The organism is Bacillus sp. GC_Bacil_1 (genome assembly GCF_026540675.1).
GTDB lineage: Bacteria > Bacillota > Bacilli > Bacillales > Bacillaceae_G > Bacillus_A > Bacillus_A cereus.
Window position 1 is genome coordinate 1 of record NZ_JALNUG010000005.1, and the last position, 57671, is coordinate 57671.

Below are 57671 nucleotides of genomic sequence, written 5' to 3' on the forward strand. Positions count from 1 at the left end.
AGTACTGGGCCTACCGGAAGTACTGGACCTACCGGGAGTACTGGACCTACCGGGAGTACTGGTTCAATCGTTACAACAAACTCTATGTTCGCTAATAATACATCAGGTGGTTCTGTTTCAGTCGTATTAGGAGGAACAAACATTCCACTTGCAAATAACCAAAGTCTTGGTAATTTTACAGTTAACGCTTCAAATGACGTATTTACAATTCCTGTAACTGGAAGATATCATTTAACCTATCAAGTTAATACGACAACCGCTCTACTTGCTGGAACTAGACTACTATTAAACGCTTCTACGCCAATTCCTGGCTCTATTTTTTCTCCCACTTTATCCACTTCAAATTATAGTAATAACTTAATTACTAATTTAAATGCTGGTAATACAATCTCACTACAATTATTTGGTATATTATCCGTCGTGAATTTAGTTGGAGGCGGATCAACAGGTGCCTCTCTTACAATTATACGAATTGATTAAAAAAATGATTCATTCTTTTTATAATAAACAATCTAAATACTCAATTGATAAATATTACGATAGTGATTAAGTAATAAAAATAAATTTTACTATATCCATAGTAGAAAACATCTATACTAAATTTTCCGTATATATATTATCAATTTACACTTCACCCATGTCGATGTTACATTAAAGATGAAGATTGTTTCTTCTTTACAGACCATCTCAATATGTATTTGAGGAACATCTCCAATCCTATACGCGAGAGCAATACTATATTGACACTCAATTGAGTGTCTTTTTTTATATTCAAAAAATAAAACCATCTCTTATAGATGGTTTTAACAATACATATTTACTTTTACTCTTTATATTATTGCCAGCTTATAAAGCTGGATAATAAATAGTCATACTTAACCGAGTTAATGTTCTTCCTGAATTAGTATAAGTATGCGGTCTATCCGCCTTAAAGCGAATTGAGTCTCCATTATTTAACGTATATTGACAATCATTTATGTCAATTGTCAATTTCCCTTCAAATACCGTTATAAACTCTTCTGTTCCTTCTTTATGCGCTTCTGAACTTAATTTCCCTTCTGTATCAATTTCAACCATATAGATTTCAAAATTCCTATCATCTTGGAAAGGAAATGAGGGATACACCTTATATCTCCCATTGTCTTCAGACAATACTTGAACATCATTTCGTAAAACTACTTTCGTATCAGGCTGTGGATTATTAATTAAAGAGGTAAATGATACTTTCAAACCATTAGCAATTTTCCATATTGTTGTTAGTGTCGGGCTTGAATCTCCTCTTTCTATCTGTCCAATCATTGTTTTACTTACACCTGTTAATTGAGAGACCTTTTCTAAACTTAATTTTTCTTTTTCACGTATTGATTTTAAATTTTTTGCCAGAATAAGTTGAATTTCTTCCATAAAAAACACTCCTACACTGTATACAATATAACGACCGTTATGTATAATAAAAAGCACACGTTATATTGTTCTTTTTGGTCATTATAACACACAAAAAATAGGGGGTTTTGAAATGCCTATATTTTCTTTTTTGTTATTTGTATTTATAAGTAGCTTCACACCTGGTCCCAACAATTTCTTAGCTATGACATACGCAAATCAACATGGATTAAAGAGAAGCATAAACTTTTGCTTCGGAGTAGCTTTTGGTTTTTTCATCCTCACTTCTTTATGTAGTTTTTTTAATATTGTATTAATTAATATTATCCCTTTAATTGAATTTCCTTTAAAAATTTTAGGTGTCGCGTATATGCTATATTTAGCCTTTAAAATAATTACTAGTAAAGGCGGTGCAGATCACAATGAAAAAAATAATAAAAACTTATTTACAGTGGGTATTTTCATTCAATTTGTTAATCCAAAAGGAATATTATTCGGACTCACAGTAGTCTCTACTTTTATACTCCCCTACTACAATTCATATTCAAGTTTTCTGCTTTTCTCATTATTTCTAGGTATAGTCGGTTTACTGAGTACATTTAGTTGGAGTTTATTTGGTTCAATATTCCAAAAATTATTAGTAAAACATAACCAATTATTCAACATGATTATGGCTGTTTTATTAGTTTTCAGTGCCGTTTCAATCGTTATACACTAATTCGATGCTCATTTTAGATTTTGTACTTTTTAATACCACTCTTTATCAATCAGACTACTTTATATACTAATCCATCCACATACCCTATGTGGTTTAAAACTTTTAAGAGGAAACCTTCTAACAATAGGTTTCCTTCCATATCATATTAAATAAGAAGCAGGTTAAATACGGAGGTGATTTTGATTAAGACTACTTTAATTTCTCATTTTTACAATGAAGAATATTTACTTCCATGGTGGTTAATGCACCATACAAAGCTATTTGATCATGGCATTCTTATTAATCGTGGATCCACTGATCGTTCAGTTGAAATCTGTAAAACATTCGCTCCTAATTGGGAAATACGAAACTCAAAATCACTCGAATTTGATGCTTATTTAGTTGATCAAGAAGTTATGGAAATTGAAAGAGAAATTCCAGGATGGAAAATGGTATTGAATACGACAGAATTCCTGTGCTGTTATAATAAAGAACAATTTTTTAAATCACTTAGCACTATGGGCGGCAATATGTTTTCAATAAGAATGATTATGATGATTGATGAACCGACTTATGGCTACACTAATCCAAGATATAGTTCTCCGCTTGTTAAACAACGTTATCACGGCATAATAATTCAACCTAATCCAAATCAACTATATCTTAACGGTAGATTAATTCACAATAATTCGCACGGGAACTATAGAGTCGGGAGACATGGTTCGCATTATCCTTATAGCATTTACATGGAACCTGCTTTTATTTTTAAATTTTTTTACAGTCCATGGAACGATTCAATGAAAAAACGAAAATTACAAATTGGGCCGACTCTTTCTCAACATAGTGTACGACGTGGATTAGGTTCTCATCACTTAACAACAATTGAAAAATTAGAAAAAAAATACAAATACTATGCAACCTTAACTACGGATCTCCGGTTATTCCCAGAATACCAAATTATATTTCCTGATCTTTGTCCTTAATGTCATGAATATTTAGTTTCGACATCTATCCGTTTTTTATTAACATACCAACTCCAACTAAATACTTTTCTCTAGTAGAAATCTGAGCTAGAACTCTTGCAGCACGCAAATTCCTCTTATTTAATCTCGTATCACTAGCCTATAATCTTTCATACCATTTCATTAAGCACTTGATGTTGGATCAGAAATAAAAAATGGTAATTCATTTGGAAAATTTTCAAATTCAGATTATATACCTTCTAAAACAAAGAATTCAAACAATAGAACCTAAACTAATGTTTTAAGTTATGGCTTTATTTTTTTATTATTCACTTTAAAATCTTTTTATAATAATATTGAAAAATACGGTATAATATAAATTACTGTGCTTTAGGAGGATTACAATGGCTGATAAGTATAAATTTTTCATTCTCATTGTTACCGCATTTTTTTCATTCTTTTCTTTAATAAAAGATTTTCGCAACACTTCAAAAAGTTTCTTTTGGGGTAGTTTTATCATTCTTACAAGCTTCATGATACTATTAATACATGCTCTAGATTTAACTCAAATACTTTTTTATCCAAAGCAAATTGCGCTTGAATTTATTACAATACCACGGAAATTATTTTTACCATCTGTCACTGAGGCCGCCAGTCTCCCTCCAACACTAAGATAATAATTTGATTAAGAGCTCTTTCTAAAAGCGCTCTCTTTTTTTTACATAAACATACCATATACAAAATCCAACCTTAACCACTTAATTACTTATAAGAACCTAACTTATAAAACGCATAATAATTATACTTATTTACTAGTATACAAGCCGTATCTCTTAGTAGAAGCACAGCATATTATACGATACAGGACAAAACTTTCAAAACACTTGTCCGAGTTAATTTTCAAAAAGGGGTGAACATAAATGCCTATCGTTAAACCTTTTATAGCTGGAAGACGATTTGTAAGTACAGCCGCAACAGGAACTGCTGCTGGTGCAGATTTAACTTTTGCTAACACAGACTTCACTGATGACACTGGTGCTGTAACAACATTCCCTGCTTCTTATGCCTTTTTAACACTTTATATTAATGGTGTTATTCAAACAGGTGATACTATTACTGGTGTAACTACTACAGCTGCTACTATTGTAGGAGGAGCAGTCCTAGATGGAGGCACTCCTATCGCAATTGAATTTACTATAACGTAAATTTAGTTTTCTTTTTAGAGGTTTCATTGAAAGAAACCTCTAATTTTAAAAATTCACATCAATTTTAGTAGCAACTACATAATACAGTGCACATACTAGATAGAATGATAGAATTTTATACTCACTCTCAAAAAGAGCACTTATCTATAGCGATCTTTTATATAGCGCAATAATTTTTCGCCTATTTGCTCTTGGAGAACCGACTAAGCAGTTAGTTAAATTAGCTAACTGCTTTTTCCATATAGTATTTATTATTATTCATAGCTTTATCCGTAATAGTAATGCTTGTGCACTATCTACTATAAATTTTCATATATTGTATTATGCTTGTCCAAAATGTGAAGTTAATACTCACGAAATCTAAATACAAGAAAGGAGTGAAAATATGCGCTCATCCATTTGTAAATTCGCTAATTTTAATTGTGAAGCACAAGCACCTAGTTCACTACCTGCCCTAGGTTTTGCCTTCAATGCTACTTCACCTCAATTTGCAACATTATTTACACCACTACTATTACCTAGTACAGGCCCAAATCCTAACATTACTGTCCCTGTAATTAATGATACAATTAGTACTGGAACTGGTATTAAAATTCAGGTAGCTGGTATTTATCAAATTAGCTATACATTAACGATTAGCCTTGATAACGTTCCATTAGCCCCGGAAGCAGCTCGCTTTTTCTTGACATTAAATTCATCGACTAATATTATTGCAGGATCCGGATCCGCAGTCCGTTCTAATATTATTGGAACTGGTGAAGTCGATGTATCAAGTGGGGTCATTCTAATTAACTTAAACCCTGGTGATTTAATTCAAATTGTCCCCGTTGAAGTAATAGGTACAGTAGATATTCGTTCTGCAGCGTTAACAGTTGTGCAAATTCGTTCATAAAGTGAAACTTTAATCAGCCCTCACCTAACTTCTTTGCTTCCGCTGAATTTTAAGGTGGGGGTCTTACTGTCCGGCAAATAGCAGGATAAAAACAAAAGACTTAGCTAATTAACATTTATTGTTCCTTATACACAATATCTTTTTATAGATTTGACACACATTTATATTAAACAAGCATATTTTATTGTATGACTATATAGTCATACAAATCTAAAGCGTTCATAAAAGCACACTTATATGTGTGCTTTATTTTTAATTAAAACCTACAACATTCTCACACAATATCCATATATTATCTTGATTCCTCTCTAAATGTATGGTTTGTCTCAGAGCGCTTTTAACAGCGCTCTTTTTATTTAAACTCCGATTTTTAAAGTTCGATTTTATGATTTACGTTATTATACACATGCCACGCTACTTTTGAAACAAGGTATACATCCAAAGACTGTAAGTGAACACTTCAGTTATAAAGATATGTTCATAACATTAAATCGCTATTCACATGTTTTGCCTGGAATGCAGGTGGATGCTGTTAAAATATGTAGTGAAAGACCATTTGGATAGTAATATTTGTAAATATAAAAAATGCGGTTTCTCCTCTCAAGAGAAACCGCAACATATCAATGCTTTTACTATATTTTAAACTGACTCGTATACAAATCAAAATAAAACCCTCTATCTTCCATGAGAGATTCATGATTCCCTCTTTCTAAAATATTTCCATCTTTTATAACAAGAATTTGATCTGCTTTTTCAATTGTTTTAAGTCGATGAGCGATCACAAAACTTGTGCGACCTCTCATTAAATTATTTAGTCCTGCTTGTATTTGTAATTCTGTTCTTGTATCAATATTTGATGTCGCTTCATCGAGAATTAATATATCTGCATCTGCTAAAATTGCTCGTGCAATCGCTAGAAGTTGTTTTTGCCCTTGACTTAAATTCGATCCTTCTGAAGCAATTTCTGTTTCATATTGATTTGGCAAATGCTTAATAAAAGAATGTGCAGATGCTGCCTTAGCTGCAGTGATAACTTCTTCATCAGTAGCATCTAAGCGTCCATAACGGATATTATCCATAATCGAACCAGCAAATAAATACGTATCCTGTAAAACTACTCCTATTTTACTTCGTAAAGAATTAATATCATAATCTTTTATATCTTTTCCATCAATATGAATTTGTCCTTGCTGTATATCGTAAAAGCGAGTTAACAAATTAATGATTGTTGTTTTCCCTGATCCAGTCGGACCAACTAAAGCAATTGTCTCTCCTGGCTGCGCTTTAAGACTCACTTCTTTTAAAATCGTTTTATTTTCTGCGTAGCCAAATGAAACATTCTCAAGTGCAACATGCCCTTGTAAATTTTGTACAACGAATGCGTCTTTTTTATTTTGAATTTCTGGTACCTCATCCATAATTTCAAAAACACGTTCTCCACCAGCAACTGCCGCTTGAATTGTATTCATTAAAGTCGCAAATTGACTTAGCGGTCTTGAGAATTGACGAGAATAATTAATAAAAGCCGCAATAACTCCTACTGTTGTCATTCCGTTTAAGACCATAACTGATCCAGTCCCAATGACAAGGCCCATACCTAAATTATTAATAAAGTTCATACTTGGAAAAATAAAAGCTGAAAATGTATCAGCCTTCGTAGCTGAAACTCTTAGCTGTTCATTAATTTTATTGAAATTTTGTACAGTTTCTTTTTCTTTTCCGTACAACGTTGTAACATCCGCACCTGTAATTGCTTCCTCAATAAATCCATTTAATTCACCTAAATCTTTTTGACGCTTCGCAAAGTTTTTACCACTATATGCAACTAGTTTTTTTGTAACGTAAAACATAATAGGTACTGTAATTAAAGTTACAATTGCTAAAATCCAATTTAAGGCGAACATTGCAATCGTTACACCTATAAAAGTTAATGCTGATGAAATAATTTGTACAACGCTTTGTGTCAAAGCTTGATTCAAATTATCTATATCATTTGTCACACGGCTCATTAAATCACCTTGAGAACGCACATCAAAGAACCGTAAAGAAAGCGTTTGGATTTTCTCAAAAATATCTTGTCGTATTTTTTGAATTGTTTTTAATGCAACGTTAATCATGACAAACGTTTGTAACCATGTTAAAAGTACAGTTACACCATAAATCGCGATAAGTAACATACACATTCTTGCTGTACCACTTAAATCTTTCGGTACAATATATTGATCTATAATGACTCCCATAAAATAGGGACCTAATAATCCAAGTAATGTAGTAACAACGACTAGAAATATAACAAACATAAGAGCAGCTTTTTGATAGCCCATATAGTTCCATACCCGCATTACAGTTCCTTGAGCATTTTTAGCTTTTCCCATCTTTGGGGTGTTTCGTCCACCTTTATTAGCAAATTGTCCTTGAAAATTACGCATGTTCTTCCCCACCTTCTTTATCTAAATTACCACCTTGGGAAAGATAAATTTCCTGATAAACCTCACTTTGTTCTAACAATTGTTCATGTGTACCATTGCCAACTAATTCACCATTATCTAATACAAGTATTTTATCCGCATCCATTATGGAAGAAATTTTAGACGCAATTAATAAAGTTGTTGTGCCTGTATATTTTGTTTTTAAAGCTATTTGAATAGTAGCCTCTGATTTTGCATCAACTGCTGATGTAGAATCATCTAATATGAGAATCGGTGGCTTTCTCACAAGTGCCCTTGCAATTGATACACGTTGTTTTTGTCCACCTGATAGATTTGTCGCGCCTTGTGTTAAATTATATTGATAAGATTCTTCCAGCTTATTGATAAACTCAGTCGCACAAGCTGATGCAGCTGCTACTTCCAGCTCGTCATGTGTTGCATCTTCTTTACCATAACGTAAATTTTCTTCTATACTGCCTGAGAACAACAACGCCTTCTGAGGTACAAACCCTATTGAAGCACGGAGTTTTTGCAAATCATATTTTTTAACATCTATTCCATCTATACATATTTCACCATGATCCACATCATATAGACGTGGTAACAGTTTCGCTAAGGTAGATTTACCACTTCCAGTTGATCCAATAATCCCTACTTTTTCACCTTTTTGTATGCTAAACGAAATATCTTTTAAAACGTATTCATTATTTTTCGTATAGCTATAACTAACATTTTTAAATTCGATATTTCCTTCAATTTTCTCAGGTTCGATCGCATACGCTTCGCTTATAATATCAACCTCGGTATTTAACACTTGCTGTACACGATCCGCAGATGGAAAAGCTCGCGCAATTTGAATAAATACCATGCTAATCGACATAAGTGACATTAAAATGATATTCAAGTAATTAATAAATGCCAAAATCGCTCCTACTTGAAGCGTTCCATCGAATACTTTTTCTCCACCAATCCATAATGTTGCGACAATCCCGCCACTTACAACTAGCATAATGATTGGCATCATTAAAGAAATAAGTTGCACAGCTCGAATATTTATCTTCGTTAAATTTGTATTTATATTTCCAAATTGAGCGATTTCGTATTTTTGTCTTACATACGCTTTTATAACACGCACACCAGATAAATTTTCTTGTAGCTTTGTATTCACTTTGTCTAATGCCTCTTGCACCTTTTTAAATGTACCACTTGCTTTACTTGCAATTAAAATAATCGCAAGTAATAAAATCGGAACAACTACAAGTAATATTGGAAATAACTCTCGCGCTGTTACAAAAACAATAATTATACTTCCGATAAATAACAGTGGACCACGAACGAGAACACGTAATGTCATCGTCATTGCCGATTGAATGGAAGTGATATCATTTGTCACGATCGTTAATAATTTACCTGTTCCAAATGAGTCCCGATTATTACTAGAAAATGTTTCTATTTTCGCAAACACATCTTTTCGTATGTCTGTAGCGAAATTAACAGCTGCTTTTGTAGAATACATCATACACCCAAGCCCTCCAACTAAACCGAGTGCTGCTGCTCCTATCATAAGAAGCCCCATTTTTATTACATAATTTAAATCCCGATTTGCAATCCCAACATCAATGATATGTTGCATAATAGTCGGTTGAATTAAGTCCATCGCAACCTCAAGTACCATAAATAGCGGCCCAATAATAGCGAAGAACATGTATGGTTTTAAATACTGTAATAACTTACGAAATGATTTCATACATAATCTCCTTTTCCCATGAAATTACCACTGAATAATTCATATCCCTCCTTATTTAAGCTATATATTTTGTAATTTCTTTATTACTTCTATTATATTATGTAAATTAATATTTAACATTATTAAATGATAAGTATTAATGACTTTGTAGTCAATAAATGTGCTTTATATTATATAAATACAAAAACCGTATTCTTAATGAAAAGAATACGGTTTTTCATCTATATTTCTTCAATTGTAAAATGTAAAAACTCAGTCTCAAATCCCTTATTTTTAGAAGGACTACACGTGTAAAAACCTATTTTAACAGGCTCCTTCCCTATATCCTCCATTAAATGAGCGATTCTTATTTGTTCCCATTGATGGCCCTTTTTCACATATATTGTGTAATCACCGCTTTTTCGAATAATTCGAAAACGAAGTTGTTGCTTAGCTGCTTCAGTTGGATAATTTTGCGTTGACCAGTCAGAATATCCATTATTCGTTACGACAGCACCTAAGTGAGATGGCCCTTCAGGGATATATTCTAAAGATGTTTTTAGCCAACAGTTCTCCGAAATCATAACAAAAAGACCTGCTTGATCGAATTTTGAATTTGGATTCATACGTAACTGAACTTCAGCTTGAAAGTCTGTCATCATCTCATTATAAAATACATGACCATTCATTACTTCAAAACCATAATGTGTTTTAAGCCAAAAATCAGTTTCTGCTTTCGAACGGACAATAAACGCATGATTATCATTAATTTTATAGTATTCAGGTACATTCATTATAGTGAGTTGCTCAATATGTTCTGGTATATACGATATATTCATAGCTCCTCCATAATAAAGCATTTATATAGACATTTAAAACTCCGCTAATACTGGGAATTTATAACCTTTAAAATCTAACTCTTTATCACTTCGAACCATTAAATACTTGCTAGACTGTACTTCTGTAAACTGTACATCCTCAACCCCTAATTGATCCGGAGAAAAATAAAATTCGATTTCCGTAAACCTTTCATTGATTTCTCCACATAATTCATCTAAAACCGGAAGTACTGGCGCAAATACTCCAAATAATTTCAACTTTTCATTTTCTACTTCATAAACGATTAGAGCATCTAGTTTCTCTGAATAATACAATTTCTCATTCCATTCCGAATCATACATATTCAAATAAAATGAAGGATGGAAGTTTAAAGTTGAAAAACTATTTGAAAGTCTTTGGCTACTATCAATAGTTTCATGTATTAACTGTCTATTCTCTATATTATAGTAATCTAACTTTTTAAGTAGTGAATCGTTATTATTAATATTTTTATCATATGGTATAGTCATCAAATATTCCTGCACAACTTTAAATCCAAATGCTGTATATAGTTCAGGGTTTTCCGTAAACAATAATGCACATTCACATTTCTTATCGATTTCTTCTATCATTTTATCCATTAATTGTGTCATTAACCCTTGTCTACGGAAATTAGGGTGTGTCATTACTGATTGAATACCCGCCGCATTTATTTTTTCACCATTAATTAATAATGGGAGTGAAAATGCCGCAACATTTGCAATCACTTTATCTTCTTGTAAAAACGATAAAGCTTTATATGTATCATCCCAATATCCTTTATCCGAAAAATCATTCAATGTTTGAGTTTTAATTCCAAACACTTCTTCAAATAAAGGAAATAACTGCTCTCTTTTCGGTTCTTCTATTAGAAGACTTACCAATTTTTCAACATTCCCCATGTTGTACCTCCAAATGTTAAATTCCATTAAATTAGATATACTTATATGACCTACTCTTAAAAATAGAGGTCTTACCAATCAATATACTATCATAAAACATAAAAAAAAAGTCTACTTAATTTTATGTTTCGACTATTTGAAAATAAGTCGAATAAAAAAATATTAAGATTTTCGGATATTAATTAGTTTATTTTATAAAAATAGCGCTTTCTAATTAGCTTTTACTAATAGAAATACACTATTTATAATAAAATATTTTTATTCTTTTATCCCTTCAAGTCTTTCCTTCGTATTAATTTCTTCTCCACTTATACGCTTTTCAAAAGACTTTCTCCAACTATTTGAAAGTGCATTTACTTCTAATATCCTTTTTACCCCTTCAATATTTTGTTTTTCCTTATGCATAATACGGTTAGCGAATGCTACTGAAACACCTTTTGGATCAGACTGTAGTCTTTTTAAGGTGTCGACTGATGATACCCATCCTTCTTTTAATACACGAAAATAAAATCCTGTATATCCTGTTTCTTGAAAATATAGTGGTAACTTTGGAATATTATATTTTTTTGCTAATTTAAAACAAGGTTGCCTTGGTTGTGTTACCTGTACGATTGCCTGTCCTAGCTCAAATGTATCACCAATACAAACATCCTCTTCGCTCATACCACTAACTGTTATATTTTCTCCGAAAGCCCCATATACAAGATCTTGATTCAATTCTTTTTCCCAGTATGGATAGTGATCACCAGTATAAACACAAACTGCTTTATCTACTCCTCCATGATGAACTAAGTCAGCTTGTCCATCCCCATTAAATTTTACAAAGGATAAATATACCGGTTCCTTTACTTGTTTCTTATTTATGCCTGTATGAACTACCTTTCCACCGTATGTAACCTCTTTTGGTAATCCTATATTTAAAGATAATAATTGATATTCATTAGCCATTCTATTTCCTCCTTTAAAGGTGTTACATGTATTTTCTCTCAATTAATTTTTACAACCCTCTCTGTTATATAAAAATGATTATAAAACCTCTAAAATCATTGTTCAATTCAATTATTTATATAATAATGATAGGTATAACCTATTATTATACTTGAGGTGATTCCAATCGAATTACGACAACTTGAATACTTTTTAGCTGTTTCAAAAGAATTACATTTCACAAAAGCAGCTGAGAAATTAAATATTTCACAGCCTTCTCTAAGTCAACAAATACGTACATTAGAGCATGAAGTAGGAATGCCACTTTTCGATCGAATTGGTAAAAAAATATCATTAACTGAAGCAGGGAAGATTTTATTATCACATAGTAAAACCATTTTTCATGAAGTCGAACAAGCTCGTTCAGCTATTCAAGACCTAAACGGATTACAGCAAGGTTCCTTAACAATAGGGGCTTTGTTAACCGTCGTAAATTATTTACTACCAACAGCTATTTTAAATTTTAATAATTTATATCCTAATATAGAGCTTTCTGTATTAGGGCTTCGTACAGGAGATATTCGTGAAAAATTATTACGAAACGAACTAGATATTGGAATTACATTTCTCCCGGTGCAAGATAAAGAGATTATCTCCATCCCTCTATACAAAAGCGATCTTACATTGGTCGTGCCCACTGGTCATCGATTAGCTGAACGTAATCATGTATCTATTGCTGAATTACAGAACTACCCTTTAATTCTTTTGCCTAAAAATTTCTTTTTAACCGAACTAATTACATCTCATTGTCAAAAGTTAAACTTTAAACCAAGGCCAATTTTAGAAATTAGTACGATGGAATCTTTAATCCAAATGGTTTCCAAAGGAATGGGAATTACAGTGTTATCCAAACCATATATAGACTTTTTACAAAATAAAAACATTCAAGCTATTAAAATAGAAAACCCTACTCCAATAATTGAAATAGGGCTAATTTATAGAAAAGATAAATATATGTGTGCTGCAACTCGAGAATTTATTGAGCAACTAAAAATCACAGTACGTTCTTTCCAAAACTAAACAAAAGAGATTATCCTATGAAACCGTTTCACAACGATCTAGTAGAATAATCTCTTTTCAAAATAAAGTAAACATTATATTTAACTCTTATAAACTTTAATGTACCTTTTTAGATATTGGAATATATTTAGTAAAATATGCACCAACTAGCCATAATACAATTGAAAATAACCATGTAAAAGCACCGCCAAAATGAAACCAATATGCAAACATATTTAAGATTGCAAGTGAAAAGAAGCAAATAGAAGTTACCGCACTTTTCAATCCTTTTATCCCAGACTTTTTTCTCTTTTGATAAGCAATATACATCGCAATAACAAGAAAAAAGATAAGAACAAATGGTAACATAACTTTTAGTATTGATAATCCCTCCAGTATAAATGCACTCTTTACATCACCATCTTATCCCATTTATCTTTTAGGTATCAATTCATTCTTATCTTCCTTCCAAAAGTCAGTATAAGTTTTATTTTTAAAGTTCACGTTCACCTCAGAAAACGGCATATTTCCTCCAACTTTCAATGAATACCAGTCGTTTAAAAGTGGTGATCCGAAACAAATCTTCATTGTACGATCATGTAAATCGAATAATACAGAATGTAAAGTTCCAAACCATTCTTCATAGTTATGCACAGTAAGTCCAGCAGGATATTCTTCTTCTACTAACTTTTTTAAAGACTCTATGCTTACTTGTTCACATCTATTTAAATGCTCATGTAAAAGGTGATATCTCTTTGTTGATTGTTCTAATTTCCTATTATTTAATTTCTGAATTGATGAACTAACTGCATGGTTTGTTGATACAATAAAAGCTTGTTTTTCACCATCAATCGTTATTGTGGATTTATGACCGTCAAATATTTCAATATATGCTGCATTTAAAGGATCAGCTATTATTAAATTAATATTACTAGCAATTGGGATTTCTTCTATTAGTAACTTAGCTTCCTGCACATTTTTACATTTCTCCAACAACAATCGAATTACCGCAAAACATTGTAAACCACTCACCATTGGCTTTCTTAAACCTGCAATATTTCCTACTGGTTGACCACATGCTGAAAATGTAACAGCTAATCCATGCTCGTTTATCCCTTCCGTTCGGCCAAAATATTGAGTAGAAAAGCCACTATGTGCATACGCACCTTCAACATGAGTTGAACAAAAACGCATATCATCTATTACTGGTGACAAATCATAATTCCTTAATACATATGTGTGCTCTAAATCGGTCTTTTTAGGTAATACTGCACAATGACTACAACCTGCTTTCAATAGTGTTTGATAGTAATACATCATATTTTTTGAAGGAATTTTTAACACTTCACAAAACCCCTCAATTTCTTCATTTATGCCTGGACAATGTTTGTTTAGTATATTTCTCGATTCTGTCCAATGGTTATTAGATATTACATTTTCTTCGTGTATAAATTGCGGGATAAGATACGGATTTTGTTTCACGAATTCCCCTTGTTGCTTTCCAATCTCATAATAACTTCCTTTTAATGATGAAAAATACCCCTTTACTTGATACATCAAACTCCCCCTCACATTGGATATATCTATATCGTACCAAATGGATTTCATTCATCCTTGATGTTTTTTACTATCTTTCTTTAACACCATCCCATTTTAATATCTCCACTAATAATTATTTACTAGACAATTAAAGTTTTGTTAATATTGCTGTAATAGCTTTATTTCAAAATAAAGTAGTTTGGATATCAAATGAGCAAAATACTTTGTTAAACCCACTTATAAGCAATCATCTAATTCATGAAATCAAAAAACTTATTTATCAAAATAAAAGGAGAATTTATGTATGAGTAGTTGCAAACCAATTGATAAATTAACTATTGAGGACCTAAAACAAAACCCCATTTGGGAATGGGCAATAGATGAAGAGGAAAACGAAGAACATGACGAAACATGGGTAAAACCAGCGGCAACTACTAATTTTACAGAAGAATTAAACGGTTCAATCGTACTAGGCGAATTATTCTTACATAATGGTGAAAAATTCCCTATGATGTGTGAAATTGATATTGAAGGTGACGAGGCCGTAATTCGTTCTGTTGTTTATTATAAGGAAGCAAAAAATGAGTATATTGCTATAGAAGATATTGTGAAAACGGTCGAAATGCCGTTATCGATTATTATTAATCTTACAATTCATGCAGAATCCAAAACCTTACGCTTCACTGCACATAAAGTAGATATTTATAAAAATTCAATAACGACTAATTTTAATTAAAGTTGGCCGAAATAAAGAAAACAATTATGAAATACAAACTGGGGAATCATTAACGATTCCCCAGTTTTTTAAACTATATTAAAGTATCCCCTTTTCCACTAAAGTCTCTGCGATTTGAACTGAATTCCAAGCCGCACCTTTTAATAGGTTATCGGAAACAATCCAGAGGTGAAATCCGTTTGGCGTATCAGGATCTTTACGTATTCTTCCGACAAATGTATCTATTTTCCCTTCTGCATATAATGGCATTGGATACAGCTGTTCACTAGGGTTATCCTGCAAAATAACACCTGGTGCATCCATTAGTATTTCCTTGATTTCCGCAACGCTTGCTTCTTTTTCCAGTTCTATATAAACCGATTCTGAATGCCCTGATACAACTGGAACACGTACACAAGTAGCTGCCATTTTCAGGTTTTCATCTTCTAATATTTTCTTCGTTTCTTGAATCATTTTGACTTCTTCAAAAGTAAAATCATTGTCTGTAAATACATCTACTTGAGGCAGTACATTAAATGCTATTGGATAATGTTTTTTATCTTTTTTCACCGGTAATATATCACTCTTCACTTCTTCACCTGCAAGTATAGACTTAGCCTGCTCTCGTAATTCATGAATCGCATGAATGCCAGAACCCGATACAGCTTGATATGTTGAAACGATAATTCTTTCTAAACCAAATGATTTTCGAATCGGCTGAAGTGCTGTTACCATCTGTAATGCTGAACAATTTGGAACTGCAATGATACCTTTATGCTGTTTTAAAGTGTGCGCATTCACTTCCGGAACAACGAGCGGTACACCTTGTGCCATTCGGTACTCACTTGTGTTATCAATTACAATCGCACCACTAGAAACTGCATGAGTTACAAATTGCCTAGATACTTCTCCCCCAGCGCTAAAAAAGGCAATATCTACACCTTCAAAGCTAGTTGTTTTTGCCTCTTGTATAATTATCTCTCGTCCTTTGAATCTTACTTTCTTACCAGCGGATCGTTTTGACGAAAGCAATGTAACTTCAACTATATTAAACTTCATTTCATTCTCTAACAGTTCAATAATTTTTTGCCCTACCGCACCTGTAGCCCCAACAACAGCTACATGATAGCCCTTTTTGATCATCTTTTCTCCTCCAATATCACCTGAATGAATATTTCTACAATTTCATTTTATACAGAATTTAATCATTTGGAAAATTAAAATACATGATATAATCATTCACAAATCATGATAATAAAAGAGGGATCGCTTATGGAAATGAGACATGTTAAAACATTTTGCGCCATTGTGAAGTATGGTAATTTTTCTAAAGCTGCGCACGCGCTAGGTTATGCGCAATCTACTGTTACAGCACATATGAAAGCTTTAGAGAACGATTTACATATTCCTCTTTTCGATCGGTTAGGGAAAAAAGTGCTACTTACAAAAGCAGGTCATCAATTTCATCCTTATGCATTAGAATTACTTTCAATATATGAAAAAGCGCAAGAAATCCCCCAAAATACAGATTATTTAGAAGGTACATTAAGTATTACATCTAATGAATCATTAGATGTATACCGATTACCACAATTATTACGTACTTACAAACAGAAAAATCCGAAAGTAAATATCGTACTTGAAACAAACACAAATGAACAAGCATTACAAAAATTACGTGAAGGAGAAACAGACGTTGTCTTCATAATTGGAGAAAGTATAGAACATAATGATTTTATTACGCGTACTTTTAGTAATGAAACATTTGGATGGATTTTACCAGCTTATTCCGCTGCACATACAAATCCATTCCAGTTATTACAGGAAACTCAGTTCATTTTTACAGAACAAAGTTGCGGCTATAGGACAATGGTAGATCGTTTTTTACGTCAAAGCGGAAATATTCCAGCTAAAACATTTGAAACTTCCAATGTTGAAGTCATTAAACAATCCGTCATGTGTGAGTTAGGCATTTCAATTCTTCCTTATATCGTTGTACAGGAAAGTTGTCAAAAAGAACAACTATGTTTTCAGCCTATCGAAACTCCATCCGTTATTCAAAGTCATGTAATCTATCATAAATCCAGATGGATTTCCCCGGTGTTACAGTCGTTTCTTTCCTTACTTGAACGAGATTAAGATATTAAGAAGTACATATAAAAAGAGTAATTGCCTAATAAGCAATTACTCTCTTACATTAATTAGTATATTATTTATTAGTCTGTCCGCCACCTGCAATTAATTTACTCCCTGAATATGTACCTTTGTTCATAAACACTTGATTAATTAATTCTTTTTGCTCAGCTTCCGACATTACTCCTTTTCCTTCTCCTAAATTCCCACTTTGTAATTTCCAAATCTTATTGTGATCTGCATCAACTTTTTCATATTTCCCTTGTTTCCATCGTTCTAAAATTTCTACATATGTACTTCCCTGTACAAGATCATTACTCTTTACAATATCAATTAAGCTTTCAATCCGCTCTTGTGTAATAAAAATATAACCCCACTTTTGATCAGCTTTCGCTTTTTGATGTGCCATTTCATGTAATGCTGTCTGTATGTTCTCATCTGTCCATTTAAAATTTTTATTAAAACCACTATTCGGCAATGAATAATTGCCATTTTCTAAAAGCTTTGCATCTTCTGCTTTTACGTTACTATCAGCTAGTACTTCTACTGCTGGAGCAGCTGGTGATGCCTTTTTCGCAGCTGGTTTACTATTATTTAAATAATGCAGCATACCATATGTTAAACCTACTCCGATTACCGCCATACCAGCTAGAATACCGATTATTTTAAATAGTGTTTTCATCGCGCTTGTTTCCTCCCAAATATCTCTGTTCTGACTACCTAATTATTTTTTATATAAAAACTGTTACTTCATTTAAAATATCGCATCCCATCCCCTATCATATTATTTATATATACTTTCTCATATTGTATTTCTTTTTCTTTAAAATTGAAAGATTATTCTGTTAAATATTGAAAGTATTCTACAAATTTTTCCTTTATATTTATAAAGAAGCAAAAAAACAACGAGCGCGTTCTACAACACTCGTTGTTTTTACTTTATGCACGATTTTCTTTTAACCACTTCGTAATAGCATCTAACCTCGAAACATCAAAACGTCTTTCTTCACAAACATTTAAACTGTTTAAATTATTTACAATTTCTATTTCATTCGATTTTACACTTTTCGCCTCAATTAATTTACAATACCCATCTGTAACAGTATTTAAATTTTCATAATAACGCTGAAACGATTTTGATATATGTAAATGTTTTTCAAAGTTTCTCCTTCTTTTCGTTTCATCATATACTTTCCGCTTTCTAAGTTCTTCATCGTTCGTATATAAATAAAAATATTGATCCGGAAAACCAATTTCCCTATTTACCATCTTTTCTTTATAAAAATTTTCTATTAAAGATAATGGCTGATTAAATATATCAAAATGAAAACACCAATTATAACTAAGTGGTTGATATATATCCCCATCAAGTATTACGAATTCATATTGCTCCGACTTCTGAACAGCTATATTCCAACGCTCAACTTGTTTTTCAAAATACCATGTTCTATGTTCATTTTTTGGCCTTTCAAATAAAGAATTCACTTCAGGTATTATATAAGCACCATAATTCTTTTCTAATTCACGGCACGTGGTACTTTTACCAACAGCGCTTGCTCCCTCAAATGCTATTATCCCCATAGTTTCTCCCTCTTTCATTAACTAAAATTTCGTTGTTTCACTTTTCTTCCCCATAACTTTCTCCATAAAACAATTGAAGCAATAGCGAGCATGATTGTTGTAATGATACTACCTTCAATTCCGAACGTGCCTCCATGAAGGAATTCGGGGCCATTTGTTGCAGGTTTAAATAGCGGAGTTGAATATATAGTCATCCCGCTAACTGCAAAACCATAGACGTTATATTGTGCCCAATTCCAAATGGAATGCCATGCGCAAATCCCCCACAGACTACTGTCTTTTAAAACGTAAAAAGCTGCAAATACACCAACTAATATTATATTCGATATTGAAAGAATTGTAATACCTGGATTAAGTAAATGAAGAAAACCAAATAAGAAAGATGTCACAACAATCCCAACCCATATACGACTTCTAACAGAAAGAACCGGGAATAACCAACCTCGTACAATAATTTCTTCCGTTGCCCCTTGTATTAAAAATGCAACTAAAGAACCTACAATACCCAATATAGCGGTTACTGTAATTTTTTGTATTTGTAATGTTACAACTCCTGCTAATAGGAGTAAAATTACTGGTATTGAAATGAAAACAAATCCTATTAATGTACCTCTCAAATATTTTCTTATCCATTGATTTCTCCAAAAACCAATGGATGAAAATGATCTTTTCTCTACAAATCTAATCCATAAAAACACAAAAAATATTGCGCCGCCAAACGTTAATATCATCTCAATGTCGCTATAAATCGCCTTCATAAAAGTTGTTTCTGCTTTCGGTAAAATCAGCATAAACAACATAAATAATTCACCTAAAGTTAAAAATATAATCGCGAGTATGACAGCAAAAACAGGATGAACTTTTCTTCTTCCTTCTTTTGCTGCTTCAATTATTTTAAATTGTTTATTTTGCAATATTCTATCCTCCTAATTATGGTACTCATCAGCAATATTAAAATAATATTTAGCCTTTTATTTAAATTTATTTTTTCATATAAATGATTTTTGTTTGGAATAAATTCAAATTAGGAATAATATATAAATAAAAGAGATGCCTTTGTGCCTTTACTATTATCACCCAGATTAGTCAGTGGTATTACCAGCACTTGCTATTTCCCACCATTTGTTGTAAGATAGTAATTAAGGTCAATTTAACACTATATTTTCTTTGCATATTATCAAGTATCAATCAGGGACATTTTGTACTCCTTATGGGTTTTTGATAATATGTGAACTTTTATTTTCATTCAAATAAGGCCGATCATATTGTAATTTTTCTACTTTTAGGAGGCATTACCATGACATTAACAGGTAAAGTAAAATGGTTTAACAGCGAAAAAGGTTTCGGTTTCATCGAAGTTGCAGACGGTAACGACGTATTCGTTCACTTCTCAGCTATCACTGGCGACGGCTTCAAGTCTCTTGACGAAGGTCAAGAAGTTAGCTTCGAAGTTGAAGAAGGTAACCGCGGACCTCAAGCTAAAAACGTTGTAAAGCTATAATTCAAACAATAAAAAGGTTGTTACCAGCAAGGTTAACAACCTTTTTAATATATAACTAAAATTTTTTACATAAAAGGAGTGGTTACATGTATCGCAATCGAAAGAACGATGTAGCAGAAGTACCACCAGAACAAACCCCTGTTTGGGAATGTGAATCAGAGGATTGTTTAGGATGGATGAGAAAGAACTTTTCATTTGAAGAAGAGCCTAAATGCCCTTTATGTAAAAGTAGCATGAAAAGCGGAGAACGTTTATTACCTAAATTAGGTTAATTTATAATAAAAAAAACCTCTTTTAATTAAGAGGTTTTTTTTATTATAAATTTATGTCCTCAATATCAGTTCGCACTATAGAATACAATAATGCATCGTGTTGCTTATTTCCTTGATGAATATATCCGCGCAATAGACCTTCCTTTTGAAAGCCGATTTTAGATAACATTCTACAAGAAGTAACATTTTCAGGATATGTAATAGCTCCAATTCTAAACAAACCCAAATCTTTAAACCCATAATCAATAATTTCTCGAGCCGCTTCTGACGCATAACCATTTCCCCAATAACGAGGATGCAGGTCATATCCAATCTCAGATCGTTTACTCCATAATTGTAAATTGTTTAGTCCAATTGTTCCTATTAAAACGTTCGTTTCTTTTAACACAATTCCCCATCGTATTGCCTTTTTCTCAAAGTAATTTTTCGAAAAAGATTCGATCATACGTGAAGCTTGTCCAAACTCCGTAAAAGAATTCATACCGTAATAACACGTTACTTCATCCAATGAAAAGATTTCATATATTTTTTGACAATAAGATTGTTCTATTTCAACTAAACGTAAGCGTTCTGTTTCTAATATAGGAAATGCCATAGGATCACTCCTTTCTCTCTACTCATTCATTATATCAGAAAAAATATTTATAATTACTAAAGTCCTTATTGTTCCATAAATCAAACATTTCTAATGACGCATTCCCTCTTTATTCTATATACACGAATTGGATACCTTCTGATTACTACTCAAACATTACGCTATAATTTCCATAAATCGAATTTCAAATTATCAAGAACTGTAAAAAAAATTATTTCTTCATTTTCTCCTTCCAAACAACCACCCTACCCCATACATTTATGGTAAAATATAGTTAATATATTATTTTATTGTGGAGGTGTAAATTTCCTATGTATATATTCATCGGCTTATCCCTCTTACTCATATTACTTATTTTTTTATTCGCAAAAAAATTCACACCAAACTCTTTCATGATGACTAACTTTAAAGGTAATAGCTTTAAGACATTTTCAATCGGTATTTTAATCGCTGCCATACTCTCACTTTCATATGGAACTTATCATGCAGTAACATATCAACCTAGTTATTTAGATATTAAATTAAAAAATCAAAACTACACTGTTTTCGGTAATGTAGACGAATTCGGTTATTTCTCCGAAGAATTATAAAAAAAAGATACAGAAGTTCAACTATATTTCGTCTCTTGGAAAAAAATGCAGTTAAAAAATCCGGTAATACTTATAGAATATCCTTCAGGAAAACAAGAAACATGGAAGCCAAATATCGTATTAATACCGATAAGTAAATTACAAGAAAAACATGATATAAAAGATATTTATCAACTATCACCGTATTCATTTAAAGAATCTGGAGAAATAACATTAACAATAAAAGAAAACAATGTAAAAAACAATAAAATTTCCATTCAAATAAAATAAATAAAAACTGTTCCTTCATTTTGCTGAAGGAACAGTTTTTATTTATTCTACAGTATTATTTATTTAATATAGCCATTATTTCATTGGCAATATTCTTTCCATTTCCAATACACGCACCAATTCCAACACCGTAATATGAGGCACCAGCTAAATATACATTTGGATAAAGATTTGTCATTTTTTCTTGCAATGCTTGAACCGCTTGATTATGTTCTAAATGATATTTCGGCATTAAATCTTTCCAATTTGTAACTTCAACTACTTCTGGTTCACCTTTAATTCCGAGACTCTTTTCAATATCATATAAAGCTACTCGTACTAATTCTTCTTCACTGTAATCCTTGATTGTTTCATATACCGGATTGGTACTCTTATAAAACATTCTAACTAATAATTTTTGTTTACCCGATGTATGTTTCCACTTTCGACTTGTCCATGTACAAGCATCACAATGTAAATCACTGTTTTCCGTTACAATAAACCCCGTACCGTCAGCTGGTAGTTGTTCATCTAGTATGTCAAATCCTAAATAAATACTAATAAGAGATGAGTTTTTAAATGTATTAAACTGCTCATTTAACTCATTAGACTGTAATAAAGTTTGCGCTATATCATGTGGAGCTGCTAAAACAACATAATCTGCTTGTATTGTTTCATGATTTGCAAAAGAAATCTCATATCGATCTTCTTGTTTACTTACAGCCGTCGTTATAGCACCTTTTTTTACGACAGTTTCAGTCAGCACTTCTTCTAAGCGATTAATTATCGTAGATAGTCCACCTTTAAATGATACGAATTTTTTATTTCCTGCTGATTGAAATTGTTTTTTATTCTCTTCAAAACCTTTAATAATACTTCCATACTTATTTTTATAATCCAGTAAATACGGTAATGTAGATGCCATTGTAAGCTCATTCAATTTACCAGAATATACGCCTGAAAGCACAGGAGCAATTTGTCTTTCCACTAACTCTTTCCCTAAAAAGCTTTCTAAAAATAGAGCAAGTGATGTATCTTTCGTAAACTCTTTATTTTTCGTTATGAAATCTTTTAAAGCTACGATTTTCCCCTTCGTTGAGACTAGCGTACTGTTAAACAACGACCGGGCACTCATCGGTATCCCAAATATAGTATCAGAAGGAATTGGATGTAACATGTTTTCAGAATATATGTAAGAAATACCCGTTTCATTATATACCATTTCATTTTCTAAATTTAAATCTTTTACAAGTGGCATAACGTGTTCATTACGAGCAACGATTGAATCCGCCCCTGACTCCATAATGAAATCCTTTTCTTCCACACTATGGATTTTACCACCTAAATGCTCTTCTTTCTCAATAAGAATTAAATTTAAATCGATATTATAATCCTTTTTTAATTTTTCTAAATAAAACATAGTAGAAAGTCCCGTTATACCTCCACCGATAACAACAACTGTTTTCATATGTGCTGCGCTCCTAACCGATACAATTAATAATTCCTTTTTATTATAACCAAAAGTCCTTATATTCGACTAGCAAGTTGCGCATTCTGTAAGAAATTAGACAATATATTTTAATATATTTTCAAATTACCTAATAAAAAAGAACTATAACATTTACAAACCCCGTCATAGTTCTCTTTATTTTAAAAACATAAAGTAATTGATTAATTTGTCTAGTTCTTGACTCAATGCCAATACTTTTTCATGTTGAATTCCATAATCCGATACTAAATATAAAAGTTCTTCTTTTTTTATTTCAATTACTTTTTCCAATTTCGCTAGTTCCATGTCGTTTTACATCTCTCCAAAAATAAAATGTATGTATTTCAGTATAGCCTACTTACATAATTAGTAAAAGTAAAATACGCATGTAAAATCTTACATATTTGAAAAAATAATATACTACTAACAAAAAAAGAAACTAGATTAAACTTCCTTTTACAGATCATTAACGTTCATTAAGAATTAATAACATAACGGAATTTTTCTAATGTGATATCTTTATAATTTGGAGCTCTCTGTATATGATTAAAATAACTATATGAGAATTTAAATACATGACCAAAATCCCAATCGAATTCACTATAGTCTTTTATCCAAAATATATTTTCAGTTGGTAAAATATTTGCACGTTTAGATTGAATTAAAGGTAATCGATCTATAGGTGAGTGTAAAGTTATTTCCGTATTCAGCTTGAGCTTTTGGCTAGCTCTTAGTACGTATACTAGTTTTAACAGCGGACGTATCCCTCGTTGAAATATATCTATATGTCCTAAATCATACATTATATTAATTGCGTGGGAGTATGTAAGCAAATGCCCAATTAAATCATGATGTGATTCCGCTCGATAAATACTATTAAATTTCGATAACTCATTTAAAATGAACTGAGATACTTGTGTTGGATTACTCAATTCACTTTGTATCTCATCTTCAAAACTTAATTGTTTTACTTCTTTCGTCGTATAACCAATCCACGATCTACCTGGAATTGTTTTTCGAAATGATAAAATAAGAGTAGTAATCCCTTCAATTGCTTGATTATCACCCCATTTTTGTAGCTCTTTCATAGCTAATAAACTCAATGACGCATAAATGACGTTATGCCCCACCCAATGAAGCTCATCAATCGTTTGTTCTAAAGATTTTATAATCATATTCTCCGCAATTTGAAAATTCATTTCTTTTTTATCATCAATCATCTCACCAATTTTTTTCTTGTTCAGCATCATCCTTGTTTGCGAATACATATTACGAGCTGTTTCTTCATCAATATTATTATCTTTCATAAAAAAATAACTAGCAATTGCAGCTGCTCCAAAATGTGCATGCCAAATATCATTTGTTTCTTTTTTACATTGAGAAATAATTGAAAGGCCGCCTTTTAAAATACTATCGTTTTCCATTTTCTTCCTCCCCTAATAAAAATCACTATATTTTCATCCTAAAGATGGTGTCAGGACAAATAAAATGTGATTCGATTCATCACTTTTATTCAAAAATCGATGCTTCACATTCGGTGGAATACGTACAACATCGCCTTCTTCTAAAAAATATTCTTTTCCCTCCAATTCCACATACACTTCCCCTTTCATAATAACAGCAATCTCTTCCTTATCTTCATGGGAATAATGGCTTTCTGTTGTGTTTGCTTGTTTATTTAAATCCATCATTAGCATTTCAATACGTGCTTTCATAAAATCAGGTGTTAATACATCATATACAATGTGATCATTGTTTTCCCGATATACTTTTTTTCGATCTTTTTTCTTAGAAATGAGTGAATCTGTATCAATATCGTTAATAAAAAGTGTAAACAGCGGTACATTTAATGCTTTTGCAATTAATTCCAAAACATTTAAAGAAGGATTAGCATGTCCTCTTTCAATTTGGCTAATTAACGACGTACTAATCCCTGCATAATCAGCGAATTCACGAATTGTCATATTATTTTTCTTACGATAACTTAATACCGTTTGTCCAAGCCTATCATGTATCACAGTAAAACTTCCTTTCGTCCATCATAATGCATGTTTCGTTGTCTTTGTGCTGACATACTAAACAAAGGCAAATAACCCTTCCCTATTATCTCCGGGACTTATATACTTACTTTTGTACATTATATCGTATTAAGTTTATTATAATAAACATTCTATCGGAGGGACAAACTTTGAAATCACCTATTCTTTCATATTGCATCTTATTTTTTGGTGTATTCGCCTTATCAACTTCAGCTATTTTTGTAAAATTGGCAGATGCTCCTGCGACAATCATTGCTTTTTACCGATTATTCTTTGCTACACTAATTCTGTTACCGTTATTACTATTTAATAAAAATAGTCGAAATGAGCTAAAAACTTTAACGAAAAAACAATGGGCACTTGGATTCGTATCTGGGCTATTTTTAGCTGCACATTATGTACTATGGTTTGAATCATTACAATATACTTCTGTAGCAAGCTCTACAGTTATCGTAACGTTACAACCTTTGTTCTCAATGATTGGTGGTTATTTTTTATTTAAGGAGAGATTTACGAAAGGAGCAGTTATTGGTTGCCTCATCGCTATTTCAGGTAGTATCATCATTGGCTGGCAAGATTTCCAAATTAGTGGAGAAGCTTTATATGGAGATATTTTAGCACTTATCGCTGCCGGTATCATTACTGCTTATTTTTTCATTAGCCAACACGTTCGTAAAGATTTGTCACTTATACCATATTCGGTAATTAGTTATGGAAGTAGTGCTGGCTTTCTTGGCATATTTGCTTTCACACAACAAGAATCTTTCATCCATTACTCTACACAAACTTGGTTGTGCTTTATTGGATTAGCTTTCATTGCTACAATTTTAGGACAAACCATTTTTAATTGGTTATTAAAATGGATAAGTGCTACTGTAATTTCAATGAGTATTTTAGGTGAAACAATTGGCACTTGTATACTAGCGTACTTTATATTACATGAGACCATTTCTTTACAACAAGGACTAGGAATTACCGTTATTTTTATTGGTTTAGTATTATTTTTAATACAGCCAAATTCTAATAAAAAAGCATGACAGTATACTGTCATGCTTTTAACTACTAATTATGTACAATTAAACCATCCGGTCTAAAACGACTCATCATAATTTCATTAATAAACTTTCCGTGAGCTTTCAAATTCCCTATCTTTACTCCCTCTTCTACAAATCCAAATTTTTCATATAAAGCTTTTGCTTTTGGATTCGTTTCTAACACACCTAGTTCTACTCTCTCTAACATTAACCAATTATCAGCCAAATCAAGCATCTTCGTAAGAAGTGCTTTCCCAATTCCTTTATTATGATATTCACTATCAACCCCAATGAATAAATCGCCTGAATGAGATCTTCGGCCCGGACTTTGTGTTAAACCTACAAATCCAACAATTTCTCCATCATATTCTGCAACAAATTCAAATTGATTTGGTGCTAAATTTCGAATTCTATTTTCCATAGCTTCTACACGCATGCCAGGTAAGAAAACCATATACGGTAAAACGTCATCCTGCATACATATACGATGAATTGCTCTAGCATCTTGTATTTCTACTGCTCTAACATTGATCTCCATCTTTCTCTCCTCCATATAAATAACAATATATTTGTGTGTATTCTAGAAACGTTCATGAATGACCTTCTCGTCCGTATTTCTTTATGTCATTTTTACATAATTATTTCGATATAATACTTAATTTCCAAAAAGATTAACAACTATATCTATATGGTTAACTTTTCACTTTATTATATAAATTAAGCAAATTTTCGATCAGAATACCATTTAGTTTCATGCCGACTATATCACAATTTTCTATTTCAATATTTTTCAGATTACTATTACTTATGGTGCTACCTTCCAAATCACATTTATCGAATAAAATAGGTTCCTTCTCATCTCCGAGACTTGTATTTTTAAATTGCACTCCACCTAAAGTCACCAAATTAAATTTACTACCAGAAAGATTTAAATCTGCATATGATGACCATCTAAAATTTATATTTCTAAACTTTGATTGACTTACATTACAATTACTCATATTCGTATTCATTATATTGCTACCAACAAATGAACTGTTTTTTAAATTCACTTGATAATACTCTGTATTTGCTAAATTACAGTTTTCGTATTGACTATTTTTCATATCTTTATTTGTAACTACACTCTCTTTATTTGAGCTTGTTTTTATTCTTTTCACGTAACAATACTCATCTTCCGATTCAAAAATCATTTGGTAGCCCATCTTTTTATAAAAGTGATGATTATTAATTTGTCTACTAGATGTTTCGAGATCCCAAATCTTTATGTTTGGATATTCCTTTTCTATTAATTTCATAACATGTGATCCAATGCCTTTTCCTTGATAAACAGGATTTACAAAAATACGATCAATTCGACCGTACGACTTACCAGAAATCGTAACTATTATCCCTCCGATTATTTCTTTATCCATTACAACTTTGAAAGAATCCAATTCTTCAATGGAATATTCCATCATTTCAACTGAAGAATATCCTGGCGGTTGAATGTTATAATCAATGACATCATCTTGGCCGTATAGCCATTGTTTTGCTTCTGCATCAAATGTTCTTTTCATTATTTCTGTTAATTTCTCAGCATCTAAAATTGTAGCTTTTTCTATAGATATCATTGTTGTTTTCCCCTTCATTATTACAAACCAATAATTTTTGTGAATGCCATAATTATCAATTCACTTTTGTTTTTAATGCTTTTCCCATTATTACATATGGAACATCATTTTTACTTGGATGAAATGGCTCCAATACATTTATCCAATCTAATCTTTCATATAACGAACGTGCTTTTTCATTGTTTATTTGTGTTGTTAAAACACTCGTTCTATTTGAAACTCCTTCTAGTAATTTATTATGTAATTTCGTTCCAAGAGCTTTATTTTGATATTGTGGGTGAACTGCTAACTCTACAAATTCAAAACAATCTTGCAACCATTCGTCTACTTGCTCTAGATGTAACGCTTCTCTCATTAATTGATTATAGTACTGTCCCTCCATTGAGCGATAACCATAAGTAAAACCAACTACTTCATTTTCATCATTTATTGCTACTATACCTTTAAAACCTGTATATTCTATATGCCTATTCATTCGCTTGATCATTTCATTGAAATTTGTTTTCTCAAATACTTTACAATACAAATTTGCCATATTCCCAATTAGGATCTCCTCTTTTTCAATGCTTACAAATTTCACTTTACTCCCCCCTATTAAAACATTTATATCCTTTTTAAAAACTAAGAAAATTAACACTAATCACTCTCTTTACTATTAAACTACAAATCACCCTATATTTTCCACAGTTACTTAGTATTAATGAATAATAAAAAGAGACCATGTAATATAAACATGTTCTCTTCTTTTATTCATTTTCAATTTTATCCCGCTATTTGCCGGGCAGTAAGACCCCCACCTCAAAATTCAGCGAAAGCAAAGCAGTTAGGTGGGGGATCAATTGCCCGTAAAATCCCGATTGGTGAGGGCTGAACCCCCCCACTGATTAAAGTTTCACTTTATATAATTAAAAATTAGATATTACTTAAGCCACTCATTGCAAGTATTACTTAACTGCTGTAAATCTTCTATAAATTTACTCGCATCATATCCATCACAAACCGAATGATGTACTTGCAATGAAACTGGTAGCATAACCTTGTTTCCTTCGTTAAAATATTTCCCACAAGTTATAATTGGCAATAGAAAATTTTCATCATTATTAATATTAAGATTAAATCCAGTAAAACTAGTCCAAGGTATGCTAGAAATCGGAAATACATTAGGCGGAATATTTTCTTTCGTGAAAAGACCATGAACACTAGCATAGTATCTCATATCGTCTTCATACTTTTTATAGAAAGTGCGGAAATCACTTGAATAATCCGTCCATATACTTGAAAAAGACTTATCATCTTTATGAAAGATTGTATAACTCGGTATCATTTCCTCCCAATAGCCTAAAACTCCTTCATCGTTAAAACATGTTCGAAATTTTTTATGATTATTTACTACTCTAGAAATTAAATATATAAAAACGGGATAAAATTTTATTCCCTTTTGATATACTTCCTCTAATAACATCGTGATATCAACATTCACAGTCATACTAAATGTACATTTCAACTTTAAATAATGCTCAAAATACCGCTCTCTATTCCAATCTTCTCTATCAATTACATGAAACTTCATTCTAATAGCCTCCTAAAATTTTCTTTTTATTTTAGAAGGCTAATTCCCTTGCTCTCACCATACTTGTTCACTCCTAACAGTTTAAAATTCACCCTAATTATTCATTTAATTATATAACATATGTAAGAATCAATTCACATATTTCTGGAAATCCATCCACATACTATAGATAAATCAAATGAAATTTGGAGGATACATACATGAATAACAAAAATATGAATAAAAAAGAAAATGTTACTGAAAACACTACATCTATTCAAAATAATAATACTGCAAATCTTACTATCGAAGAACAAGCAATGAACGGCTTATACGGAATGCCCGAAACAACAATTGAAGATACTGATCACGCTGCAGCTGATGATTTGACTTCAAAAAATTAATTAACTACATTGAAAAAAGCCAAGGAAAATATCCTTGGCTTTTTTAACTATGCATCCACCTTTTGTATTTCTTCACTCTTTCTTGAAAGTTTACCTGGCCAAAAAGCAAATCGGCCTAAAACTACTGTAATCGCGGGTACAAGTAACGGTCTTACGATAAACGTATCTAGTAATACGCCAATTGCAGTTACAATACCAAATTGAACTAATACTTGAATTGGAAGTGTACCTAACACTGCAAAAGTTCCTGCTAAAATTAAACCAGCCGATGTAATAACACTACCTGTTTGTATTACACCATTTTTTACTGCATCCAAGTGATTTTGTGTCTTTCTGTTTTTCCATATTTCTGAAACCATAAAGATATTATAATCTTCACCTAAAGCAACTAAAAATACGAATGCGTACAACGGTATCGCACCTTGAATGGCCGGCGCACCCATACCGTAATGAAGTAATATCCATCCTGCTCCTAACGCTGAGAAGAATGATAAAACGACAGTTACAATTAAATAAATCATCGCAACAACCGATCGTAAGTAGACAAGTAATAGTAAAGCGATAATGCTAATCATTACTGGAATAATTACTGATTCATCACGTTCCGTAATTTGCTTTGTATCATATAATGAAGCTGTTTCCCCACCAATCCATAATTGATCTTTAGCATTACTAATCCCAGCACCTTTTAATACTTTTTCTATACTACTTTTCAATTTAGGAATTTGATCTAACGCTTCAATTGAGTATGGATTTTCCGCTAAAGAAACTTCATACATTTGTATTTGCTTATTTTCTTTTCCCTCTTTTGGCTCTTTCACTGTATTTACGAAAGAAAATTTCTCTAGTTCTTGTTTAATAGGAAGCTCTTTGCCTTTCGTATCAACAACAACTTTTATTGGTGCTAGTTCACCAGCTGAGAAATGATCACTAATTAACGTAAACCCTTCACGAGAAGGCATATCCTTTGGAAACGACTCTAATAAGTCATATGTGTATTGAATACGTGGTACGAATGAAGCCAATCCGCCTAATACAAATACAGTTAGCATAATTATTGTCCACGGTCTTCGTACTACAATATCTCCAAGTTTTTTACTAAAGGAGCCTTTTGATTTTTCAACTTTTACAGCCCTCTTTTTCTTTCTTGCAAACTCCTCATTCATTGAAGTTGTTCTCGGTATAAACGGGAAAAATGCAATCCTACCGAATATTAATAATAGTGCTGGTAAAATCGTTAAAGCAGCGATTCCCATTATAAATACAGCAACACTAAATGGTACTGCAAATCGATGAAAGGCTCCATAATGAGCAAGTAGTAATGTTCCTAATCCAAGTACAACAGTTAATGCACTCATTATAATTGCACCGCCAGAAGCTTTAATCGCAAGTTGTAATGCTTTATATTTACTTTCTTCTTCTAACAAGTACTCTCTATATCTCGAAATTAAAAATAGACAATAGTCCGTTCCAGCGCCAAACAATAATACTGTCATAATTGATATCGCTTGGGCATCTACTTTAATCCATCCGTGATCAGCTAAAAAACCGAGTGTAGGACTAATAATACCGTATGCAAAGCCAACAACAAGTATAGGTAAAATCGCTAAAATTGGTGAACGATACAGTAAAATTAACAAAACTAACACTAGTAGTACAGTAGCCACTAACAATTTCACATCTGCTTGACTAAATAAACTAACTGCATCCGTTTGAATACCTACAGGTCCTGATAATCGAACATGTAAACCAGATTCACTTATTTTTTGTTTAAATGGATCTTCATCCACCTTACTATTCACTATTTTTCTAAACTCTTCAAGATTTCCTTTTAATATATCTGTACCAGCAGATTTATTAAAAAATACCGGTGTAACAAATGATGTACCATCTTTTGATGCACTTTTTGATAATACTTGCTCTGGGATTGTATCAAATGGTGGTAACGTTGATTGTTCTTTTAAAGGACTAGCTTTTAACTCCTTATAAACATCTTGTATGAGTTTATAATCCTGTGACTGTAATCCACCATCTCTATACCATACTACTAACAACGGATTCCCTGCATTATTCGGAAACTCTTTTTTCATAAGCGCTTCCGCTTGCTGTGACATAGCTGTTTCAGGTAAATTTTTCGGATTCGGTTCTTTCGTACTGTTTACTTGTGGTAACGTAAATGAAAGTAATAATGTAATAAGAATCCACACCGATAAAGTGATCCACTGCGTATTTCTCCCTGCTACAAGCCTCCCTAACATATGTAACGGGTGCTTTTTCATAAAAACCCACCTTCCTTTTTTTCTCCATTATTAATTATATATACTGGTCGGTTAATTAATCAAGAATGATTGAAAATTATGTTATAATTATCTCAATCATAAATGTCAGGAGCGAATGTATTTGGAACAAAAACAACGTCCTCTCGGAAGGCCGCGTCAAAATAAAAATACAAAATCTACAAAAGAAACCATTTTAGAAGTAGCAACCCGCTTATTTCTTACACAAAATTATCAAGTCGTTTCTATGGATGAGGTCGCAAAAGTTTGTGGTGTTACGAAAGCAACTGTCTACTATTACTATTCAACAAAAGCCGATTTATTTACCGCTACTATGATCGAAATGATGGTACGTATACGTGAGAATATGTCTCAAATACTCTCTACAAACAAAACGTTAGAAGAAAGATTATTAGACTTCGCTAAAGTTTACTTACACGCAACGATGGATATTGATATGAAAAATTTTATGAAAGATGCAAAACTGTCGTTATCTGAAGAACAATTGAAAGAATTAAAAAATGCTGAAGATAATATGTATGAAGTACTAGAAAAAGCACTCGATAATGCGATGCACATCGGAGAAATCCCGAAAGGAAACGCTAAATTTGCGGCTCATGCTTTCGTATCTTTATTATCAATTGGGAATTTTAAAGATGAAAATCACAATCCTATTCTTGCAAATATAGATGAATTATCACAAGAAATCGTTTCTTTTTATTGGAGCGGATTAGGTCATACATATTAAACTGATTTGCTTTAATAAAAGAGCATGTTTGAATTTTTTCAAACATGCTCTTTTATAATTTATTTATATACTAATAATCAGATTATACTTCAATGCTGTTTAACACAAAATTTCACTTTAACTTTTACAAATTTTGAAGTTGAACATTTATATTCCGCTTACTAAATCCCCCATGGTAACAAACTACAGATTCAATATGTAAATTTAAATACTTCTTCAAAGACTGCCGTGCTTCCATAATATTTAAAGTTGTTGGGGCATGAATTCCTCCTAACACTCCATTCACACTATACATCGAGTCTCCAGCGACAAGAATTTTACTTTGTTTCAAATATAAACTAATATGACCCGGAGTATGCCCTGGAGTATGAAGAATTAGTATTCCACCGCAATATGGAAGTTCTTGCCCGTCAATCACAGTATCACTCACTTTTCCTTTTGGTCGGTTCTCTATATTTCCGTCCTTCAATAAAGGTAAATCCCCCTCGATATATGGCTTATCTAGTTCGTGCGCATAAACTTTAATATTACTTCGACAGCGCTGCAACAATTCCGGAAGACTACCTATATGATCAATATCCTGATGCGTCAAAATCACGACTTTTAACTTATCAAATGATACCCCAACCTTTTCCATCTCTACTTGTATATCTTCAATTTGTCCTGGGAAACCCGTATCTATTAATACTGCCATTTCATCATCCCATAAAAGAATTGGATGAATAACAAATTCTTGAAATTCAAGTTGTAACATTTCTATCCCTTTAGCAATCTCCATACAGCCATTCTCCTTTATGTTGAAGTTTGAAAATATGTACGAGTAAACTGAAAATATAAAGTGAAACTTTAATCAGTGGGGGGTTTTACTACCCGGCAAATAGCGGGATAAAGCACCTCTATCTTATAATATGTTTTGTCATCCCAATAGAGAATGCTTCAAACCCTATAGATTCATAGTAAGATTGCAACTTTTCTACACACATAAGTTGTGGAATAACCTTGTTTTGTTCACAGTGCTGGATTAATCGTTTCACTATTTCTTTTCCGATGCCACTAGACTGATATTTTGGCAATACACCAACTCCACAAATAATGCCTGTTATGACTCCATCTGATATGACACGCCCCATCCCTACTAACCTCTTATCATCAAAAACATAAATTGCATACCAACTTTGCTTACACATTCGTTCTAACTCGTTAACCGTTAATTTAAGAGAATTCCATCCTAAAGATTCGTATAAGGATAATAATCCATTAAAATCTGTAGGATGTTCACTTGTGTAGCGTATACTATTTTCCATGTAAATACTCCCTATTCTCTGGCTTGTTTATATTTCATAAAATTCCCTTTACACAAATCTGATTGATGTAAAAATAACTAGAACAAACTTCAATAAGAAAGATAGAATTCCTTCTCAATATAAAGTAAAAAGAAGTTATCTCACTTAAGATAACTTCTTTTATATAAGACTCTCATTATATTATCAACCAAAAAATATACAACTGCATACGATTAGCACAAACAAAACTAATAAACCATTTGAGAAATAACCCATAGAATACTACCCCTTTATTTCATTATGTAAAAGATTTTATCATAAAATTATTTACAACATAATAACCGAAAAAGACATTGTATTCATTAGTTATATACGTTTAGTAATATTTTTTTCGGTTATATTCTCCTTACCTAAAACCACTTCTCGCGCCCTTATAATTCAGTCCACATAAATTCAAAAAAATAGTTATTAGTAAACATTCATTTACTATAAAGAGTAACTTTAATTGATTTATAGTAAATTTAGTAATAAAATAATAACTAAATTCATAAAGGAATCAAAAACAATGACCCAAAACGAATTATTAAACGAATACATGAATTTATTATTAAATATGTCAGGTACTTTTAAATTACTATCGGAGAAATCCTCAGAATTTACACATTTAGAACAACACGTAGTAGAGTATATCGCCCAGCAAAAGGTGCCTGTAAACTTAAAAATGATTGCTAGTTATTTAAACATCCCTAAACAACAATTAAGTGTAACAGTGCGTAACTTAGAACAAAACGGATACATCATAAAAAAGCAAGATATGGTAGACAAAAGAGCTATATTAATCTCTCTGACAGAAAAAGCTGAAAAAGTACATTATGAGAGATGGAAACAAATATATAATAATTTCACAGTAAACCTCGAAAAGTTATCTGAAGAGGATAGACGGGATTTAACTTATGGACTATATAAAACAAATACAATGCTCTCAAAAATGTTAAATAACGACTAGATATATTGTTTATTATTAAACGGAGGATGTTTCATGGTTAAAGAATTAGATTTGCAATCTGTACAAGGTACAATGCTTATTCCACTATGGGGAAGAGCATATGGCAGTGAGAAAAATAAGGATATTTTAGATGATATAGAAGCTATTCGAATAATTAAAGAATGTGATTTTGACTTCTCAACAATAGCAAATACATTTGGCGAATACGGATGTATCACATACATTACCCGTGCACGAAAAATTGACGATACGATAAAACAATTTATAATAAAACACCCGAATGCTACTATTGTAAACATCGGTTCCGGACTAGACACTACTTTTTCAAGAATCGATAACGGTACAATACATTGGTACAATCTTGATTTGCCCGATGCAATCTCTTTTCGCAAAACTTTAATTGAAGATACCCCTAGAAACATTAGCATTGCTAAATCATTTTTTGATACTTCTTGGTTTGACGATATAAAATATAATCCAAACGACGGTATTCTTTTTATATCAGCAGGTGTGTTTTATTACTTTAAAGAAGAAGATTTAAAAAAGATCGTAGTCGCTATGTCAAAACGTTTCCCTGCAGGAGAATTATATTTTGACGCTGAATCAAAGTTCGCACTGAATCTTTCGAATGCTACTGTAAAAAAATCTGGTAATAACGGTGCTATGATGTATTTTTACGTAAATAATCCAAAATCAATAGAAAAATGGTCCTCTACAATAAAAGTATTGAGCTGCTCCCCTTTCTTTAAAGATATAGCTACAAATAAAGATTGGGACGGTAGTACGCGTATAATGATGAGAATTGTAAACTTAATAAAAATGTTGAAGTTTGTTCATTTACGGTTCAAAAAATAAAAAAGTAAAGAAGAGCTCAATACATTTATACTTAGGTCATAAATGTTAATTTTAATAAAATCAAAGGCAGAAACATAATTGTGAAGTGAAACTTTAATCAGTGGGGGCTTTGCTCATCCCCCACTGATTATTAGCCCTCACCAATCGAGCTTTTACGGGCAGCCCGAACCCCACCTAACTTCTTTGCTCTCGCTGAATTTTGAGGTAGGGGTCTTACTGCCCGACAAATAGCGGGATAAAATCTTGCATGCACTTTACGTAGGAGCTAAAATGTTGAATCTCATCGATTTCCAAATCATGTACACCATCTTGCAACATATGTTGAATCACTTACCCTCTCTTCTTATAACCCACTTACTACTTTTTAATTGTATATGTTCTGACCGTCAACATTTTACCTTTAAATTCTTTAGACCCTATCCTTTCTTATATGAATAGCTTTCTTATTCGAAAATAGATTTTTAAAAATACCTACTCCCACAATTAATAAACCTATACCAACTAATTTATTTATTTGTAATGGAATGCTCTCCATTCCAAATAATCCAAATGTATCAATACATAACGCAACGACCAATTGAGTAATAAGACTAATTAGCACCGTATATGCTGGACCTAAACTCTTTATTGCACCCATTATACAAATAATTAACCCGATGCCAAACAGTCCACTTACATAAAACAAATAATTTGCAGTATACACTTTAATGCTAATACTGTTTTCTGTAATGATATAAAATAGAATAGAACTAATGAGACCTATTCCAAGGACACATGTAGTCGTTAACCACTGTCCTACATTTTCATTTACTTTTGCATTAAAAACAGATTGTAAGCTAATTAATATTCCTGCTAATATAGCTAAACTAAATCCAATCAAAATCTTCCTCTCCCTTTCATTGCTCATATATATTATCTTTAGCGACTTCCTTCATTCTAGAAAAATCTTTAATGACAATAACTCCATTACTTTTTTCAATTAATTTTTCATTATAAAATCTTTGTAATACCCGAATTACGTGCCTATAACTTACCCCTATAAAGCCTGCAATACTCGTTACCGATGTCGTATCCAAATCCCCTTTGTACATATTTCCGTTACTATCTGTTGAAATTGAAAGTAAATAACTAGCTACACGTACTTCTACAGGATAAAGTAAATTAAGAGCAGTAAAACGAGTCGATATTTTTAACGTGTTCGCAATGTTTTCAAGTAAGAATTTCATAAATATAGGATCATGTAATAACTTGTTTCTAATAACCGTATTAGAAATGGAAATCGCTACAACATCTGAACAAGCTTCAACGACATTATGTGCTTTGCTATTTTGAATTAATTCAATATCACCAACAATTGCGAGTGGATTAATAAAGCGAAGGATTAGTTTCTTCCCTTCAGGTGTAATCGTATAAACTTTTACTTTACCTTTAACAACAAAATATAAACGATCAATTTCGTCATCTATATTGCAAATAAGCTCGCCTTTTTCAAAATGATTTAATTGAAAATATGCTGTATCTATTTCGGAAAAAAACTCGAGCATTTTATTGATTTTCAAATAATGCGTAATTAAACTTGATCTATTCTCCATATTCATTTCCTCCTTTCATTTACATATTAAATACAACAATACCTATAATCATTACTATTGTTCCCACAATATGATATCTCTCCATCTGTATCTTTTTTATATGAAACAGTCCTTTCATTTCAATAACTGTTGCCGTTAACAATTGAGCAACCATTAGTGTGCCAGCTGTCAATGTAACTCCTAGTGAATATATCGCCATAGTTTCTGCACAAATAATGAATCCACCAAATGCACCCGCTACTAAATATATTTTTTTTACACTCTTTAAATCCGTTACTTTCTCTTCTTTCTTTAACAAAAATACAGTTGTTGCAATAATGAATCCAATTAAATGGGTTATAATACTCGTCGACCATATACCGATATGTGAACTAAGTTTCGCATTAAAGGTTCCTTGAAGTGTTATAAATATCCCCGCAAAAACAGCAAATAGAATACCTTTCAAAAAATCATCTCCTCATCCTTTATTTCTGACTTAATTAAAAACCATCATCCTATAATGGCAAAAGGACAAATGTCACATCACTATGAAAATAACTTGGAATGAAAAAAAACACACCTCAAAAATGCGAGATGTGTTTTTCGTTATTTACATATAATGTTTTATAAATAAAAATTACGCTACATTAAAAGATTTCTTTTTCATAACAAACTTTGCAAATAAGAAACGTACAAGCGGTCCCATAATAATTAATTGTAATGGATATGCCATTATGAAATTTTTAATAAAAATCGAAAAATAAATTGAAACAAATGAATCTCCTTGTAGTCCACCATGTAAATGCATCATAGCCATACCGAAAAATGACATAAAGAACACCATTCCGATTACCATAGTTGTCGCCATTGCAACGATAATATTTATTTTCTTAGATTTATCAAATGGCAACATGAATACAATTTTTTTTCGCACAAGGTCCAACTATACTTATTTCAATTAATAGCGCAATAATAAAGCCAATTAATAGTTCTAATGCAATCTCTTTAATATAAATTGGTCCTCCTGTTTCATTCATTAGTAAATTGTAAAACGTCATTACGATAACCATTCCAAAGCACATCATCATGCCAAATTGGAAGTTTTCCTTTCTTGTTGTTGGCAAATTTCATCATCCTCTCTCTTTGAGTCTTTGTCATTATATCGACATTGGAAACCCCTTCGTAAGTGAACATTTTGTGAACAAATTTAAAACGTTTTCATATATTTTCTTTACTTTCAACTCAAATTCTCACTTTTACTTATAAAGGTTTTATATATTTCAATGTTGAATTACTAAATTTAACATTGCATTACACTATTACTAGGAGGATAACCATGAATGAAGCAGAATTTTACGCATATCACATCGTAACAAGGAAAAAAATGCATATCAGACAAATGATTCCTTTTAACAAAAATCAACACAATACTCTATATCACTTCTTTTTTGAAAGAGAACAATTAAATGCTAATGGTGAAGATGGCATACAAATTTTAAATAATCACTATAAAAATGACGAATTACATATAAATAATGAAAGTGCTAAAGTAGTTATGAGTTATATGGATCAAACAATTAGAGCAGTTAGAGAAACAATTGTAGAAATGGTTAGACTACAAGAATTCCCTGAATACCCTTCCAGGTTATCTTGTTTATACGCTTCAAAAAGCTATGAAGATGCTTTAAAATGGAAAGCATTATTTGATTCTTACAATCGAGAAGTTTTACAGATTGTTAAACTACGAGTAATCGGAAGTTCTTTTGAAGGTGACGGTAATCTTTTACCGAAAGAAGATGGTATTCCTTTTTCTCAAAAAATCGAACAAGCTAGAGAGTATTGGAAAGGAAATATTAGAAATGAGCTTCCTGAGCTACTGATTAATGGAGAAATTGAAGTGGTGGAAATTATTGATGACTTTTCCTCAATTCATATTTAATTTCTAACTAAATCATATAGGATGGAGATTACAATGAAGAAAAAAGTGTACTTCAATCATGATGGCGGCGTAGATGATTTAATTTCATTATTTTTATTACTTCAAATGGAAAACGTTGAACTTACCGGTGTATCTGTTATCCCAGCAGACTGTTATTTAGAACCCGCAATGTCTGCAAGTCGTAAAATTATTGATCGCTTCAGCAAAGATAATATTGCAGTAGCCGCTTCAAACTCTCGTGGGCAAAACCCGTTTCCGAAAGACTGGCGGATGCATGCATTTTATGTAGATGCTTTACCAATTTTAAATGAGTCTGGAAAAGTTGTAACACCCATGGCAGCAAAGCCTGCACATCACCATTTAATAGAAACACTTCTACAAACGGAAGGAAAAACAACTTTATTATTTACCGGGCCCCTAACTGACCTTGCTCGTGCATTATATGAAACTCCCATCATCGAAGATAAAATTGAACGTCTCGTTTGGATGGGTGGTACATTTCTTACAGCAGGCAATGTACATGAACCAGAGCATGATGGAACAGCTGAGTGGAATTCGTTTTGGGACCCTGAAGCAGTAGCTCGTGTATGGGATGCAAAAATTAAAATCGACTTAGTGACACTAGAAAGTACAAACCAAGTTCCGTTAACTATAGACATACGTGAACAGTGGGCAAAAGAGAGAAAGTATATTGGTGTTGATTTCCTTGGTCAATGTTATGCAATGGTCCCCCCTCTCGTTCACTTCTCAACGAACTCTACTTATTATTTATGGGATGTACTAACTACCGCGCTTGTCGGAAACACTAGCCTTGCAAAAACTGAAACGATTAATAGTATCGTTCATACATATGGACCAAGCCAGGGGCGTACAGAGGAAACTGCTGATGGACGACCTGTAAATGTCGTTTATGATGTAAAACGTGATGTATTCTTTGAATATATTACTGAATTAGCAAAGAAAGCTTCTACTTGAACCACTATCTATACGAAAAATAAATAGAATAAAATCACTTCAGACGATGAACCCCTATATTTAGAATTTAGTTGAAACTACATATTTAACTATTGAAAAGAGTATTGAATTAAATTTCAATACTCTTTTTGTGCAATTTAATTATATTGGATTAATGTAGTGTCTTATTGATTATTCATTTCATAACCATTGACAAAATACGTTATTGTTTCTAACTCATCTTCGTTTAATTCTCTATCTAGTTCTTGTTTATACGCTGCCTTTATCTTCTCTTCATCACCTTTATGAGCTTCTGTATAAGTTCCTACTGTTTTTAACATACGAATCTCTTGTAAAAACTCCTCTCGATTTATCGCTTCCCCATGAGAGAGAATATATGTCTCAGCATCAAATTTCTCTAATTCATCTATCAATTTAAACGTTCTTTTCGTCGTATAGTTCCACTTCGAAGAAAAAATATCTGCATATATACAGTCTCCTAAAAATAATATCTTTTCTTCTTTCACGTAAATAACAACTGAATCATGTGCATGATCTCCGCCCACATGTTTTAACACGCATGTCACCTCACCAAGATCTAATTCCATTTGATCCTGGAACGTTAAGGCCGGAGGAATAATGTTAATATTTCTCGCTTTTTCTTCAAACTCTTTCTTGATGCAATCCGCACAAAATTCAATTTCAGTACCCTCTTTTACGCGTGCATCCAAAGCTTCATCTGTCCATTCATAAGAAACAAGTGTACGCATCTCTTTTTTCGTTTCAGAATGTGCAATAGACAATGCATCTTGTAGTACAGGCAATCCAAAAATATGATCCCAATGCCAATGGGTTAGTGCTACGAAATCTGGATTCGATACATTTTGTTCTTTTAACATTTCTAAAAATAATTGTGCATGTTCTTCTGAATTCCCTGCATCGATCATTAACGTTTTTTCTTTTCCAACAACCATTCCTAATATAGGTCTATCTGTTTCAGAAACAGGTGTCATATACCAAAATGAGTTTCCTATTTTTTTAATTTGTTGCATAACCAATTCCCCTTTTCATTTCCTCACTTAAGTTTAATATATAGATTATAACGAATCACTACTTTTTTCTCTATACTCAAACACAATTACTTGGACTAATCTAACTTTTCTTTTCGTAAGCTAAAAATAAGGGAATAGAATCGGAGTGTGATACTATGGAACGTTTATGGATCCCAATGATTGTAACATTTTTTTCGTTCGGTGGATTACTATTAGGCGGTGCTGTTGGAGTAGCAACACGCCAACTCATTGAAGAAAAGATGCATCGTTTATACGCATTATGTGGCGGTATTTTGTTTGGGTTATTGTCACTTGAAATTATTCCTGAAACATTTTCAAGCTATGAAATGATTGGACCTATACTTGGTATAGCTATCGGTATTTTAGTTATGGGCTTATTAGATAACTATTGTCACCATCCAATGATACATAAAAAAGATCAACAAGCATGGCAAACCTTTCTTTTTCTCTCTTTCGCTATATTTATTCATAATATACCGAGTGGATTTGCGTTAGGTACAGCTTTTATAAATCATAATGACTCTGCCATTCCCTTTTTAATAGCAATCGTCGTTCACCATATTCCAGAAGGATTAGCTTTAATTATTCCATTTCTTTTTACAAAACATAAATATATTTCCTTTTTATTAACGACTTTATTACTTTCTCTTATTCTCGGTACTGGCACAGTTTTTGGCATTTTGATGGAAGGAAAAGCTCTTCACCTGCAAGGCCTCATTATGGGAAGTGCTATTGGTTCACTTGGATATGTCACAATTCATGAAATGCTTTGGAAAGCTAAGAAACAGCTCTCTTTCCTTACATTTCTAATGTGGGCAACTAGTGGTTTTTTACTAATAACAGTGTTCACTTTATTCGCTGGTCATCATTAAAGTTGCTAAAGTGAAACTTTTGTTCCTCCCACACTGATTCTTGGATTACAAATAACCAGATAAATTTTCTTATTTGTATATTTTCCCTTTTTATCCAAAACATAATGTTATCTACCTATTATAAGGAGGAACAATTATGTTTGGGAAAACAGCCGGTGAAGCATTAGTTGATTTATTAATTGACTGGGGAGTAGAACACATATACGGTATGCCTGGAGATTCCATCAATTCTATCATTGAAGCTTTAAGAAAAAAACAAGATCAAATTAAATTCATTCAAGTTCGCCATGAAGAAGCTGGTGCATTAGCAGCGGCTGCCTATGCAAAATTAACAGGAAAACTTGGCGTTTGTATGGCAATTGCAGGGCCTGGTGCTATTCATTTATTAAATGGTTTATATGATGCGAAACTCGATAAAGCCCCTGTTCTAGCAATTTCAGGTCAAGTAGAAACCGATTTACTTGGAACGGACTTTTTCCAAGAAGTAAATTTAGAAAGAATGTTTGATGATGTTGCGGTTTATAACCAGCGTATTATGTCAGCAGAGCAACTACCTGCCGTAGTGAATCAAGCAATTCGAATGGCTTATACGAAAAAAGGTGTATCCGTTCTTACTATTCCAGATGATGTCCCAAAATTCGAAGTGAAAAATGGTGCCCGTGTTACAAATACTTCTTTTACTTTGCCTGAGTTGTTTCCACAAAAAGAAGATTTAGATGCAGCGAAACTCGCAATAAATGAAGCGAAAAAGCCTGTGATTTTAGCTGGAAAAGGAACAAAACATGCGAGAGAATCTTTACTTGCATTGGCAGAACATATTGGTGCTCCAATCGTACTTACATTACCAGCTAAAGGAATTATTCCTGATGAACACCCTCTTTGTATTGGTGGATTAGGATTAATTGGAACGAAACCTTCTTATGAAGCAATGAAGCATGCAGATACTTTAATTATGGTCGGTACTTCTTATCCGTTCACCGGCTTCTTACCTGAAAAAGCAAAAACAATTCATATCGATACAGATCCTGCCCAAATCGGGAAACGTTATGCGACAGATATTGGTTTAGCTGGTGATGCTGATAAAACATTACGATGGTTAATTGAAAATGTTGAAGAACACACAGACCATTCCTTCTTAGAACATCACCAAGAAATGATGAAAAAGTGGGAAGAAAAATTACACGATCAAGAAGAAGACTCTTCCATTCCAATTAAACCACAACGCGTTATGCATGCTCTGCAGCAAGTAGCACATGATGACGCAATTCTATCAGTCGATGTCGGAAATGTAACAGTATGGACCGCAAGACACTTCCGTATGACAAACCAGCAATTTGTCATTTCTAGCTGGCTCGCAACACTTGGCTGCGGTTTACCTGGTGCACTTGCTGGAAAAATTGCTTTCCCGGATAAACAAGTATTTGCAGTTTGTGGTGATGGTGGATTTGGAATGACGATGAATGACTTCGTAACAGCTGTAAAATATAAATTACCAATCGTTGTCGTCGTATTAAACAATAATAAAATTGCGATGATTAAATTTGAACAAGAAGTTATGGGTAATATCGAATTCGAAACAGACTTAACGAACCCAGATTTCGCAAAATATGCAGAGGCGTGTGGAGGTATTGGATACCGTGTTGAGAATTTAGATGAGCTACTTCCCGCTTTCGAAAATGCAGTAAAACAAAATAAACCGTGTATTATTGATGTAGTTGTAGATGCTAACGAAGCACCAATGCCAGCAAAAATCACATTTGGTCAAGCCGCTGGTTATACGAAGCATATGATAAAAGAATTATTTGAAGAAGGTAAGATTGATTTACCTCCACTTTAAACGAAAAAAGATAGCTGAAAACAATTTGTCTTCAGCTATCTTTTTTTATTTTTGTATCTCTTTATAAAAAGAAAAGTCATTCATAGTTGGTTGTACTTGTTTCTCTACTTGCAATTCTTTACTCTCCTTCTCTGTCCTTCTCACATTTCCTAGCTTAATCGCATCTTGCATGCTATTACTAATTAGGTTTCCAGCTAAGATTGTCATACTATAAAAAGCAATCGGTATAAGTACAATCCATGTATGAGTAGTTAAGTGCCGGAAGTTTTGACCAATTAATCCTGTCCATTCTTTTGTTACACTATCTGGATCCATTCCACTGAAGGTTATTGTTCCACCAAAAAATAATTGCAACAAACCAAGGTGTAAAAGAAGTAATAAAGTACTCACAAATTGTTGTGCTACTAATAAAAGAAATGATGGTAACATATGAGGCCATATATGGCGCTTCAACCTCTGCCATTTACTCCCGCCAAGCACAGTGGCTGCCAACATAAATTCTTCTTTCTTAATACGTTTAACTTCTTGCGCTACATACAACATAACTGTTGGTACAGCAAGACATGTAAGAACTATAATTTGAAATGTCACCCGCAAATACAACGGCACAACTTCCGCTCCACTATCAAACGTTAAAACTTCATTTAACATAAAATAAGAAATCATAACCATTGGTACAATACTAAAAGGATCAAAAAAGGATGAGATAACCGGAAAAGATCGCTTACCATACATACCAAGAAGTAAACCAATCCCTCCTCCAACTATAACTCGTAAAGTTGCTATAATTATACTCGCTCCAACTGTCCATTTCGCGCCTTCTATTATTAATTGGACAAGGTCACGGCCTTTGGTATCACTTCCGAACCAAAATTTACTTGATGGCGAAAATGGAGCAGCCTCTAGTTCTCCTTTTTCATTATACATCATCGTAAGTTCACGAATATTCCCATCGAAAAATAACGTATATCCAATACTAATAATCATTAGTACACTCAGAAAAGTAATACCTATCCAAAATCTCACATCTCTTTTTACAACTTGCCACATGTTACACACGCTCCCTTATAACATTTTGTAAAAGCGTATGTAATATACGAAATAGTATAAAAAGCGGAACGTATAATATAACTAGACTCACTGTAAATATTTCTAATTTAGAATTTTCTTTTACAAATACAAACATTCCATATGTATTAAAAATCCATTCGATAATATATAAATTGGATAGCATAAATAAAATATTTGTTTTCGCATAGTAAATTGTCGTCAATAAAACATTCCTTGAAACATGATGTGTTAAAATATGCTGCAAACTTAGTCCTTTACTCTTCGCAAATATACTATAATCTTTCTCCATTTCTTCTTTAAAACGTAATAACAATAGTTTAATAAATAATAACGTTGTTGGTATTGTAAGACATATAATCGGTAACAATCGTACTCTCTCTTCTCCTAATCCAGCAAGTTTTATTGGCATAAAACCTGTTTTTTGAAAAACAATTACGATAAGAAGTTGTGATAATAAAATAAGTAATATATCCGGTATACTCTCTAGCGTAAGAAAAACTCCATTCCACATTTTTTGCTTCATATGAGAACGCTGCAATACCCAAACAACAAGTACATACGCTATAAGCAAAGACAGTAAAAAAGCTGATAGAAATACAATCATAGTTTCACTATAATGAATCCATATTTGTGGAAATAATTTCCTCGAGTCTCGAAATCCAAATGTAATTTCCCATGGTCGGAGTAACTTTCCTCCAATAAACACAATCGTGTTCCAAAAACCGATTAAATCAATTTGCAATCCCTTAAATAATCGAGGGAGCGCACCTAAACAGATTATACATAGAATTGCAGCTAATAATTGTAAACAAGTAATCCAACACCACTTAGCAGTTCGCATGAACATAACTATTACCCCTTACCATTCGATAGAATATCTAGAAACAAAAAGAGCTAAATATGTCACATCTCTTTAGCTACAACATGTACTCGCTTTTGCCCACTAGGTAAAATAGCTTGGTATAAACACGTAACAAAAAATAATAAACCAAATAAAATAATATACAAAGTATCCGCCTCAATCCATTTTGGGAATAACATAGCTATCGCTCCAAGAGATAACAATTGAAACCCTGTCGTTAATGGACTTAGCAAACTTTGAACACGCCCCATAAACGATTCTTCTACGATCTCATACATCCATCCTGATATTGCAACATTAATAAACGGTAAAAAGAATGTCGCTAAAGCGATACATACATAAAAAGTCCATACGTAATTTACAAAGTAACACATACCAAAGAAGACTCCTGATCCTGCCATACCAAAAACTATAATAGATTTTGGCGCATATTTCTTACCTATACTCGTTGCTACTATGCTTCCAATTAGTAATGAAATCCCTCCAACTACACCGCCCACCATTGCTAAACTTTCATACGTTTCTGGAGCTAGTTTGTATTTTAATATGTAAGTAGTGGATACACTTAAAACACCATTTAATAATCCAAATACGATAAATCCTAAAAGTAATTTTTTTAAAGTTTCATTTTGGTATATATACCTAATCCCTTCTTTAAACTCTGTTATTAACATCTTCAAATTAACTTCTTTCCATTTTGTTCTACCATTTGGTAAACGAACTTTTTCTGGAATGGAGATTGTTTGAATCAAAATACCACTCATAATAAAAGTGAGCGTATTTACTAAAATGCTCCCGTAAATTCCAAAAGTCCAGTACACCATCGTTGCAATTCCTACACCAAACAAAGCATACAAACTATTTACCATTTGATTAATACCCGCTGCTGCACCGTATTGGTCTGATTCAACTACTCCCTGTATCATCGATTGTTCTGCTGGAGAGAAAAATTGTATACACGCATTTTCCAAAAATAAAAATATAAAGACAAGTATAATCATCCCGTAATAAAGCGAAATTAGGATTCCAATATTACAGAGCGAGCAACATATGTTACTTACTGTACATATACGTTGTCTATCAAATCGATCCACTACTGTCCCTACCAATAGAAAAAAGATTAATGCAGGTAATGCAATCATAATTTGTGTCATCGTTGCGTAAACTGGTTGTTTTCCGTATTGATCTAGCAAATAAAACATTAAAGAAATTCCAGCAATCATAGAACCGAGTCGCTCTAAAATATTTGCTAGAAAAAAACATGCATACACTTTGTTGCGAAATAACTGTAGCATTTCTTTCATACTTCGTATCCTTTCTCTCGACAAAATAGTATTGTTTTTGTTATTTCTTGGAAGTTACATTATATTTTTCGACCATTATCCAATCTTTTCCTTCTTTATAAAAAACATAAAAAAAGAGCCCTTATTCTCAACACAAGGACTCTTTTCATAAACTATTTAGCTACCTCTTCTTTCGGCATTACCATACCTTTATAAAGTTGAACAGTTATCCAGTAATAAATGAAATAAATGACTAAGAAAATCCCTATTGGCACCCACACTTTCACAAACGGGTCAACTAATATAAAGCTAAATAAGTTAAGCCCTACTAAAACGTGAGAAATGCCAATGATCGCTGGGAAGATAAATAAATATGAAATTTCTTTATATATACTTTTCGTTAACATACTGCGTCTCACACCAATTTTTCGTAACATTTCATAACGGCGTACGTCGCGAGAAGCACCTGTTAATATTTTGAACATAAGGGAACTTGCCATCATTGCTAAAAAGGCAATTCCGAGGAAAAATCCCATAAACATTGTTCCGCTCATGAAGCTGTTCATAAACTGATAAATTGTCATTTTCGTAAATAAGTCTACCTTTTCACCTGTTGCTTTTTCAATTTGTGCTTTTTGTCTCTTGTCTATTTCGATCAATAACGGTTTATATTTTTTCATATCATCTACTTTTGCTAATATTACAGTGTGTTCTGTTCCTTGAATTCCTTTATAATGCTCTTCGTCTGCAATTCTTACTGGTTTTCCGCTAAATTGATTATGCGTAATTTGTATCTCTCTTACAACTGCGTCTTCCCAATCCTTTGGCATTTGAGGGAATTTTGCTAATTCAGGAGCCTCTAAAGCTGAATATACAGGTTCAGTTAAAGGCTCAGTCACACGTTTACGAACAGGCTCTTTTAACGTTTTTGTATCAAAATGGTCTGAAACAAGTGGTGGTTTCGCACTTAAGTCGTTACGTAAATAATAAACCGCTTCTCCATCTACTTTATAGTTGTACTTGCTTTCTTCAACAATTTCCATTTCTTTTAAGGCAGCTTTGTCTTGATCATTCGGATCATGAATTACAACATCATATACACGAGAAAAGTCTGTCATAATACCTACATTTTTTTGGAAAGCCATACCTGCCGTCATCGCACCTGCGCCTAATGCAATTAACATTGCTACAGTACCTAATACTCTCGATAAACTATTTACTCGAAAGCGTAGCTGTGCATATGTAAAACTATTTAGACCAGTTTCATTTCGTTTTTTATTCCCCTTAATTTTCATCACAAAAAATGGGAGTAATGAACTAAAGATAAAATATGTTCCAAGTGTTGTAACGATGGTTGCTATAATAAAACCTAATTCAGCATATATTTTTACATTGATCATAAAATAGTACCCTGTACTTACTAGTAATACACCAAGTACTGTCATTATAATAATGCGAGTTTTACTTTTCTTTACTTCATCTAGTGTTTCATCTTCACGAATTAACTCTAGTTCAGTTTTACGTAACAATCGGACACTGTTCATTAAGCCAGTAATGAAAAATAGTATTAAGAAGAAAATAGCTGTAACTAAAATTGCTGGTGTGTATACAGATGCATAACTACCTTTTGCTGAAATTTCCATTCCATTCATTAAAAAGTTTCCTGCTACACTTGCAAGTAACATCCCTACTAAAATACCGATAATAATACTGACAATACCCATACCGAATGTTTCAATAAATAATAACTGTGCTACTTTTTTCTTTTTTGCACCAAGCATCATGTACATACCGAGTTCTTTTCTTCTTAACGTGAGTAAGAAAGAGTTGGCATATATAATATAAAATACAGTAATGAAAGATAATAGTATTGCACCTACCCAAAAGACGAGTCTAATACTACTAATTAGGCTATTATCTTTCGTAAATTCACTATTCATCGCCATTGTTTGGAACATGTAGAAAATACTAATACTAATAACGAGGCCAATAAGTAAAACCATATAATCTTTTAACATCTTTTTCATACTATGACGTGATAATTTAAATAACATAGTTTCGCCCCCCTACTTAGACTCAGCAGCTGAGCCCATATGAGCGAGCACACCTAAAATGTCTTGATAGAAATTCTCTCGAGTGCCTTGACGATTTAATTCTTTATAAAGAAGACCATCTTGAATAAATAAAATACGCTCACAATAACTTGCACTAAATGCATCGTGTGTAACCATCAAAATACTTACATTATGATTTTCATGTAAATCTTGCATCGCTTCTAATAAACTTTTTGCATTTTTACTATCAAGCGCTCCTGTCGGTTCATCTGCTAATACAATTGCTGGATTATGTACTAAAGCTCTTGCCGCCGCTGTTCTTTGCTTTTGTCCCCCAGAAACAGCCGTCGGATATTTTGTTAAAATTTCAGTGATGCCTAATTTCTTCGCAACGTCATTTACCTTTCCAGTAATCTCACTTGATGGTACGCCTTGCAAAGAAAGTGGTAAAGCGATATTTTCATAAATTGATAAATTTTCTAGTAAGTTAAAATCTTGAAAGATAAAACCTAATTTTTGAGATCGAAAATCTGATAATGCATTACCTTTCATAGAAGTAATATTTGTACCAGCTATCGTCACACTACCACCTGTCGCCTGGTCAAGTGTACTTATCACATTAAGTAATGTCGTTTTTCCAGATCCAGAAGGCCCCATGATCCCGACAAATTCTCCTTCTTTAATACTTAACGATACGCCTCTTAATGCTTTTGACTGATTCTCATTTCTTTTCCCATACGTTTTTTCTACACTTTCTACAGTAACTACATTTGTTGACATCTCTTTCACTCCATCCCTTTTGTATAAAATCAATTTCTCACATATTTCTTATTATTTTGTCATGTAAATTCTTAAGAATTTTTTAATTATTCATCCAATAAGAGTTACACCCTTAACATGAACCTATTTCCTACTTCATATTCTCATTTTTCTACAACTCGTTCCCTCGATTTCGCTTACATTTACCTTACATTTTTGTAAGATAAAAAAGAAAACACACTAATTTCTAATAGTGTGTTTTCTTTACAATCAATATTTTCTATTCTTTATTTCTTCTTCAATACTTGCCACAAATACATCTAGCGCAACAACTTCTGACTTCTCTTCTCCATATTTACGTACATTTACAGCTCCGTTTTCCATTTCCTTATCCCCAATAACAAGAATATACGGTACTTTTTGCATTTGTGCTTCTCTTATTTTATATCCTAATTTTTCATCTCGTGCATCCTCTTCAACACGAACTCCAGCTTGTGCTAATTTATGTGCAATCTCATTGGCATATTGTTCATGTACTGCATTTGAAACTGGAATTACTTTCACTTGAACTGGTGCCACCCATGCCGGGAACGCCCCTCCAAAGTGCTCAATTAATATTGCTAAGAAGCGATCTAATGACCCTAAAACTGCCCTGTGAATAACAACTGGTCTTTTCTTTTCATTATTTTCATCTATATAATTTAAATCAAATTTCTCTGGCATTTGGAAATCAAGCTGGATTGTTCCGCACTGGTGACTTCTATTTAAAGCATCTTTAATATGAAAATCAATTTTCGGCCCGTAAAATGCACCGTCACCTTCATTTAGTCTATATTTATAATTTAGCGATTGTAATACATTTTCTAATGCTGCTTCTGCTTGCTCCCATAATTTATCGTCACCCATTGAATCTTCTGGACGAGTAGAAAGCTCTACTTCATATTCGAATCCAAAAGTTTTATATACGTAATCAATTTGCGCCATTACGGATTTGATTTCATTTTCAATTTGTTTTGGAGTTACAAATAAATGTGCATCATCTTGGCAGAAAGTACGTACTCTTAATAATCCGTTTAACGCACCACTAAATTCATGGCGATGTACTTGACCGAATTCACACATACGAATCGGTAATTCACGATAAGAATGCAATTTATTTTTAAACATAAGCATGTGCCCTGGGCAGTTCATCGGTTTTAATGCAAAACTTTTATTATCTACTTCAGAGAAATACATATTATCTTTATAATGTCCCCAGTGCCCTGATCTCTCCCATACTTCTTGGTTCATCATGAACGGAGTGCGTACTTCTTGATAATTGTACTCTTTTTGAATTCCTCTTAAAAATGCTTCCAATTCGTTACGAATCATTTGTCCTTTCGGTAAATAAAACGGCATTCCCGGAGCCTCTTCAGAAAACATAAATAACTCAAGCTCATTGCCTAACTTACGATGATTTCTTTTTGCTGCTTCTTCAACGAAATGTAAATACTCTTCTAATTCTTTTTGAGAAGAGAATGCAACACCATATATGCGCTGAAGCACTTGGTTATTACTATCACCTCGCCAATATGCACCGGAAACGTGAGTTAATTGAAATGCTTTCAAATAACCTGTTGATGGTAAATGTGGCCCTCTACATAAATCTACAAATTCACCTTGTTTATATAGTGTTACACTTTCCCCACTAGGAATTGCTTCTAAAAGTTCTAATTTCAAGCGATCGTTCATTTCTTGAAAAAGTTTTGCTGCTTCTTCTCGAGAAACCTCAACTCGTTCTATCTTTATATTTTCATTTATAATCTTTTTCATTTCTTTTTCGATTTTTCGTAAATCTTCTATGTTTACACTACTTGGAAGATCCATATCATAATAAAATCCATTTTCAATAACAGGCCCTACCCCAAGATTTATATCACCATACATTCTTTTTACAGCTTGCGCTAAAATATGTGCCGCAGAGTGTCTTGCAATTTCTACACCTTCATTTGAATCTATAGTAATGATTTCTACTTCCGCATTTTCTTCAATATTTCGGCGTAAATCATATAATCCATCATTTACTTTCCCCGCGACTGCTTTCTTTTTCAAACTACTACTAATAGATCCCGCAATTTCTTCTAAAGTAATTCCTTTTCCAAATTCTTTCACGCTACCATCTGGAAATTTAATTTCAATCATTTGTTCTTTCATTTTTCATCTCTCCATTTCATAATAAAAAGCACACTCATCCCTAAAATAGGGACGAGCGTGCTTATACCCGTGGTTCCACCCAGATTCCCATCACAAAATGCAATGGCTTCTTTTACGGTAACGTCGTTTATACGGCACTAGATACTTAATTTCCCCAGTGCAGCTCTAAGGTGGTAAGTTATTTTTCTGCGTTAGGAAGTTCTCAGCTTTCCTTCCTTCTCTGTATAACCGGGTAAAATAACTCGTGTCCTTTTCTTCGCTTATTATGAAATTGAATGCAAAAAAGCATATTCATCCCTAAATATAGGGACGAATATGCTTATATCCGTGGTTCCACCCAGATTCCCATCACAAAAAACATAATGGCTTCTTTTGCGATAACGTCGCATACACGGCACTAGATACTTAATTTCCCTAGTGCAGCTCTAAGGTGGTAAGTTATTTTTCTGCGTTAGGAAGTTCTCAGCTCTCCTTCCTTCTCTGTATAACCGGGTAAAATAACTCGTGTCCTTTTCTTTGCTTTTTGTAAAACATCCATTTATTGTTATTTAATATATCTTATTCATTTTATTTTTGCAAGTGTTTAAAAAAATTATTTATTTAATTAAAAAAGTGAAACCAAATTTTTTTGGTTTCACTTCACAATTTTACCAATCTTGTGGTTCGTAATTTAAGTCTGCAAATAGACGTCTTTTCTCTTTCTTCGTTAAATCTCTCCACTGCCCAACTGGTAAATTATTCAATTCGATATTCATAATTCTCGTACGTTTTAACGTGTATACTTGATAACCTAAAGCTTCACACATACGGCGAATTTGACGATTTAGCCCTTGTGTTAAAATAATTTGGAACTCATATTTTGATAACTGTGTAACCTCACAAGGAAGCGTTTTTGTTCCTAAAATTTTAACACCCGCTGCCATTTTCTCTAAGAAATCAGGTGTAATTGGCTTATCTACTGAAACGATATATTCTTTCTCATGTTTGTTTTCAGCACGTAAAATTTCATTAACAATATCACCATCATTCGTTAATAAAATTAAACCGTCTGAGTCTTTATCAAGACGTCCAATGTGACTAATTCGTAAAGGATGGTTCACTAAATCGATAATATTACCTTTTACAGCTTTTTCACTCGTACATGTAATACCTACTGGTTTATTTAAAGCGATATATACGTGATCTCGAGCAATTCGAAGCTGCTCTCCATTTACTCGTACATCATCACCTGGGTTCACTTGGTCACCAATTTTTGCAACCTTACCGTTAATAATTACTCTTCTCTCATTAATTAGTTTATCCGCTCCACGTCGAGACGCTTTTCCAGCTTCACTAATAAATTTATTGATACGCAAATTAGGCACATCCTTTTCTAAAAAAATTTCAAGCTCACACTGCTTCTACCGTACAATACAAAAGGGTAAGCCTCCTATTATAACTTAAATATATTAACATGAAAGGGTATATAACGTCTTCTATTAATTAGTTGTTTATAAGAAAATATCGTTATTATACAATCATTTATGCACTTTTTCATCGTTTAATATACAAGCCATTCTTCCTTACATACAGCTTGTTTTCCTTGTATCTTTTCTATATCTTCATGAATATTAGCTAATTTATATAAATCTGGGAAAATCTCTTCCACATAATGTTGGTGCGCTATTTCATCTTTCCAGTACGTTAACACTATGTAACGATTTTCATTTTTTAAAGACTTCCCAACTACTCCACCTAGCATTCCTTTTGCTTTTTCCATTCCTTTATTCCAAATTGTTTCTTGCTTATGTAAAAAATACTTTTCCTTTTCCAACTTTACATCACATATAGCAACTCTTACGAATGCCCCCTCTATTACAACGTCTTTCAAATGCATATCAGTTATATCATACAACGTTTGAAATAATTCAATTTCACATGAAAGAAACGTATCCTCTTGATTACTATTTAAATAAATTGTATCGTGAGCTCCATTCATAAATGATTGATATACACTTCTATCTTCCCATAAAGTAAATACACATGCCTCATCTTCATTCCATCCACCAAATTGTCCATGAAAACCCTCTAGGTGTTGTATATCACGCCATTTTTCTTGCGCACTGGAAAACAATTCTTTTTTCTCTTCTTCCACCTTACAGTAGATTGTTTTTAGTAACATTTTTAATTCCCCCTTATGATTCGATCCATTTCCCACTCGCCATACTTTCTATTTTTCCATATACACAAACGTTAATTTATTTTGTTATCAACTCCATTACTTATTCAAAGTTTGATGCCCTCCGTAAATGTTGTAAGTTGATTATTGGAATACTTACCGTGTAAAAATACATCTAAAATATAAAAATTAAAATCTCTTGCTTTCTTACCCTGTTTATAGTTTACATAACATTATTATGTATTACCGATTATCTATATCATTCAATAAAACATATTATTTTATACTATACGCATAATAATTTTAATTCAAACAATTCAGAATTAAAATCCAAAAAAGATAGAAAGTAAACAATCTTACATTATCATCTACTCCCTATCTCTTTTATCATCAATTATTTTTCAAACAAATAATACGTAATTTCTCCTGGATAATGTAATACAGTTACCTTCCGCTCCCCCTTTTTAAAACTAACAGTATGCCCGTTTTCCCCTAAGTTCTCCCATCCACTCGCCTTTGTAATTGGCATTACACTTATATATTGATAATCCTCTTCCTTATCATCGTTAATATGAATTGCTGACATTGGTACTGGAAAACCTTTAATTTTAGATTCTTTATTCATAAATATGAATGCAATTACACCAACTAATAACATAGCCATTGAAATACTTGAAACTAGTTTTCTTCTATTCATTTTCACTAAAAACCCTCTTTTCTCACATATAACTTTCATCATTTTACTAACTTTAATTATTTATGTATAGAAAAGATATAATTTAAATCATTTCCAACCTATTTTCTCTACTCCAAACAACATTATTGTTATATATTATAATTATAAGTTTTTAAATTTTGGAGGCGTTACATATTGCAGAAATTACTTTTTACTAAATGGACAGTTATTATTTCTATTTTCATCATTTTCGGTACAATTTTCTACGTTACTAATGTTAAAAATAACAACGAAAAAGCACCTGTAGAAACAGCGGATACAAAAACTTTCAAAACGAAATTACAACCTAAAATTAATGAATTGACTACTAATTATAATGAAATCATTGAAAAAGATTGGTTGCCTGCCTGGGAAGAGATTAACACGAATGGAGATTCAGTAGATCGAAATAAACTATTAGTTACAATGAATGCCGTTTCCAAGCAGTATGAAACAATTATGAACGAAATAGACACACTTAAAATTGAAGAAAACATCACAGATATAGATATACAAAAACAACTAATTCAATTCACAACTCAGTTTAAATCCGCATCAAATTTCATGAAAAATGCAGCAAATTTGATTATAGACGGAACAAATAACTCTATTCCAACCAATGAAACTATTGAAAAAACAAAACAAGCTTTAGGACTTGCGGATCAACATATTGTCATCGCTTTATCTACTTTAAATGAAGTTGAAGATAAATTAGGACTTACAAAAAAATAAAACTATTTTAAAATAAAAAATGATTGCAATTCACAATTTGTATGTCTATAATATTTTTATTGATTTACAATCAATGTGTTTATAAATTTTATAATTCGGATGAACCATTCAGGAGAAGGTCTATTGATCTACCGACGGGGCAAAAAGTTGTTATACCAACTTTGAAACTCTCAGGTCTTGGTTACAAGTAGAACTGCATGGGGACGAATCTCTGGAGAGACTCCCTCTCGCTTTTATAGAGCGCGGAGGAAAACGAGCACCGAAGGAGCAAATCCGCTACTTTAGCGGATAATCTCTCAGGTAAAAGGACAGAGACAAGCGAAAGAAAAAGCCGATTGTATCGGTTTATTTTTCTATCCCTTGTTTCTCCAGAGACCATTTCATTTACTTGAAGTGGTTTTTATTTTTTCTAAAAAAGGAGAATAAAGATGGAGACAGTAAGTAAAGTATTAGAACAACTAAATCAATACGTGTGGGGATTACCAACTTTGTTGCTACTCGTTGGAACTGGTGTCATTCTCACAATGCGTTTGAAAGGTTTACAGTTTAGTAAACTATTATACGCTCACAAACTAGCGTTTAAAAAATCAGAAGATACTTCTTCTTCTGGAGATATTAGTCACTTCCAAGCACTCATGACAGCTATGGCCGCAACGATTGGTATGGGAAATATAGCCGGTGTTGCAACAGCTGTCACTATAGGTGGACCTGGTGCAATATTTTGGATGTGGATTACCGCATTGTTCGGTATGGCAACAAAGTATGCTGAAGCAATACTTGCAGTGAAATACCGTGTTAGTAATGAAAATGGTGAATATTCAGGTGGGCCAATGTATTATTTAGAACGTGGTTTGGGTAAGAAATGGCTAGCAGTATTATTCGCTATATTTGGTACAACTGCTTCTTTCGGTATTGGTAATATGGTGCAATCTAATTCAGTTGCAGAGGCAATGCGAATTAATTTCTCTTTCCCTCCTGCTTTAACTGGTATACTAATGGCATTTTTAATCGCAATTGTTATTTTAGGCGGTGTAAAAAAAATCGGGAAAGTGACGGGATATGTCGTTCCTATTAAAGCTTTCTTTTA

General features: G+C 32.5%; 59 protein-coding genes, 2 pseudogenes, 1 riboswitch and 2 other annotated features (1 of these 64 running past the window's edge). Of the genes and pseudogenes, 23 read left to right on the plus strand and 38 right to left on the minus strand.

All coding sequences use genetic code 11. The features are described from left to right. Window positions 1-480 (plus strand): BclA C-terminal domain-containing protein (locus OXT04_RS09200; RefSeq protein ID WP_267414172.1); only part of this gene is annotated, 480 nt, incomplete at its 5' end. 366 nt (window positions 481-846) lie between these two features. Here the strand turns inward: OXT04_RS09200 and OXT04_RS09205 are convergent. Then, entirely contained in the window at window positions 847-1461 is a 615-nt protein-coding gene (locus OXT04_RS09205) for a helix-turn-helix domain-containing protein (protein ID WP_130813712.1), read from the minus strand. 55 nt (window positions 1462-1516) lie between these two features. Here OXT04_RS09205 and OXT04_RS09210 point away from each other — a divergent pair, with 55 nt between their 5' ends. From OXT04_RS09210 to exsF, 5 genes are all read left to right on the plus strand, one after another. Next, window positions 1517-2101 carry a LysE family translocator gene (locus OXT04_RS09210; RefSeq protein WP_048558440.1) on the plus strand — a complete coding sequence of 195 codons (585 nt, stop codon included), beginning with the start codon at window positions 1517-1519 and terminating at the stop codon, window positions 2099-2101. Window positions 2102-2280: 179 nt separating this feature from the next. After that, the gene (locus OXT04_RS09215) at window positions 2281-3063 is read left to right on the plus strand and encodes a glycosyltransferase family 2 protein (RefSeq protein WP_267414173.1); all 783 of its coding nucleotides are present in this window, start codon (window positions 2281-2283) and stop codon (window positions 3061-3063) included. A 383-nt stretch (window positions 3064-3446) separates the two neighbouring features. Beyond that, on the plus strand, window positions 3447-3719 hold the full coding sequence (locus OXT04_RS09220; protein ID WP_000774116.1) for a hypothetical protein: 273 nt from the start codon (window positions 3447-3449) through the stop codon (window positions 3717-3719). A 243-nt stretch (window positions 3720-3962) separates the two neighbouring features. Beyond that, complete coding sequence (locus tag OXT04_RS09225; protein ID WP_001123247.1) at window positions 3963-4247, plus strand: DUF4183 domain-containing protein; 285 nt, start codon at window positions 3963-3965, stop codon at window positions 4245-4247. A gap of 385 nt (window positions 4248-4632) precedes the next feature. After that, window positions 4633-5139, plus strand: a complete 507-nt coding sequence (gene exsF, locus OXT04_RS09230) for an exosporium protein ExsF (protein ID WP_267414174.1) — start codon at window positions 4633-4635, stop codon at window positions 5137-5139. A gap of 632 nt (window positions 5140-5771) precedes the next feature. Here the strand turns inward: exsF and OXT04_RS09235 are convergent. The 5 genes from OXT04_RS09235 to OXT04_RS09255 all read right to left on the minus strand — a co-directional run bounded on the left by OXT04_RS09235 (window position 5772) and on the right by OXT04_RS09255 (window position 12002). Next, on the minus strand, window positions 5772-7568 hold the full coding sequence (locus OXT04_RS09235) for an ABC transporter ATP-binding protein (protein WP_016081661.1): 1797 nt from the start codon (window positions 7566-7568) through the stop codon (window positions 5772-5774). Next, the gene (locus OXT04_RS09240; RefSeq protein ID WP_267414175.1) at window positions 7561-9315 is read right to left on the minus strand and encodes an ABC transporter ATP-binding protein; all 1755 of its coding nucleotides are present in this window, start codon (window positions 9313-9315) and stop codon (window positions 7561-7563) included. The genes OXT04_RS09235 and OXT04_RS09240 overlap by 8 nt, the downstream gene beginning before the upstream one ends. Window positions 9316-9536: 221 nt before the next feature. Continuing rightward, entirely contained in the window at window positions 9537-10133 is a 597-nt protein-coding gene (locus OXT04_RS09245; protein ID WP_090976545.1) for a DUF1349 domain-containing protein, read from the minus strand. 33 nt (window positions 10134-10166) lie between these two features. Next, window positions 10167-11054, minus strand: coding sequence for a GNAT family N-acetyltransferase (locus OXT04_RS09250; RefSeq protein ID WP_267414176.1), 888 nt, complete (start codon window positions 11052-11054; stop codon window positions 10167-10169). 258 nt (window positions 11055-11312) lie between these two features. After that, complete coding sequence (locus OXT04_RS09255; RefSeq protein WP_001263003.1) at window positions 11313-12002, minus strand: MOSC domain-containing protein; 690 nt, start codon at window positions 12000-12002, stop codon at window positions 11313-11315. Window positions 12003-12158: 156 nt separating this feature from the next. Here OXT04_RS09255 and OXT04_RS09260 point away from each other — a divergent pair, with 156 nt between their 5' ends. Continuing rightward, window positions 12159-13061 carry a LysR family transcriptional regulator gene (locus OXT04_RS09260; protein WP_000612255.1) on the plus strand — a complete coding sequence of 301 codons (903 nt, stop codon included), beginning with the start codon at window positions 12159-12161 and terminating at the stop codon, window positions 13059-13061. A 96-nt stretch (window positions 13062-13157) separates the two neighbouring features. Here the strand turns inward: OXT04_RS09260 and OXT04_RS09265 are convergent, their stop codons facing one another. Next, window positions 13158-13409 (minus strand): hypothetical protein, encoded by a 252-nt coding sequence (locus OXT04_RS09265; RefSeq protein WP_072938391.1) that lies wholly within the window; start codon window positions 13407-13409, stop codon window positions 13158-13160. A gap of 63 nt (window positions 13410-13472) precedes the next feature. Then, window positions 13473-14597: a C45 family autoproteolytic acyltransferase/hydrolase gene (locus OXT04_RS09270; protein WP_000285229.1), complete on the minus strand. Its 1125-nt coding sequence runs from the start codon at window positions 14595-14597 to the stop codon at window positions 13473-13475. A gap of 286 nt (window positions 14598-14883) precedes the next feature. Between OXT04_RS09270 and OXT04_RS09275 the strand changes: the two genes are divergently transcribed. Then, window positions 14884-15315, plus strand: coding sequence for a hypothetical protein (locus OXT04_RS09275; RefSeq protein WP_000093107.1), 432 nt, complete (start codon window positions 14884-14886; stop codon window positions 15313-15315). Between the two features lie 78 nt (window positions 15316-15393). On the opposite strand, the gene OXT04_RS09280 is transcribed toward OXT04_RS09275, so the two are convergent. Next, a complete protein-coding gene (locus OXT04_RS09280) occupies window positions 15394-16437 on the minus strand; it encodes an aspartate-semialdehyde dehydrogenase (RefSeq protein WP_000591711.1) in 1044 nt (347 codons plus the stop codon). 129 nt (window positions 16438-16566) lie between these two features. On the opposite strand from OXT04_RS09280, the gene OXT04_RS09285 reads away from it, so the two are divergent. Continuing rightward, window positions 16567-17433 (plus strand): LysR family transcriptional regulator, encoded by an 867-nt coding sequence (locus OXT04_RS09285; protein WP_267414177.1) that lies wholly within the window; start codon window positions 16567-16569, stop codon window positions 17431-17433. Between the two features lie 70 nt (window positions 17434-17503). Here OXT04_RS09285 and OXT04_RS09290 read toward each other — a convergent pair whose 3' ends face one another. The 3 genes from OXT04_RS09290 to OXT04_RS09300 all read right to left on the minus strand — a co-directional run bounded on the left by OXT04_RS09290 (window position 17504) and on the right by OXT04_RS09300 (window position 19922). After that, window positions 17504-18109 carry a PRK06770 family protein gene (locus OXT04_RS09290; protein WP_000853593.1) on the minus strand — a complete coding sequence of 202 codons (606 nt, stop codon included), beginning with the start codon at window positions 18107-18109 and terminating at the stop codon, window positions 17504-17506. A gap of 257 nt (window positions 18110-18366) precedes the next feature. Continuing rightward, window positions 18367-19026, minus strand: coding sequence for a nucleoside/nucleotide kinase family protein (locus OXT04_RS09295; RefSeq protein WP_025117739.1), 660 nt, complete (start codon window positions 19024-19026; stop codon window positions 18367-18369). Beyond that, complete coding sequence (locus tag OXT04_RS09300; protein WP_001180191.1) at window positions 19026-19922, minus strand: CPBP family intramembrane glutamic endopeptidase; 897 nt, start codon at window positions 19920-19922, stop codon at window positions 19026-19028. Before OXT04_RS09300 ends, OXT04_RS09295 begins: the two co-directional genes overlap by 1 nt. 383 nt (window positions 19923-20305) lie before the next feature. On the opposite strand from OXT04_RS09300, the gene cspD reads away from it, so the two are divergent. Beyond that, window positions 20306-20509 (plus strand): cold-shock protein CspD, encoded by a 204-nt coding sequence (cspD, locus tag OXT04_RS09305; RefSeq protein WP_000176366.1) that lies wholly within the window; start codon window positions 20306-20308, stop codon window positions 20507-20509. An 86-nt stretch (window positions 20510-20595) separates the two neighbouring features. Continuing rightward, window positions 20596-20781 carry a cold-shock protein gene (locus OXT04_RS09310; RefSeq protein WP_000286203.1) on the plus strand — a complete coding sequence of 62 codons (186 nt, stop codon included), beginning with the start codon at window positions 20596-20598 and terminating at the stop codon, window positions 20779-20781. Between the two features lie 43 nt (window positions 20782-20824). Here OXT04_RS09310 and OXT04_RS09315 read toward each other — a convergent pair whose 3' ends face one another. After that, on the minus strand, window positions 20825-21376 hold the full coding sequence (locus OXT04_RS09315; RefSeq protein ID WP_000885398.1) for a GNAT family N-acetyltransferase: 552 nt from the start codon (window positions 21374-21376) through the stop codon (window positions 20825-20827). A 311-nt stretch (window positions 21377-21687) separates the two neighbouring features. On the opposite strand from OXT04_RS09315, the pseudogene OXT04_RS09320 reads away from it, so the two are divergent. Continuing rightward, a pseudogene (locus OXT04_RS09320) lies at window positions 21688-22236 on the plus strand (hypothetical protein). 55 nt (window positions 22237-22291) lie between these two features. Here OXT04_RS09320 and OXT04_RS09325 read toward each other — a convergent pair. The 4 genes from OXT04_RS09325 to OXT04_RS09340 form a co-directional block, all read right to left on the minus strand. Beyond that, window positions 22292-23683 (minus strand): protoporphyrinogen oxidase, encoded by a 1392-nt coding sequence (locus OXT04_RS09325; protein ID WP_267414178.1) that lies wholly within the window; start codon window positions 23681-23683, stop codon window positions 22292-22294. Between the two features lie 177 nt (window positions 23684-23860). Beyond that, entirely contained in the window at window positions 23861-24010 is a 150-nt protein-coding gene (locus OXT04_RS09330) for an aspartyl-phosphate phosphatase Spo0E family protein (RefSeq protein ID WP_000417698.1), read from the minus strand. Between the two features lie 170 nt (window positions 24011-24180). After that, window positions 24181-25128, minus strand: coding sequence for a hypothetical protein (locus tag OXT04_RS09335; protein ID WP_000426607.1), 948 nt, complete (start codon window positions 25126-25128; stop codon window positions 24181-24183). Between the two features lie 33 nt (window positions 25129-25161). Then, window positions 25162-25722 (minus strand): helix-turn-helix domain-containing protein, encoded by a 561-nt coding sequence (locus tag OXT04_RS09340; RefSeq protein ID WP_000581029.1) that lies wholly within the window; start codon window positions 25720-25722, stop codon window positions 25162-25164. Window positions 25723-25892: 170 nt separating this feature from the next. Here OXT04_RS09340 and OXT04_RS09345 point away from each other — a divergent pair, with 170 nt between their 5' ends. Next, window positions 25893-26780 (plus strand): DMT family transporter, encoded by an 888-nt coding sequence (locus tag OXT04_RS09345; protein WP_000841797.1) that lies wholly within the window; start codon window positions 25893-25895, stop codon window positions 26778-26780. A 25-nt stretch (window positions 26781-26805) separates the two neighbouring features. Here OXT04_RS09345 and OXT04_RS09350 read toward each other — a convergent pair whose 3' ends face one another. The 4 genes from OXT04_RS09350 to catA all read right to left on the minus strand — a co-directional run bounded on the left by OXT04_RS09350 (window position 26806) and on the right by catA (window position 29960). Continuing rightward, window positions 26806-27315: a GNAT family N-acetyltransferase gene (locus OXT04_RS09350; RefSeq protein ID WP_098256924.1), complete on the minus strand. Its 510-nt coding sequence runs from the start codon at window positions 27313-27315 to the stop codon at window positions 26806-26808. A gap of 154 nt (window positions 27316-27469) precedes the next feature. Then, window positions 27470-28408 carry a GNAT family N-acetyltransferase gene (locus tag OXT04_RS09355; RefSeq protein ID WP_025118050.1) on the minus strand — a complete coding sequence of 313 codons (939 nt, stop codon included), beginning with the start codon at window positions 28406-28408 and terminating at the stop codon, window positions 27470-27472. A 37-nt stretch (window positions 28409-28445) separates the two neighbouring features. Next, on the minus strand, window positions 28446-28970 hold the full coding sequence (locus OXT04_RS09360; protein ID WP_098256925.1) for a GNAT family N-acetyltransferase: 525 nt from the start codon (window positions 28968-28970) through the stop codon (window positions 28446-28448). A gap of 339 nt (window positions 28971-29309) precedes the next feature. Beyond that, window positions 29310-29960, minus strand: a complete 651-nt coding sequence (catA, locus tag OXT04_RS09365) for a type A chloramphenicol O-acetyltransferase (protein ID WP_000668543.1) — start codon at window positions 29958-29960, stop codon at window positions 29310-29312. Between the two features lie 200 nt (window positions 29961-30160). On the opposite strand from catA, the gene OXT04_RS09370 reads away from it, so the two are divergent. Next, on the plus strand, window positions 30161-30343 hold the full coding sequence (locus OXT04_RS09370; RefSeq protein WP_098256926.1) for a DUF4021 domain-containing protein: 183 nt from the start codon (window positions 30161-30163) through the stop codon (window positions 30341-30343). 47 nt (window positions 30344-30390) lie between these two features. On the opposite strand, the gene OXT04_RS09375 is transcribed toward OXT04_RS09370, so the two are convergent. Further along, the gene (locus tag OXT04_RS09375; protein WP_000716586.1) at window positions 30391-32622 is read right to left on the minus strand and encodes an MMPL family transporter; all 2232 of its coding nucleotides are present in this window, start codon (window positions 32620-32622) and stop codon (window positions 30391-30393) included. 121 nt (window positions 32623-32743) lie between these two features. Here OXT04_RS09375 and OXT04_RS09380 point away from each other — a divergent pair, with 121 nt between their 5' ends. After that, a complete protein-coding gene (locus OXT04_RS09380; protein ID WP_000436024.1) occupies window positions 32744-33367 on the plus strand; it encodes a TetR/AcrR family transcriptional regulator in 624 nt (207 codons plus the stop codon). A 124-nt stretch (window positions 33368-33491) separates the two neighbouring features. On the opposite strand, the gene OXT04_RS09385 is transcribed toward OXT04_RS09380, so the two are convergent. Continuing rightward, complete coding sequence (locus OXT04_RS09385) at window positions 33492-34145, minus strand: MBL fold metallo-hydrolase (protein WP_000401473.1); 654 nt, start codon at window positions 34143-34145, stop codon at window positions 33492-33494. A gap of 118 nt (window positions 34146-34263) precedes the next feature. Then, the gene (locus OXT04_RS09390) at window positions 34264-34671 is read right to left on the minus strand and encodes a GNAT family N-acetyltransferase (protein WP_000431735.1); all 408 of its coding nucleotides are present in this window, start codon (window positions 34669-34671) and stop codon (window positions 34264-34266) included. 544 nt (window positions 34672-35215) lie between these two features. On the opposite strand from OXT04_RS09390, the gene OXT04_RS09395 reads away from it, so the two are divergent. Both OXT04_RS09395 and OXT04_RS09400 read left to right on the plus strand, forming a co-directional pair. Beyond that, the gene (locus OXT04_RS09395) at window positions 35216-35656 is read left to right on the plus strand and encodes a MarR family winged helix-turn-helix transcriptional regulator (RefSeq protein WP_000192923.1); all 441 of its coding nucleotides are present in this window, start codon (window positions 35216-35218) and stop codon (window positions 35654-35656) included. A gap of 33 nt (window positions 35657-35689) precedes the next feature. Next, window positions 35690-36511 (plus strand): class I SAM-dependent methyltransferase, encoded by an 822-nt coding sequence (locus tag OXT04_RS09400; protein WP_000237901.1) that lies wholly within the window; start codon window positions 35690-35692, stop codon window positions 36509-36511. 409 nt (window positions 36512-36920) lie between these two features. Here OXT04_RS09400 and OXT04_RS09405 read toward each other — a convergent pair whose 3' ends face one another. The 4 genes and pseudogenes from OXT04_RS09405 to OXT04_RS09420 form a co-directional block, all read right to left on the minus strand. Next, entirely contained in the window at window positions 36921-37391 is a 471-nt protein-coding gene (locus tag OXT04_RS09405) for a DMT family transporter (protein ID WP_000579012.1), read from the minus strand. A 16-nt stretch (window positions 37392-37407) separates the two neighbouring features. Next, the gene (locus OXT04_RS09410) at window positions 37408-38103 is read right to left on the minus strand and encodes a Crp/Fnr family transcriptional regulator (RefSeq protein ID WP_141526277.1); all 696 of its coding nucleotides are present in this window, start codon (window positions 38101-38103) and stop codon (window positions 37408-37410) included. A gap of 19 nt (window positions 38104-38122) precedes the next feature. Beyond that, entirely contained in the window at window positions 38123-38548 is a 426-nt protein-coding gene (locus tag OXT04_RS09415) for a DMT family transporter (protein WP_000676258.1), read from the minus strand. A gap of 171 nt (window positions 38549-38719) precedes the next feature. After that, window positions 38720-39206, minus strand: a pseudogene (locus OXT04_RS09420) (DUF2798 domain-containing protein). A 212-nt stretch (window positions 39207-39418) separates the two neighbouring features. Between OXT04_RS09420 and OXT04_RS09425 the strand changes: the two are divergent. Together OXT04_RS09425 and OXT04_RS09430 are read left to right on the plus strand one after the other, a co-directional pair. Beyond that, window positions 39419-40021 (plus strand): DUF2441 domain-containing protein, encoded by a 603-nt coding sequence (locus OXT04_RS09425; protein WP_001001051.1) that lies wholly within the window; start codon window positions 39419-39421, stop codon window positions 40019-40021. Window positions 40022-40042: 21 nt separating this feature from the next. Next, complete coding sequence (locus tag OXT04_RS09430; protein ID WP_072938365.1) at window positions 40043-40996, plus strand: nucleoside hydrolase; 954 nt, start codon at window positions 40043-40045, stop codon at window positions 40994-40996. Between the two features lie 164 nt (window positions 40997-41160). Here the strand turns inward: OXT04_RS09430 and OXT04_RS09435 are convergent, their stop codons facing one another. Next, window positions 41161-42027: an MBL fold metallo-hydrolase gene (locus tag OXT04_RS09435; RefSeq protein WP_098236211.1), complete on the minus strand. Its 867-nt coding sequence runs from the start codon at window positions 42025-42027 to the stop codon at window positions 41161-41163. Window positions 42028-42182: 155 nt separating this feature from the next. Between OXT04_RS09435 and OXT04_RS09440 the strand changes: the two genes are divergently transcribed. Both OXT04_RS09440 and OXT04_RS09445 read left to right on the plus strand, forming a co-directional pair. Then, window positions 42183-42920 (plus strand): ZIP family metal transporter, encoded by a 738-nt coding sequence (locus OXT04_RS09440; RefSeq protein ID WP_000440615.1) that lies wholly within the window; start codon window positions 42183-42185, stop codon window positions 42918-42920. 136 nt (window positions 42921-43056) lie between these two features. After that, window positions 43057-44757 carry a pyruvate oxidase gene (locus OXT04_RS09445; RefSeq protein ID WP_000467249.1) on the plus strand — a complete coding sequence of 567 codons (1701 nt, stop codon included), beginning with the start codon at window positions 43057-43059 and terminating at the stop codon, window positions 44755-44757. 45 nt (window positions 44758-44802) lie between these two features. On the opposite strand, the gene OXT04_RS09450 is transcribed toward OXT04_RS09445, so the two are convergent. From OXT04_RS09450 to OXT04_RS09490, 9 genes are all read right to left on the minus strand, one after another. Continuing rightward, complete coding sequence (locus tag OXT04_RS09450; RefSeq protein WP_098236209.1) at window positions 44803-45807, minus strand: ABC transporter permease subunit; 1005 nt, start codon at window positions 45805-45807, stop codon at window positions 44803-44805. 1 nt (window position 45808) lies between these two features. Continuing rightward, entirely contained in the window at window positions 45809-46675 is an 867-nt protein-coding gene (locus OXT04_RS09455; protein WP_141541647.1) for an ABC transporter permease subunit, read from the minus strand. A gap of 56 nt (window positions 46676-46731) precedes the next feature. Further along, complete coding sequence (locus OXT04_RS09460; protein ID WP_267414412.1) at window positions 46732-48021, minus strand: MFS transporter; 1290 nt, start codon at window positions 48019-48021, stop codon at window positions 46732-46734. Between the two features lie 125 nt (window positions 48022-48146). Then, on the minus strand, window positions 48147-50027 hold the full coding sequence (locus OXT04_RS09465) for an FtsX-like permease family protein (RefSeq protein WP_097821726.1): 1881 nt from the start codon (window positions 50025-50027) through the stop codon (window positions 48147-48149). A 12-nt stretch (window positions 50028-50039) separates the two neighbouring features. After that, the gene (locus tag OXT04_RS09470; RefSeq protein WP_000106426.1) at window positions 50040-50807 is read right to left on the minus strand and encodes an ABC transporter ATP-binding protein; all 768 of its coding nucleotides are present in this window, start codon (window positions 50805-50807) and stop codon (window positions 50040-50042) included. A gap of 249 nt (window positions 50808-51056) precedes the next feature. Next, entirely contained in the window at window positions 51057-52979 is a 1923-nt protein-coding gene (thrS, locus tag OXT04_RS09475) for a threonine--tRNA ligase (protein WP_000663044.1), read from the minus strand. Window positions 52980-53023: 44 nt separating this feature from the next. Continuing rightward, window positions 53024-53245, minus strand: a binding site (T-box leader). Between the two features lie 36 nt (window positions 53246-53281). Beyond that, window positions 53282-53505, minus strand: a binding site (T-box leader). 121 nt (window positions 53506-53626) lie between these two features. Then, the gene (gene rluF / locus OXT04_RS09480; RefSeq protein ID WP_001222162.1) at window positions 53627-54334 is read right to left on the minus strand and encodes a 23S rRNA pseudouridine(2604) synthase RluF; all 708 of its coding nucleotides are present in this window, start codon (window positions 54332-54334) and stop codon (window positions 53627-53629) included. A 185-nt stretch (window positions 54335-54519) separates the two neighbouring features. After that, the gene (locus tag OXT04_RS09485) at window positions 54520-55140 is read right to left on the minus strand and encodes a YdbC family protein (protein WP_000925176.1); all 621 of its coding nucleotides are present in this window, start codon (window positions 55138-55140) and stop codon (window positions 54520-54522) included. Window positions 55141-55531: 391 nt separating this feature from the next. Further along, complete coding sequence (locus OXT04_RS09490; RefSeq protein ID WP_003278183.1) at window positions 55532-55876, minus strand: hypothetical protein; 345 nt, start codon at window positions 55874-55876, stop codon at window positions 55532-55534. A gap of 132 nt (window positions 55877-56008) precedes the next feature. Between OXT04_RS09490 and OXT04_RS09495 the strand changes: the two genes are divergently transcribed. Then, window positions 56009-56584: a hypothetical protein gene (locus OXT04_RS09495; RefSeq protein WP_001170865.1), complete on the plus strand. Its 576-nt coding sequence runs from the start codon at window positions 56009-56011 to the stop codon at window positions 56582-56584. A 201-nt stretch (window positions 56585-56785) separates the two neighbouring features. Then, a riboswitch (glycine riboswitch) is annotated at window positions 56786-56906 on the plus strand. A gap of 106 nt (window positions 56907-57012) precedes the next feature. Further along, window positions 57013-57671: the start of an alanine/glycine:cation symporter family protein gene (locus OXT04_RS09500; protein WP_016512868.1), read on the plus strand. The gene runs 709 nt beyond the window's last position; the window shows 659 of its 1368 coding nt (coding positions 1-659); the start codon lies at window positions 57013-57015; its stop codon lies off the right edge, out of view.

Excerpts from the sequence above, each read along its gene's own strand:
- OXT04_RS09210 (WP_048558440.1), top strand. The coding sequence starts at position 1,517 with ATGCCTATATTTTCTTTTTTGTTATTTGTATTTATAAGTAGCTTCACA.
- OXT04_RS09220 (WP_000774116.1), top strand. The coding sequence starts at position 3,447 with ATGGCTGATAAGTATAAATTTTTCATTCTCATTGTTACCGCATTTTTT.
- OXT04_RS09225 (WP_001123247.1), top strand. The coding sequence starts at position 3,963 with ATGCCTATCGTTAAACCTTTTATAGCTGGAAGACGATTTGTAAGTACA.
- exsF (WP_267414174.1), top strand. The coding sequence starts at position 4,633 with ATGCGCTCATCCATTTGTAAATTCGCTAATTTTAATTGTGAAGCACAA.
- OXT04_RS09235 (WP_016081661.1), bottom strand. The coding sequence starts at position 7,568 with ATGCGTAATTTTCAAGGACAATTTGCTAATAAAGGTGGACGAAACACC.
- OXT04_RS09240 (WP_267414175.1), bottom strand. The coding sequence starts at position 9,315 with ATGAAATCATTTCGTAAGTTATTACAGTATTTAAAACCATACATGTTC.
- OXT04_RS09245 (WP_090976545.1), bottom strand. The coding sequence starts at position 10,133 with ATGAATATATCGTATATACCAGAACATATTGAGCAACTCACTATAATG.
- OXT04_RS09250 (WP_267414176.1), bottom strand. The coding sequence starts at position 11,054 with ATGGGGAATGTTGAAAAATTGGTAAGTCTTCTAATAGAAGAACCGAAA.
- OXT04_RS09255 (WP_001263003.1), bottom strand. The coding sequence starts at position 12,002 with ATGGCTAATGAATATCAATTATTATCTTTAAATATAGGATTACCAAAA.
- OXT04_RS09265 (WP_072938391.1), bottom strand. The coding sequence starts at position 13,409 with ATGTTACCATTTGTTCTTATCTTTTTTCTTGTTATTGCGATGTATATT.
- OXT04_RS09270 (WP_000285229.1), bottom strand. The coding sequence starts at position 14,597 with ATGTATCAAGTAAAGGGGTATTTTTCATCATTAAAAGGAAGTTATTAT.
- OXT04_RS09275 (WP_000093107.1), top strand. The coding sequence starts at position 14,884 with ATGAGTAGTTGCAAACCAATTGATAAATTAACTATTGAGGACCTAAAA.
- OXT04_RS09280 (WP_000591711.1), bottom strand. The coding sequence starts at position 16,437 with ATGATCAAAAAGGGCTATCATGTAGCTGTTGTTGGGGCTACAGGTGCG.
- OXT04_RS09285 (WP_267414177.1), top strand. The coding sequence starts at position 16,567 with ATGGAAATGAGACATGTTAAAACATTTTGCGCCATTGTGAAGTATGGT.
- OXT04_RS09290 (WP_000853593.1), bottom strand. The coding sequence starts at position 18,109 with ATGAAAACACTATTTAAAATAATCGGTATTCTAGCTGGTATGGCGGTA.
- OXT04_RS09295 (WP_025117739.1), bottom strand. The coding sequence starts at position 19,026 with ATGAAAGAGGGAGAAACTATGGGGATAATAGCATTTGAGGGAGCAAGC.
- cspD (WP_000176366.1), top strand. The coding sequence starts at position 20,306 with ATGACATTAACAGGTAAAGTAAAATGGTTTAACAGCGAAAAAGGTTTC.
- OXT04_RS09310 (WP_000286203.1), top strand. The coding sequence starts at position 20,596 with ATGTATCGCAATCGAAAGAACGATGTAGCAGAAGTACCACCAGAACAA.
- OXT04_RS09315 (WP_000885398.1), bottom strand. The coding sequence starts at position 21,376 with ATGGCATTTCCTATATTAGAAACAGAACGCTTACGTTTAGTTGAAATA.
- OXT04_RS09325 (WP_267414178.1), bottom strand. The coding sequence starts at position 23,683 with ATGAAAACAGTTGTTGTTATCGGTGGAGGTATAACGGGACTTTCTACT.
- OXT04_RS09330 (WP_000417698.1), bottom strand. The coding sequence starts at position 24,010 with ATGGAACTAGCGAAATTGGAAAAAGTAATTGAAATAAAAAAAGAAGAA.
- OXT04_RS09335 (WP_000426607.1), bottom strand. The coding sequence starts at position 25,128 with ATGGAAAACGATAGTATTTTAAAAGGCGGCCTTTCAATTATTTCTCAA.
- OXT04_RS09350 (WP_098256924.1), bottom strand. The coding sequence starts at position 27,315 with ATGGAGATCAATGTTAGAGCAGTAGAAATACAAGATGCTAGAGCAATT.
- OXT04_RS09355 (WP_025118050.1), bottom strand. The coding sequence starts at position 28,408 with ATGAAGGGGAAAACAACAATGATATCTATAGAAAAAGCTACAATTTTA.
- catA (WP_000668543.1), bottom strand. The coding sequence starts at position 29,960 with ATGAAGTTTCATGTAATTGATAGAGAAGATTGGAATAGAGAGCGGTAT.
- OXT04_RS09370 (WP_098256926.1), top strand. The coding sequence starts at position 30,161 with ATGAATAACAAAAATATGAATAAAAAAGAAAATGTTACTGAAAACACT.
- OXT04_RS09375 (WP_000716586.1), bottom strand. The coding sequence starts at position 32,622 with ATGAAAAAGCACCCGTTACATATGTTAGGGAGGCTTGTAGCAGGGAGA.
- OXT04_RS09385 (WP_000401473.1), bottom strand. The coding sequence starts at position 34,145 with ATGGAGATTGCTAAAGGGATAGAAATGTTACAACTTGAATTTCAAGAA.
- OXT04_RS09390 (WP_000431735.1), bottom strand. The coding sequence starts at position 34,671 with ATGGAAAATAGTATACGCTACACAAGTGAACATCCTACAGATTTTAAT.
- OXT04_RS09395 (WP_000192923.1), top strand. The coding sequence starts at position 35,216 with ATGACCCAAAACGAATTATTAAACGAATACATGAATTTATTATTAAAT.
- OXT04_RS09400 (WP_000237901.1), top strand. The coding sequence starts at position 35,690 with ATGGTTAAAGAATTAGATTTGCAATCTGTACAAGGTACAATGCTTATT.
- OXT04_RS09410 (WP_141526277.1), bottom strand. The coding sequence starts at position 38,103 with ATGGAGAATAGATCAAGTTTAATTACGCATTATTTGAAAATCAATAAA.
- OXT04_RS09425 (WP_001001051.1), top strand. The coding sequence starts at position 39,419 with ATGAATGAAGCAGAATTTTACGCATATCACATCGTAACAAGGAAAAAA.
- OXT04_RS09430 (WP_072938365.1), top strand. The coding sequence starts at position 40,043 with ATGGAGATTACAATGAAGAAAAAAGTGTACTTCAATCATGATGGCGGC.
- OXT04_RS09435 (WP_098236211.1), bottom strand. The coding sequence starts at position 42,027 with ATGCAACAAATTAAAAAAATAGGAAACTCATTTTGGTATATGACACCT.
- OXT04_RS09440 (WP_000440615.1), top strand. The coding sequence starts at position 42,183 with ATGGAACGTTTATGGATCCCAATGATTGTAACATTTTTTTCGTTCGGT.
- OXT04_RS09445 (WP_000467249.1), top strand. The coding sequence starts at position 43,057 with ATGTTTGGGAAAACAGCCGGTGAAGCATTAGTTGATTTATTAATTGAC.
- OXT04_RS09450 (WP_098236209.1), bottom strand. The coding sequence starts at position 45,807 with ATGTGGCAAGTTGTAAAAAGAGATGTGAGATTTTGGATAGGTATTACT.
- OXT04_RS09455 (WP_141541647.1), bottom strand. The coding sequence starts at position 46,675 with ATGTTCATGCGAACTGCTAAGTGGTGTTGGATTACTTGTTTACAATTA.
- OXT04_RS09465 (WP_097821726.1), bottom strand. The coding sequence starts at position 50,027 with ATGTTATTTAAATTATCACGTCATAGTATGAAAAAGATGTTAAAAGAT.
- OXT04_RS09470 (WP_000106426.1), bottom strand. The coding sequence starts at position 50,807 with ATGTCAACAAATGTAGTTACTGTAGAAAGTGTAGAAAAAACGTATGGG.
- thrS (WP_000663044.1), bottom strand. The coding sequence starts at position 52,979 with ATGAAAGAACAAATGATTGAAATTAAATTTCCAGATGGTAGCGTGAAA.
- OXT04_RS09485 (WP_000925176.1), bottom strand. The coding sequence starts at position 55,140 with ATGTTACTAAAAACAATCTACTGTAAGGTGGAAGAAGAGAAAAAAGAA.
- OXT04_RS09490 (WP_003278183.1), bottom strand. The coding sequence starts at position 55,876 with ATGATGAAAGTTATATGTGAGAAAAGAGGGTTTTTAGTGAAAATGAAT.